This window comes from Empedobacter sp. UBA5924 (genome assembly GCF_002431085.1).
Taxonomy (GTDB): Bacteria; Bacteroidota; Bacteroidia; order Flavobacteriales; family Weeksellaceae; genus Empedobacter; species Empedobacter falsenii_B.
Genome location: NZ_DJDM01000012.1, coordinates 1 through 46,716, shown reverse-complemented (window position 1 = coordinate 46,716; position 46,716 = coordinate 1). Strand labels below are relative to the sequence as shown.

The following is a 46,716-nucleotide window of genomic DNA, read 5'->3' as shown; positions in this document are numbered from 1 at the left end:
GAATACTAAAATTAAAACTAAAATAATGATATTTAAACTCTACGAAGTCATGAAGTCCGACAGCTGTTCGTAGAAATTGAATTGGATACAGATAAAATTGAATTTATTGATGAAATAAAATCAACTTTCAATAAAACTCCTCAAATTCAGCAATGTTATTATGTAACAGGTGAAGTAGATTTTGCATTGATTATGGTGGTTAATACTATGCGAGAATACGAATCCTTGACTCGAAAATTATTTTTTAGTAACTCGAATATACGACGTTTTAAAACTTTTGTCAACATGCATACAGTTAAAACTGGATTACAAATACCATTACCTAAGAATGATTCATAGCTACTTTGTTACTATTGTTCTCTACTAAACTATAACAAGAAATTTAATAAATAGATAGGCTAAACTACTAATATTTATCTAAATACCACCATATCGTACGAAGCTACCTAGTATTAACATGATTATACTAATCGTTGTCACCGCTATAATATGAAATGTCATGAGAGGAAGTTTTGTATCATCTGTTTTTAAACGAGGAAGCACATAAAATTGAGCACTCAAAGCCAATAATACAATTGTTGCTAAGCCTATCAGTTTTAATGAGACAACTCTTTCAATGGGGTTTTCGAATTGAAACCAATTACTAATCTTGATCGTGTAGATATAAGACATTCTTACTCCTGTAATAACCATAACTAATAAAGCTGGAAGTCCTATTCGTTCGTATTTACTTTCAAAAGAGAACAATTTCTCTATCGATTTTTCTTTCCATACTTGTGGTAAAATAACCAAACTTAATATAATATGTCCACCAACCCATATCGTAGCGCCTATTAAATGGAAAATTAATAATAGATGTAATTCGTGCATATCAAGAAATATTAATTCATTTTATTGATGATCTTATTTTACTAAAATCAACTGACTATTTACTAAAGCCTCTAACTTATGTATAACATTTGGTTCTATCGTTATATAGTCACTAGAGCTTAATTCTATTGTTTGTTCATTTTCATCTGAATACACTACTTTTCCAGTAACACATAAAAGCAAAGCAGGTATTTTTGTACTGTGCTCTTTTAAAACACTTTTTTCTAATAATTGAATTGATGTTACATTACTAGATTCGCCTTTGAAAATACTTATCGCTCCAACGCTTTTATCAGTATCATGAATACTATTTAAATTTGGTAAATTTTCCATAATGAATTATTTATCTTCTAAATTTATTCCAAATCAATTAAATACTCGACCAAATCTATCTTATATTTTCTTATTTATACTCAGTAATAATTAATTTTTAAATCAATTACCATTTCAAATAAAAATCACTTCACTTCTCCCCTATTTTGTTCGCCCACTTTTTCCGAAACATTATCGAACAACACTCGAACAAATCCTATTTCTAGTTTTATGATTTTCACCTCAACCCCTCTCCAATAAAAGAAAGTTGTATTCTTGTTATTCTTGCCTTTATATTCAATCTCAAATTTTTTCAGCTGGGTTGTAAATAAAATAATAAAAGAGAAAATTCATAAATTTCATATTCAATCCCATTTCATTTTTACCTTCCAGATGAATGTATTTTTTAATTTCCTTTACGATAGAATGAATATCTTTTCCATTTATTTTAAGATATTTGTAATATGGATGGTAAAACAAGAGCAAATATAAAACCTGGTATGCTGGTTAATATTGTATTGAAAAAGGATCAACGAACTGGCGAATTGACTGAGGGTATCGTGAAAGATTTATTGACTTCTGCGCCTTATCATCATCGTGGTATAAAAGTTCGTTTGACGGATGGACAAATTGGACGTGTGCAAGAAATTATTGAAGACGATTTTTAGAATGCATCAAACTATAAATTAAAAGCTCTTATCAATACAGATAAGAGCTTTTTACAATTTTTCACCTTTGCCTTTTCTATTTCAACAAATAGATTTTAATTAACAAATTGTGTGTTATAACAACTTAAACCATCTATTTGAATAATTTTATTTCAAAATGCACAACTGGTTTTAATTAAGAATCCTATAAATCGGATATTGTCTGTAAGTATTCTTCTCAAAATAAGGCGAATTTTTATAAACCCAATCCAACTGTGCTTCGCCATCATTAGCAAACTCTGGTTTTAATGCTTTTTCTGCTTCAAATGCGGTTTTCAAAACCACATTATTTTTCAATAATTCAGCAGCTGTATCCTCAAAAATATAAGCCGAATAATATTCTTTCTGACCTAATATTCCATCGAAAAAATTCCAGTTAAAGAACGAATCCAATGCCTCTGGTTCTAAGGTTTCAAGAATATATTTCACTCCATCTTGTTGTGTTGGCACAATATAATCTCCTTCAAAAAATTTAAGCGATTTCATCGATTTTGTAACCACCGTTTCGTAATGATTATAATGTCCTTCATATGCATTTTTATTGGTTTTAAAATCTGATATTTTATACGATTCGACGTTAATTAATGTATCATTTTCTATTCGTTTCATTTGAATATCATTTCGTTGCAAAGCTTCTACAACGCGATATTCAGCTTGTGGAAGAACATAATATTTCGGAATTGTAATGTAACTAATTGGTTTTGCAGAATTGAATAATTTAATTTTTTTTGTAAATGGTTTCGATCGATCATAGTACAATCTATCTTTTCCCGAAACCGCACTTGGCTTGTATCCTGCTTCAAATCCTTTAAAATTCATTGTTGTAAATTGAGTAGAATCTATTTTCCAACGAATTCCATATTGATTTCCGACCTGATATTGTTTTAGATTTTCTTTTCGTAAATTTCTGATTGTCAAATATTCTTTATCTAAATTTTCTAGATTTACCAACATATATTTATACGTTGCGTCTACACGGTTTTCATAAGGCTTTAACATATGTGTTTCGGGCATTGTGCTTAGTGCATTAAACAATGTTGTATAACCTGTAGAATAGCGTGGAGAATCTTCGAAAGCTGCAAAACCAATATCAGGAACATCGCCATGTATGTTCACATATTGCGTACTTTCGTAACCATTTTTTTGCATTTCGGCTAGATTATTTGCTTGATATGTCGTATAAAAATAATCGCCCAAAACATTTCCTACACGCGCTTTAAAAGACGAAATATAGGTAAATGTGTACTGATAATCTGCCCCATTACTTACATGATTATCAATAAAAACATCAGGTTTCAACCAATGAAAAATCGTCTGAAAGCTTTTTGCATTTTTTGAATCATTTTTAATAAAATCTCTGTTCAAATCATAATTTCTGGCATTTCCACGAAAACCATATTGTTCAGGTCCATTCTGATTTGCGCGCGAAAAAGCCCCTCTATTCAACATACCACTTACATTATAGGCCGAAATCGCAGCAATAATAAAATTCTTAAGCGGTTTAATTTTTTTCATTGCCAAATCTCGCATCAACATCATCGTCGCATCAATTCCGTCCGGTTCTCCAGGATGAATTCCATTGTTTACGAAAAGCACTGCTTTTGTTTTACGTAATTCTTTTATATCTTTTTCTTTAAATGGATTATAAACAACTACATAAATTGACTTTCCATTATCGTCTTCTCCTTTTTTTACATACTGTATTGTCTCAAAATTTTCCGCTAAATTTTGATAAAACACATTCATTTCATCATAGGTTGTAGTTTGATTTTTATTTCCTTTTTCGTAAGGAGTTATAAAATTATTTTGACCAAAAAGTAGTGTAGAAGTAAGAAATAAAAACAGTATTTTAAAATTCATATCATTAATTTCTTACTAAAATAGAGAGAATACAAAAGATTCAACATGAAAATGAATTATTTTTCTAAAATAATCTTCTACATACAGTAAAAAACATTTGAAATTATAAGGAGAAGCTCTTGTGGAGCTTAGGTAAACTTGTTACAAGTTGATTAATAAATTATATGTTCATTTTTTTTCTTGATAAAAAAAACGAACCAAAAAAAATCAAGTCCGTGCCTACAAGTCGGTCAATAACGACTACTCGCTAAATGCTTTAAATTATTCACATATAAAATGTGAACAGTAAATCATTTTTAACGCTCACTACGTAGAATTGACACTCGACTCTTCAGCAATGACAGCTTTAAAATTCGTTATTATAAGTGAATTTGAATATTGAAAAAGGAATTAAAAATCCGACGATTTAGTATCGAAATGAAATTCAATTCTAAATTATTGGAATAAAAAAAGTTGGAGTGTCTGAGTGGAACGAGTTGACAACTTTATGAAAATAATTTAGTTAGTTGAATCATTGAGAGACTACTGTCGGCATCTTTTTTTGTTTCGTTTTTTTTGGATGAACAAAAAAATGAAAAGAAGAAATATAGAATCACCCTATCCCTACTTCCTCTTATCATTTATTTTATTTAATTAACTCGTATATTACTGAAATTAAATAAATTAAAACATATAACAAAGTTCACGAATTCTACGACAGTGCAGATGTGCAAAGGCTACTTAACGTTAGTGAAAAAACGTTGTATCGCATGAGGAGAAACAAGACGATTCCTTGTTTTAAGCTCGGTAAAAAGTACTTTTTCCCAAAACATTTCTTTAATATAAAATTCTTGGATAAGAGCCTTTTTTGTTAAAGAATGTCTTATCCTAAAATAAGTTGACACCAAATCAACTTATCATGAAAGAATCATACTTAGAAAGAGAAAAGCGTACACAACGCGATTACACCTTAGGCTTTAAGTTAGCTGTTGTACGCCAAGTAGAAAAAGGCGGCTTTACGTATAAACAAGCCCAAAAACACTACGGTATACAAGTTCGACTAGGCACTCAATGGGGTTACCTGAGTTTAATAACAGATGCTTATTCAAGAAAAATAATGGGGTATTGCTTCCGTGAAGATTTATCAGCTGATGGTTGTATTGAAGCGCTTAACATGGCAGTAAATAACAGGCTTTATAATGAATCTATAATTCATCATTCTGATAGAGGATCGCAGTATTGCTCACATAAATATGTAGATTTATTACTCTCAAATAACATAGCTATAAGTATGACAGAAAAAGGTGATCCCTATGAAAATACAATGGCAGAAAGGGTTAATGGAATAATTAAAATGGAATTTAATTTATATGAAAGCACATTAGGTTTTGATCAGACAAAAATTAAAATTACTAATAGTATTAAAACTTATAATGAATTAAGACCACATACAAGTTGTGATTATTTAACTCCAAATGCTGCGCATTTGCAGTCAGAAAAATTAAAGAAAAGATGGAAAACTATAATAGAAGTTTTAATAATCAAAACTCCTTTGTATAGTAAATTTAGGATTAAGATCAATTGGTGTGTAACTATAACAGGATTTATTTAAAAACATGTATAGTTATTTTAGGACCGGGTCATTTGTTTATTCTAAAGCTAATACTTTACAGAAAAAAGAATTTGTAAACATAGTGTTCGACAGCAGTTTACACTATGAAAATGGGATTTATCAAATACCTACAATGATGGATTTATTTTCGAGTAACCATTTGAAAATAAAGGAAGAAAACTTTTTTATTTATACAAAAAAAGAGATTCTAAGTAATAGAATCCCTTTCAGCGGAGAGTGAGGGATTCGAACCCCCGGAGGTGTGACCCTCAACAGTTTTCAAGACTGCCGCATTCGACCACTCTGCCAACTCTCCAACACAGCGTTTATTGCCGTATTGCGAGTGCAAATATAGAACGCTTTTTCGAATTTGCAAATAAAAATTTTTAACAATTATTTTACGAAAACGTTTTCGTAAAATTCAATTCAATTTAAATTAAACAATAAAATAATGGTTAATAGCTACTTATTAGTATTCATAAAATTTAAAATTTCCTATTAAAAATTTATTTTTTTTCTATATTTTAGTATTTTCGTAGGAATAGTTGTGTTTTTATGACAATAATTAGTTTTTGTAAAAAAAATGTACGAAATCGTTATAATTGATTACTTTTGCCAAGAATTAAGTAAATAAACACAAATAAACATTTATTAAATGAACCACTCTTCTTATGATCAACAACTTGCATCTTTCAATGAAATGAGCAAAAAGGTTGTAGAATTCATTAAAATTGTTTCAGATTTATGGTATGATCAATCTGTTGAATTGGTAATTTTCCGTAATCAATTAGTTGATAAAAACGTTAGTGACATCGTAAATCTACATCAGTATGCTGAGGAATTTGTAGAAAAAAAGATTGCTATCGACGATACATTAGCGATTGCTAAAGCTATTTCTGAAGCTAAATTACCAGCTTCTAGACTTGATGTTGGAAAATTAGCTAAAGAATATATTTCTGGGAATTACGCTTCGGCAGAAGCTTTCGTTGAAGAGAAATTAGGTGCAAGCAAAAATGTAAAAAGTGTTGAACCAAAAGACGTTGTTTTATACGGTTTTGGTCGTATCGGACGTTTATTAGCTCGTGAGTTGGCTTCTCAAATGGGAAAAGGTCAACAATTAAGATTACGCGCTGTTGTAACACGTGATAAAAACGATCCTGTTTTGTTAGAAAAAAGAGCTTCTTTGTTACGTCATGATTCTGTTCATGGTGATTTTGACGGAAACGTTGTAGCTGATCACGAAAATAATGCTTTAATCATCAACGGAGTTTCTGTTTATATGATTTCTGCAGCTCAGCCAGAAGAAATTGATTATACTACTTACGGAATTAATAATGCTTTAATTATTGATAACACAGGTGTTTTTAAAGATGAAGAAGCGTTATCTCGTCATTTAAAATCTGTTGGTGCTGATAAAGTTTTATTAACAGCGCCAGGAAAAGGTGTTCCGAATATTGTTTACGGTGTTAATCATGAAGAATATAGCCCAGAAAATGTAAATATATTCTCAGCTGCTTCTTGTACAACAAATGCAATTACACCTATTTTGAAAGTTGTTGAAGATAATTTAGGTGTTGTAAAAGGGCATTTAGAAACAATTCATGCTTATACAAACGACCAAAATTTGGTTGATAATATGCACAAAAAATATCGTCGTGGACGTGCTGCTGCTTTGAATATGGTAATTACTGAAACTGGTGCTGGTAGTGCTGTAGCAAAAGCTTTACCAAGTTTAGCAGGTAAATTAACTTCGAATGCAATTCGTGTTCCTGTTCCAAATGGATCTTTGGTTGTCTTGAATTTAGAAGTTAGTAAAGATACTTCTGTAGAAGCGGTAAACAATTTGATGAAAGATGCTGCATTGAACGGAGAATTAGTTGAGCAAATTAAATTTTCGTTGAACAATGAATTGGTTTCTTCGGATATTGTTGGAACTTCTGCTCCGTCGATTTTCGATAGTAATGCGACAATTGTTTCTGCCGATGGTAAAAATGTTGTGATGTATGTTTGGTATGATAACGAATATGGATACAGTCACCAAGTAATGCGTTTAGCAAAACACATTGCAGGTGTTAGAAGATATACATACTATTAATAGTATTTTTTCCCTTTATTTAAAATTAATCCGTTAACATTTATTTGTTAGCGGATTTTTTTTGTAGGATATTCATTTAAAAATACTTAAGTAAATTTTATGTATTATTTTTGTTAATGTTATATTAATATTAGTTTAGAAAATTAACTTTTTTTAAAAAAAACTTAAAACAATTTATCGTATGAAAAAACTTTACTTTTTTAAATCATCCTTATTAACATTATTGTTATCAGGATTTGCTTTTGGACAGGGAACAGAAACTTTTGAGTCCCAAACAGCATTAAGTAGTTCTTATGCAACAGGATCATTTACTGGAGAAACAGGAGGAATTGTATGGAATTATACAAATGCAAGAAATGAAAGTACATATCCAATCACAAATAAAGGAATCCTATTTCAAGCTTCAGGAAATACATTAGAAACTACAATTTCTAATGGAATCGGAAAATTATCTTTTGATGTCAGAAAAGCTTTTACTGGAGGTTCAAATAATAGAAAGATTGAAGTATTAGTAGATAATGTAGTTGTTTACACTTCACCAACATTTGGAAAAGCACAAACGGATGCTACTATTCATTCATTTGAAGTAGAAATAAATAAGTCAGAGGCAGCTGTTATTACATTTAGAAATGCAGGACCACAACTTACTTTAGATAATATTTCTTGGACTGCCGCTGGAATAGCAACGGAAAAACCAGTTGTGTCTCCACGAACAATTACAGGAACTTATGGTGTATTATTGCCTGATGGAGCTGTGACAGCAACTAATAATCCTACCTTTTGGACTCAAACAGGTATTTTACCTTTAGGAATTACATTTGATAATGGCGTTTTCTCAGGTACACCTGAACAAGCAGGAACATTTACAGCACAGGTAGCAGCCACAAATCAATATGGAACTTCTGATCCGGCTACTATAACTTTTGAAATTGCAAAAGCAAACCAAACAGTAGATTATAACTTTGAAGCTTTAGTTCAAAACCAAGGAACCACTTTTTCTGGTTTACCATCACAAACAGATCAAGGGTTAAATATTGTGTATACTTCTGCTGATAATTCTATTGTTTCTATAAACGGAAATAGCTTATCATTTGATGGTATTGGTTCTACAACTATTAATGCAACTGCCGTTAGTAATAATAATTATAACGAATTTAGTACAACTTTTGATGTTTCAGTAACAGATCCTAATGCTACTTATTGTTTTGAGGAAACATTTGATGGTTTAAATGGTAATAATACAAGTACTGCAGGATCTAATAAGGCTTGGAATGGGAATTCTAATTTTCCTACTGTAGTTACTGTTTATCAAGCAGGAAATGCTATTAGGTTAGGTTCAAGTAATAACAAAGGGGGGATAACATCAAAAGTGTTAGATCAAATAGCTGGTAATGTAATAGTTTCTTTTGATGTAAAAGGTTGGACAGCAATTGAAGGAAGTGTCAATGTTACATTAGGTTCAGAAACTAAAAATGTTGTTTATACAGCGAAAATGGCAGATAATTTCGAAACACAAACTGTAAGTTTTGAAAACGTAGCTGCTGGTTCTACTTTAAAATTAGAAACATCGGCAAAAAGAGCATTTATTGACAATGTTAAAATTCAATGTTCAACAGCTGAAAACTCTACAACTTGGGACGGAACTGCATGGTCTAATGGAACGCCGGATCTTACAAAAGATGTAATCATCAAAGGTAAAGTAACAGTTGATACGCAATTAGAAGCTAAAACGTTTACAGTTTCAGATGCTGGAGGTTCAGTTGTCGTAAAGTCAGGTGCTCGTTTAATCGTTGATGGGAAGATCGACAATCAAGCTGGTCTTACAGGATTAGTTGTAGAAAATGGTGGTAATTTAATCCAAAATCAAAACGTTGCTAACTCAGGAGCAATTACAGTTAACCGCGATAGTAAATCGATGGTTCGTAATGATATGACGTTCTGGTCTTCTCCGGTTCAGCAGGAAGCATCGCAACAAACTATACGTTCATTCTCTCCGGAAACATTATACAATCGTTTTTGGACATATAATGAAACAACAGATGAATTTACTCAGATTTTAACTTCAGATACAGACTCAAAATTATTTGAACCAGGTAAAGGGGTTTCTATCCGTGTTAAAAACACTTTACCAACAGGGCAAAATACAATTCATAATGGTGCATTTTTAGGTGTTCCGTTCAATGGAGATATAACAGTTCCTGTTCAATTTACAGCAAATGGATACAATTTAGTTGGTAACCCTTATGCTTCTAACATTAATGTGGAAAAATTCTTATTAGCAAATGAGAATGTTAATTCATTATATTTCTGGACACATCAATTCCCTGTTGGTTCTTCAGAATATGCAAATAATTATGCCGCATTCAACGTTGTAGGTGGTGTTATTCCTGATTTGTCAAACATTTCTGTTGGACAAGGATTTATCGTAGGACTTTCTCAAGCTACACCTACAGTTAATTTTAACAATACAATGAGAACTTCGCAAGATGCATTTTTCTATAAAAATTCAATTGCAGAGAAAAACAGAATTTGGTTAAGTTTATCAAAAGAAAGTAAAACAATTAGCCAAATTTTATTAGCTTATATGGATGGAGCTACAAACGATGCGGATAATCAAATTGATGCAAAAGTGATGCAAAGAGGATCTTCAGCAATCTACTCATTGATTAATAATGAAGCATATGCAATCCAAGGACGCAGCTTACCTTTTAAAACTGATGATGTCGTAAAATTAGGTTTTGAAACTTTAGAGCAAGGAAATTACACAATCAATATAGAGAAAGCTGATGGGTTGTTTGAAAAAGGACAGATTGTTTATTTAAGAGATAAAGAGTTAAATCAAGTACATAACTTATCAGAATCAGCTTATTCATTCACTTCTAAAGCAGGAATATTTGATACTCGTTTTGAACTTGTGTATACAAATAAAACATTAGGTACAGATGAATTGTCAAAAGAAAATGTTATTGTTTATACTAAAAACAATACAATTGTAGTGGATGCAAAACAAAATAAAATTTCTTCGGTAGAGTTGTATGATATTCAAGGAAGAAAAATATTTGTGAAAAATAACATTCGTGCAAGTGTTTACCAAGTTGAATCTTCTGCAAAAGGAATTTTAGTTATAAAAGTTCTGACTGAAGACGGAAAAGTTAAGACTCAAAAAGTTGTAAACAAATAATTTAACATCTAATAAAATAGTACAATATGAAAAATATAAAACAAATTATCTTAGTTGCAGGAGTTTTGCATTGTTCAATAGGTCTATCTGCTCAAGAAAATAAGATTTCGTTCTTTGAATCAACTAATCAAAATGAAAGTTCTGCTAGACCAGGAACCGGTGGTGGTGGAACAGATGTTGAAGATGCTGATCCAGCACCAATCGATGATTATTTACCATTATTGGTAATAGGGGCAGGATTGGTTGCTTTACGTTTCAGAAAGCAGTTATTAAAAAACTAATTTCTAAATTATATAAAAAAAGAAAGCTTCTCTATTTTTGAGAAGCTTTTCTTATTTTATCTGTTCCAAACTATTCGCAATTGCTTTATATAGAACTTCACCCATTCTTTCACAATTTTCGTAAGATTGATCTTTATAAAACTTTGCAAAACCAGTTCGTAATTGTGCAACATTTTCTGGTTTAGAAATATGATCATTTTTCATGATTTTCATTAAATCACGAAAACGTTTCGAACTATTCGAAATTCTTTTCGAAATCAAGGATTTTACTTCTTTTCTATATTGATCGACAGAATTTGGTTTCAAGCGATTATTCACCAAATCAACCATAATTTTATTTTCTTTGAAATACTGTGGTCGATAAATTTTTAAATTTCCTTCATAACATTGTTGATCGAAATCTATTGGTCGAATTCTATAGATAACTTGATCAAAATCGTGAATTGGAATCACCACATAATTATACGATCGCATATCACCTAAAAGACCAATAAAACAGCGTTCATTGAACTTTACAAACTCTTTTGCAATCTGATTTTTCTCTAAATCATTACATTTATCCAAATAATTTTTGATAAAAACATCTCCTGGAATTCCTAAAATATGCTCTTCAATCAATGTATTTTTGTAGACCAAAAAATTGATTCGATGTGGAGACAAAATATCTTCTAATTCTAAACCATAAATACGCGAAGCATCTGCTTTTTTGATGTAAAAATTGGTATAATTATCATTCAAAATATTACGAACCCGAATACGAAAAGGTTTCGAATTTCCGAACGTACAATAATCAATAGAATCAACAACAAGATAAGGCAAAGACTCCTCATCTCCGTCTGAATGTAAGTAGGTGTAAATTCTGTTTAGACTATCTTGAATTTCCTGATGTTCCGAGTCGGTATAATAAACACCTAACCAATGCGTATCATTTCCTTCCTTATCTTCCAATGCTACACAACCCGAAAAACGCATCAAATCATCATATTCTACACTCGCTTTTGTTTTGCGATGATATTTCTCTAAATAATGATTTAATTCGTCACTCACAGGATAAATAGGCTTTCTAAACTCTATTTTTACATCTTTCATTTCATGCTTATTAGTCTATACGAAGATAGGTCTAAATTTATTTTTTAAAATTGTTTATTGGATTAATATTTGCTAAATTCAAACATAATCTAAATCTAAATAAAATGAATATTCAGGTCAGAAATTTGACTCTTGAAGATTATAGTGATTTGACTGAATCTACAAAAGAAGCCTATCACAATCAGCTTGGAACTTGGACTGTCGACGAAATTAAAGAATTATTAGCTATTTTTCCGCAAGGTCAACTTTGTGTTGAAGTGGATGGAAAAGTTGTTGCTTCGGCATTAAGTATTGTGGTTAATTCGAAAAAAACGAATATCGAATCGAATTATGATACGATAACATCTAATGGTAAATTTTTAAAACATGATCCAGAAGGTGATGTAATGTATGGAATTGAAGTTTTTGTTCATCCAAATTATCGTCAATTGCGCTTGGGAAGACGTTTATATGACGAACGTAAAGCGCTTTGTGAAGAAATGAATCTAAAATCAATTGTAGCTGGTGGACGTATTCCAAATTATCATAAATATTCGCAAGAATTATCTCCTAGACAATATATAGAAAAAGTAAAAAGTAAAGAAATTTATGATTCAACTTTAGCTTTTCAGATTTCGAATGATTTTAATGTTAAAAAAATCTTGAAAAATTATCTGAAAGATGATAAAGAATCCTTAGAATACGCCACTTTATTAGAATGGAATAATATCTATTACGAACCTGAATTGAAATCTAATTCACCGACAAAACGTACTATTCGTCTTGGTTTGGTGCAATGGCAAATGCGTTTATTTAATGGTTTACAAGATTTTTATGATCAAATTGAGTTTTTCGTAAGTGCGGTAAGCGATTATGGCTCTGATTTTATTATGTTTCCAGAATTTTTCAATTCGCCGTTGATGAGTCCATATAATCATTTGAAAGAGATTGAAGCGATGCATCAATTAGCAACGATGACGGACGATATTGTGAAGAAAATTCAAGAATTTGCAATTACATATAATGTCAATATTATTTCAGGATCTATGCCTCATCTAAAGGAAGGAAAACTATATAATACGTCATTTTTATGTCATCGTTCGGGGAAATTAGATTCGTATAGTAAAATACACATTACACCAAATGAGTTCAAATATTACGCATTGAATGGTGGCGATGAAATAAAAGTTTTTGATACCGACTGCGGAAAAGTAGGTTTACTAATTTGTTATGATGTCGAATTTCCTGAATTGAGCCGTATTTTAGCCGATCAAGGAATGGAAATTTTATTTGTTCCATTTATGACTGATACGCAAAATGGTTATACGCGAGTACGTAGTTGTGCGCAAGCTCGTGCAATAGAAAATGAGTGTTATGTGGCTATTGCAGGCTCTGTGGGAAATTTACCGCGTGTGAATAATATGGATATTCAATATTCACAATCGGCAGTTTTCACACCTTCAGATTTCTCTTTTCCAAACAATGGAGTTAAAGCAGAAGCAACTCCGAATACAGAAATGGTACTGATTTCTGATGTTGATCTTTATCTTCTAAAAGAGTTGCATGAGTATGGAACTGTAAAAACGATGAAAGACAGACGCAAGGATTTGTATGAAGTAAGACTAATAAAAACATAAAAAAAACCTCCAAATTGGAGGTTTTTTTTAGTTCTTATTCCCATTGGTTAGACTCGAATAAGAGCATAGACCTTAGGTTCGGTTAAGTATCTGTACTAAAATTAGAAATATTTTTTATAAGGGACAAATATTTTTTAGAAAACTTTGAACTTTAACATATTTCAATTTTGTTTTATAACTCTAATTCGAAGATTTGAATAAACTTTTCATTGAAATTATTTGAAACAAATTGATTAAAATAGATTTTTTTTCCATCGTTAGAAAAATGCGGAATTCCCGTTAATTCATTATTGATTTTTTGAACTTGATAGATTTGTTTAGATTTTTTTTCGGTTAAATCATTTAGATATATTTTATCGTTAACAAAATAAATAGCATATTTTCCGTTTGGTGAAAGATTGAATGGAGAGGTAATCGAATTTTCTAAAAAAGAATATTGAATAATTTCATTCGAAACTAAATTTACACCAAATAATTGCGTCTTATCAAATTCATCTTCCATCAAAAAATAGATGATTTTCCCATCAGGAGAAGAACGTAACCAATGTCTAAAATTACTAATTCCATGTTGAGTAAAAGTGATTCGTTTCTGCGAAATACAACTTGGCACATCTGGCAAAGTAGTTAAAGTTCCTTTTAAATTATCGTTTTCATCAAACCTTATTTCATTTGGAATTTCAGCAATAAAAATTTCCGTTTTCAAATTCCCTTTTTCATCACGCACATGTCCCTGAAATGCGATATTGTTTGTTGAGTTAATCCAACATTCATCAAAAGCTTTTTCGATTTCATCACTTCCATTTTTAGGATTTATCACTACTCTAGAAACGATAATCGAAAACATTTCACCAAAATTATTCTCTAATGTTTTATCAAAATCAACCTCAACTTTTTTGGGAAACATCATTCCAACCACTCGCTGATCTTTTATACTAGAATTGTGTTTGGATTCTTGTTCCAAGACATAATCGTTGTAAGTAAAACTAATCCAATTCTTCTCTTTTTGCCACGAATGCGAATGTGTTCCTCCACGCAAAGCACCATTTGTAAAGGGAAAATTTATATTTCGAGCATCCATAAAAATAGGCTGATTTGGAAATTCTAAATCAATTGCGACACCTGTCCTTCTTGTTGCCGAATACGGATTTGCTTGATTCGCATTTCGAATACCATGAATAAAAATAACTTTATTCTCAATTTGTGAAAAAGAGGCTGCACCTACTCCAGGACCAAACTCTGTTTGATTATTTGTTGTATAAATAATTTCGGATTCGTAAGTTCTCGTATGAAGTAAACAAATGGAAGAAGTTTCTCCAATTTTTGTATCATCATTTCGTCTATCAAAAACAAGATAATTACCATCAACCGATTGAATTTGACTATGATGAAGCGTATGTCCAAAATCATCATAAGTTAACTGCTTTACCATATCGTATTGTTTAATAATATTTTATTTACTTAATAAACATTTAACAAGCAACTAAAAACGTAATTATTTGATTACTAGAAACATTTCAACATTCTTTATAAAAATTTGTTACAAAACTGCATTTTATTTTTTTTGTCTGGATTAATTATGATTAATAATATACTTTTTTCAATGTTTTTATTTTCCTTAGTATAAGTTTTGTTAAACCTTAAACAACAAAGGTAATATTTAATGAAGATTTTGGAAAATCTACAACCAGAATTGATTCGCAATATGTTCCACAATCTGGAAATGATAACAACAATTGAATAGTTTTACCTCGTATAGACATGTTGTCAATGATATTATTTCTCCTTATCCAAAACAATTGCCTTTTTTGATGGTAAAGTTTGGAATTTCTGGAAGTAGAAAATAAAAGCTCAGTTACAGACTGAGCTTTCTTTTATTTATACCAACTACTATACATCAAATAATTATTGGCGATTCTTTCTATTTCGCCTTCTTTCAATTCTTTTGGAACATCTTTTATTTTTTTCGCTGGAATTCCAGCCCATAATTCTCCTTCTTTTACATGCGTTCCTTTGGTTAAAATTGCACCAGCAGCAATCAAAGAATTAGATTCAACAATGCAATCATCCATTACAATTGCGCCCATTCCAACCAAAACATTATCATGTATTGTACAACCATGTACAATAGCATTATGCCCTATCGAAACGTTATTTCCAATTGTTGTTGGCGATTTTTGATACGTCGCATGTATCGTTGCGTTATCCTGAATATTTACTTTATTCCCCATTTTGATATAATGTACATCTCCACGCACAACTGCTGAAAACCAAATTGAGCAATCATCTCCCATTTCTACCTCTCCTACAACCACAGCATTATCCGCTAAAAAGCAGTTTTCACCGAACTTTGGCGTATGCCCATTTAATTCTTTAATTATTGCCATAACAAAATCTATAATTCTAATGATAAAGATACATTTTTATAGCGTATTTTTGTAGAACTATGAGAGTATACGAAGAAATTACACCAAATAATAACGTGATGAAGTTCGTTTGTGACGAGACTTTAACACAAGGTGGCGTGGAATTCGATAAAGAATCTACAGCTACCGAATCTCCTTTAGCGCAAGTTTTATTGACTATACCATTTATTCAAAAAATATTTATCACAGCGAATTTTGTTGCGATAGAAAAAATAGATGCTGTTGATTGGGCTGATGTTACAGAAGATTTGAAAGAAATTATCAATGAACATTTAGAAGAAAATGCAATTTTAGCACCAATGAAAAAGGCTCCTATTTCTATTTATGCAGAAATGACGCCTAATCCTGCTGCGATGAAATTCGTTTCAAATTCTATGTTAGCGCCAGAAATCATCGAGATAAAATCGAGAGAAAAAGCTGCTGGAGTTCCATTAGCTGTTGCGATTTACAAAGAATATCCTTTTGTTGAAGAAGTTTTTATTGTTGATAATTATGTTTCTTTAACGAAAAACGAAACAGAAGATTGGTCACTTTGGGCGATGGATGTTCGTTCGTTTATTACGAATTATTTACAAGCTGGAGGTCCTGTTTTTGATGAATTTTATGAATTCACAACAGAAGCTCCTGAGCATGTTGTGGTAAAATCTGCTGAAGAGTTTTCTTCTGTTGAACAACAAATCAAAGCTATTTTAGACGAATATGTTCAACCAGCAGTTGCAAATGATGGTGGAAATATCGAATTAATTGAATTTGATGAAGAAACGAGAACAGCAAAAATGTTATTACAAGGTGCTTGTTCTGGTTGTCCGTCTTCTACAGCAACGCTTAAAAATGGTATCGAAGGTATTTTAAAACAAATGATGCCTGATGTTGTAGACAACGTTGAAGCTGTAAACGGATAAGATTAAACACATAGTATCAAAAAAATCCAACTCGTTTTGAGTTGGATTTTTTTATTTAATATCTCTCGATTATTCATCAAAAAAGTCGATAGAACGACGATAATTATAAAAAAATAACCTTCTGCGAGCTTCTAAATCATTGACACGAATCGACGAAACATCATCAATCTGAAAATACAAAGAGCCTTCGTCCGTTCCTTCCGAACCAATACATTTTAACTCGAAATCATCTTCAGTTAAATTCCGAATAAAACCTGCAAAACGACTATTGTTATTTAATTGAATACGTGATACATATTCGGTTTGATCATTTATTTCGCCTAAAATTTGACGAACCCAATTTTCTTCTGCTGTTGCATTAAATGTGATTGGATTTTCTTGATCCAAATCGGTGTGATGTTCTTTCAAATAATTGAGACATTTGCAGTAATCATCAACATCTATTCGACTAATTTTAAAATAAGGTTCGATTAAAATTCCATCTTTTTTACCATATTTCGAAATGTGTTGCATCGTAAAAAATTCGTCATTAAAATCTAAAATATATCCAGCCCAAAAATTATCTCCTTCGGGATCATTGTAAACGGCAATAATTGATTGATTTTCTTTTGAGTGTTGTAATATTTTATAGAAGTTAGAATTCATATTTCTTTGGGTTAAAAAGTCAAATTACGAATCTTTGTGGATAAAAAAAAGGTTCTTGATTATTTCAAAAACCTTTTCTTTCTATTAATTCGCTTTTCGGAAAATCGAAGCTTCATAACTTAATGATTGCCAATCTCCTTTTTGCAGATTATCTAATTTTATTTTTTTGTAGATATTTTCTTCTCCTGCAACTGTTATTGTAAATTGTGTACGATCTAAAATATTTTTTTCAGTAATTGTATAATTAATATCAAATTTCTTTTTTGTCAATTTCTCTACAATTGGTTTTAAATAAGCTATAGCAGCTTCAGAATTTTTGAATTGTTCGTTTTGTGGAAATTGCACATCAAAATATCCTTCGTATGTAAAATCTGGTTCTGTAATAATCAAATTATAAGGATCAGCAAACAAGGCTGGACGCTGTTTTTGGTATTCTTTTTCAGTTTTATATTGACGTTTTTCTTCTTTATAAATCAACGGATATTTATCAGCAAGAACAGCTAATTTATCGGTATCATAAGAATACGGAATTCCGTCATGAAAAACATTGTAGAAGGCAGGATTTACCAACCATTGATCGACAATTTTCTTATCTTTTACCATATAAATCATTACTCCATTATCTTGTGCTTGAAAAGTAGATGATTGATATCCATACTCCAAAATTGGTTTTCCTAATTGTATAGCCGCAGCATTTTCTAACATAAAATTAAACTTCTCATAAGCCTTTGTTTCATCGCTTAAAGGAGCCATTCCATATACTTTTGTCGAAGCATCTACATTTTTATCATTAATCATAGAGGTTACTTGCGCTGTTGCAAAATTTGCAAGAACAACAGTGGCTGTAAGTAAAATTTGTTTTATCATGTATTGTATATCTTTATTTTAAAATGTGTTCCAAATTTATTGATAAATTTCGATAGTTATCTTACCTGATTGTGTAATACTTCCGCGATACATTCCGGCAGTGTTAAAAGGAAAACTTGCTTGACCATTTTTATCTAAAATAATCATTCCGCCATCGCCTCCTAAATCACCAATTTTCTTAATAACTTCTTCACCAGCTTTTTTCGAAGAAAGTTTCTTGTAATTCATCAAAGCCGCAACATCATATGCCGCAACAGCTTTTATAAAATATTCGCCCCAACCCGTACTCGAAACACCAACTTCGCTATTTGCATACGTTCCAGCACCAATAATTGGCGAATCGCCTACTCGACCAAAACGTTTATTTGTCATTCCACCAGTCGAAGTTCCTGCCGAGATATGACCTTTATTATCCAAAGCAACTGCGCCTACAGTACCAAATTTTTCGTCAACAAAATTGAATGGAACATACGCTTGTGTTTTAGCATCATGGTCTAATTCCATTTTTTCTTTATCCTTTTCCAAAACTTTTTGAAGAGAATTCAAGCGTTCCTCAGTTTTAAAATAACTTGGATCAACAATTTCTAAACCTTGAGTTTGAGCAAATTCTTCTGCTCCTTTTCCAACCATCATCACATGAGCAGAATTTTGTAAAACAGCTTTTGCTGCTAAAATTGGATTTTTAATCGTTGTAACTCCAGCCACAGCACCTGCTTGCATTGTATTTCCAATCATCAACGAAGCGTCTAATTCATTTTTACCTTCATGCGTAAAAACCGCTCCTTTTCCTGCATTAAACAAAGGTGAATTTTCCATTACTTTTATGGCTTCTATCACTGCATTTTCACTTTCGCCACCTTGTTTGATGACTTCATAACCTTTTGTCAAAGATTCAGCTAAAGCATCTCGGTACGCTTTTTCCTTTTCGGGTGTCATATTTTTTTTCAGAATTGTACCAGCACCACCATGAATTACCAAAACAACTTTGTCTTGTTTCGTTTGTGCATATGTAGAGATTGTCAAAACTGATAAGATTAAACCGACTATTTTTTTCATGTGTAAAATTTTATTCAACGTCTAAAAATAGAAAAGTTTATAGAAATTAACTATTTTTAGCATTGAATTTGATAACGAAATATCAACAACTGTTATTAAACAAATAAATTACCTATGAACTCTAATAAACACTATCTTTCTAACAATGTCTTGTTACAGTTAGCATTTATTGCAATAATACTTTTAGTTTTTGGATTAATTACCAAAAATCTTTTAGCATTTTTCCCTGGACTTCTCGGTGCTTTGTGTTTGTATGTTTTGCTTTTAAATCCTTTGCAATGGCTAGTAAAAGTAAAAAAATGGAACAAATTAGCAAGTGTAATTATCTTAATGATTAGTAGCGCGATTTTGATTATTGGACCTCTTTATTTATTAATTCAAATGTTAACGAATAAAGTAATGGTGCTATTAAATGACACAGCTCAAATTAAAACAGATGTCAATAAAATTATTCAAATGTTGCAAACCAAATTTCATATCGATGTGTTTAGTGCAACAAACATTGAAAAAATAACACAAGTTGGAGGTAAATTATTAGAAAAAACACTGAATGCTTCAATGGATATGACAGTTCAGTTGGGTGTTGCTTTCCTTATTTTGTATTTTATGTTGATGAACCATCAAAAACTTGAAAATTGGTTTTACAGAACAATTCCGCTTAAAACAAGTAATTTAGTCAAAATGAACAAAGATTTGAAAGATTTAGTTATTTCAAATGCTGTCGGAATGCCATTAACAGCCTTTCTACAAGCAATAATTGCCTACATTGGATATCTTATATTTGGTGTAGATGATGCGTTTACTTGGTTTATTTTAACCATTTTTGCTGCAATGTTGCCTGTCGTTGGTGCCGCACTTATTTATGTACCTCTTGGACTATTTTTACTTGCAAAAGGTGAAACTGGATCAGCGGTTGGATTATTAATTTATTGCTTTGTAATTGTTGGGCTTTCAGATAATTTAATCCGTTTAGTTTTACAAAAAAAAATGGCAGATGTTCATCCATTAATTACTATTTTTGGAGTAATCGTTGGTTTAAATCTATTCGGATTTATCGGAATTATATTTGGACCTATCTTATTTTCAGTATTCTTTTGGTTAGTCAAATTGTACAAATACGAATTTATTGATCCAAATCCTGAAGATTAATTATTATTAAAAACCAATTAAAAATGAGTATAGAAAACTTTAAATTCTTTAAACCTTTAGAACCACGTTGGAGCGATTTTGATCCAATTGGTCATGTAAATAATGTATTTTATTTCGAGTATTTCCAGATCGGTAGAGCCTATTATATGATGGCTTCGAGCAAAAAATGGCAATGGACGCGACACATGTTTGTCATTGCACATATGGAAGCGAGTTACCAAAAAGAATTACGTCCAAATGCGATAGAACCTCGTATTGGTGTACGAGTTACAAAATTAGGAAATAAGAGTTTCGATTTTGAATATATTGTCACAAGTAAAAGCGAAAATGGTGAAGATGTTATTCATTGTATCGGAAAAAGTACACAAGTAATGTACGATATGGAAGAGAAAAAATCGATGGAATTGCCAGATTGGGTAAAAAATGATTTTAAGAATTACGAAGGTAATCTTTAGAAAATAATCCTAAAAAAAATACAACAGTAGTTAAGTCTTTTCATTAGATAATGATTAGATTTAACTACTTTTTCTTTTTAAACTCGTTGCGTTATGAAAAATTTGTTTTTAATGCGTCATGCAAAAAGTAAATGGAACGAAAATGTTTCAGATCAATTTCGTTCTATCACAGAGATTGGTGAATTCAAAACGAAGAAAGTAGCAAATTATATTCATCAAAATTTTGAATTGAAATTTGATCAAATATTTTCGAGCAAAGCAGTTCGAGCAAAAGAAACTTCTCTACTTGTCAAACCTATTTTATTTCCTAATCAAACCATTCATATCGAAGATGATTTGTATACTTTTTCGCATTATTTATTAGACAAATGGATTAGAAATTTGGATAATGAATTGCAAAATGTTCTTATTTTTGGACATAATCCTGCGTTTACAGATATTACCAATCAGTTAGGAAATGAAATGATTTACAATCTTTCGACTTCTGGATTTGTCTGGATACAGTTTGATTCTGATAATTGGAAATCGATTCAAAAAGGAAAAACTATAAAAATAATTTTACCTAAAGAAATTAAATGAAAAAATATATAAACCGCGAAATCAGTTGGCTTTCTTTCAATGCGCGCGTGTTGCAAGAGGCTTCTGACGAAACAGTTCCGTTGTTAGAACGAATTCGTTTTTTAGGAATTTATTCGAACAATTTAGATGAATTTTATTCGGTTCGATATTCTACAATTTTGCGCTCGATACAGTTCAAAGATGTAGAAATTGTTTATCAAAATATTGTACCAGATCAAACGGACGAAGAATTGATCGATGAAATCAATGAAATTGTGCGTCAGCAGCGAGTCCAGTACGATGATTTGCATAATCAATTATTCAAAGAATTAGAGAATCACAATATTTTTGTGATAGATGATACATCGATTCCTGAGAATTATTTAGAATTTATTTCCGAATATTTTTACAACGAATTTATTCATACGGTTGGAGTTTTTATTTTAGATGATATTAAAAAAGCACCGCCTTTACGCGATGGATCGTTCTATTTAGCGGTGAAAATGCAATTAAAAGACAAAGTTCAATATGCACTTTTGATTGTTCCAACGCATTTATTTTCGCGTTTTATTGTGCTTCCAAAGTATGATCAAAATACGTATGTCATGTATTTGGAAGACATTATTCGTTTTCATTTGAAAGATATTTTCAAAATGTTTGATTTCGAAACAATTGAAGCACATTCCATCAAAATTACACGAGATAGCGAACTTGATTTTGATAACGATTTAGAACATAGTTTATTAGAAAAAGTCATCAATAGTTTAGAAAATCGTAAAAAAGGTGTTCCTGTCCGATTAGTTTATGATGCTGAAATTGCACCAGATACGTTGAAATTTTTCTTGAAAAAATTACGATTAGATGAATATGATAGTATCAATCCGGGAGGAAAATATCACAACAAACGAGATTTGATGAGCTTTCCAAGCTTTGACATTCCAAATTTAACGTACGAAAAAATAAAACCAATTATTCAGAAAAAACCTTTTGAATATAACAGTTATTTTCAGGCTTTTACGGAAAATGAGGAAATGATGATGGCGCCTTATCACGATTATTCTTTGTTGTTAAAATTTCTTCGAGAAGCTGCAATTGATCCTAAAGTAACCAAAATAAAAATTACAATTTATCGTGTTGCAAAGGATTCGCAAGTGATGCATTCGTTGATAAACGCAGCGATGAATGGAAAAGAAGTAACAGCTGTTTTGGAACTTCGTGCGCGATTTGATGAATCGAATAATGCGATGTGGTCGAAAAAATTGCAAGAAGCTGGTGTGAATGTTATTTTTGGGGTTCCGGGGTTGAAAGTACATTCGAAAATTGGTTATATCGAACGTAAACCAGAAGGAATGTTGGCGCAGAAATATGTGTTTATTAGCACAGGAAATTTTCATGCAGGAACAGCAAAAATTTATACAGATTATACGTATTTCACAACCAATCCGGGAATAACAAAGGATGTTGAACAGATTTTTAAATTTTTCGGAGCTAATTATTTGAACTTAACGTACAATCATTTATTGGTTTCACCTTATGGAACACGTAAAAAAATTGTCAAGATGATTAAACGAGAAATCAAAAATCATCAAGCTGGTTTACCTGCGGAGATCAACATGAAATTAAACAGTTTAAGCGATAAACAAATCATTGATTTATTGTATAAAGCTTCTCAAAAAGGAGTAAAAGTCCGTTTGGTTGTGCGTGGAATTAATTGTTTGATTCCTGGAGTTAAAAATCTTTCCGAAAATATTGAATGTGTCAGCGTTATTGATAAATTTTTGGAACATCCGCGTGTGTATTGGTTTAAAAATGCAGGCGATGACAAAGTTTATATTTCCTCTGCAGATATGATGGAACGTAATTTGGATAATCGTGTGGAAGTAGCGTGTCCGATTTACGATCATAAATTCAAAAAAATAGTTATGGATACGTTTAATTTGAGTTTTGAAGATAACGTAAAAGGTCGCCAAATAACGGCTGAATCTTCTTTAGAATACAAACGAAACAATAAAAAACCAAACCGCTCTCAGTTTACGACCTACGAATATTTTAAAAAATTAAACGAACAAGAAAATGAAGATTAGAAAATTAGGAGCAATAGATATTGGATCTAACGCCATGCGATTGTTGATTAATTATGTTTACGAAGAAGAAGGTCGTGCGCCAATTTTTAATAAAACCAGTATTGTGAGAATGCCTATTCGTTTGGGACACGATGTTTTTATTGATGGACAAATTTCCGAAACAAATATAGATCGTATCTGCGATGCTATGTTGTCTTATGCATTGATGATGAAGGTTTATGATATTGAAATCTATAAAGCTTATGCAACTTCTGCCATGCGCGAAGCCAAAAATGGAAAAGATGTTGTAAAAAAGGTGATTAAAAAATCTGGAATTAACATCGAGATTATAGATGGAAAAACCGAAGCTGAATTACTTTTTAATACAGAATTAGGTGATTTTATACAAGACGAAAAAATCTATTTGTATGTAGATGTTGGTGGTGGTAGTACCGAATTAACATTATTAAAAGATAATAAGGTTTTTACGTCAAAATCTTTTGAAGTAGGAACTGTACGTTTGTTGGAAAATAAAGTTTCACCAAATACTTTTAACGAAATGAAACAATGGATTCACGAAAACATTGGTGATGATGAAGTCGAATTAATTGGTTCTGGTGGAAATATTAACCATGTATACAAATATTCAGGCGTAAAACTGGGAATGCCTTTGAGTAGTGTTTATGTCAAAAAACATTATCAAATTTTACAAACGATGACTGCTGAAGAACGTATGCAGAATTTCAATATGAAACCCGACCGTGCTGATGTAGTGGTTTATGCATTAGAAATTTATAGTAATGTACTAAAATGGTCGCATGCAAAGAAAATTCATGTTCCGAAAATTGGACTTTCGGACGGAATTATTCGAAAAGTATATAAAGATTTAGAAAAATAAATACTTCTATTATAAGGTCAGATTAATCTGGCCTTTTATTTTGATTAAAATTTTATAAAACAAAAAAAAGCTTGAACAAATGTTCAAGCTTTCAGCGGAGAGTGAGGGATTCGAACCCCCGGAGGTGTGACCCTCAACAGTTTTCAAGACTGCCGCATTCGACCACTCTGCCAACTCTCCAATAACGCAGTCTACTGCGGTATTGCGAGTGCAAATATAGAACGCTTTTTCGAATTTGCAAACCTTAATTTAAAGTTTTTTTAATACAAAAACATAGTTTATTCAGTATCAAATAAATATTTTAAAAAAAATTATACAATAACGACCAAAGCTATCTGAATAAGAAAACCAAGCGTAAAAAACAAAGCGGCAAACTTCAATAAAGTAAAACGAAAAGTTTCATTCAAGATTAATTTATTGACCAATGGTTTCGAGATTTTTTCGTCCAAAAGCTTTTCTACTTTTTTATAGAAAATCAATAATAAAATTATAATCATTATAACAACGACAAATACAAAAAAAGAACTCATCGAATGATAAAACATCACTCCCATCGCCATTCCTAATACAGCTAATATTAATTGTGGCAACTGATTAATTGCTTTCCGAATCATTTCTTCGGTTTTACTTAACCAATCAGCTCCAAGAATTTCTGGCGCAGCCATCCAAAATGCAAGAAATTGCAATATCAAACCAAGTAAAGTAAAAATTTTTATCATTCTCAAAAATTCAATTATAGTTAAAGATAAAAAAAACCGTTTAAAATAAATTAAACGGTTTTCATATTATTCTTTTCAAAAAAGATTATTCTTCCTCTTCTTCGTCTTCTTTCATCGTATGATAAACGTTATTTACGTCCTCATCTTCATCAAATTTCTCTAACAATTTTTCGATGTCAGCTTTTTGTTCTTCTGTTAATTCTTTTGTTGTTTGTGGAATTCTTTCAAATTCTGATGAAATAATTTCATATCCACTTTCTTCCAAAGATTTGAAGATTGTTCCGTAATTCTCAAAAGGTGCAATTAATACAATTCCATCTTCATCCTCAAAAATCTCCTCTACTCCAAAGTCAATCATTTCAAATTCTAATTCCTCTAAATCTAGATTTTCAGGTTTTTGAATCTTGAAATTACAGATATGATCAAACATAAATTCAACAGAACCTTGCGTTCCTAATTGTCCATTACATTTACTGAAATAAGAACGAACGTTAGCTACTGTACGATTGTTGTTATTTGTAGAAGTTTCAACTAAAACGGCAATTCCGTGAGGTCCATAACCTTCAAAAATAACTTCCTTATAGTTTTCTGTATTTTTATCAGATGCTTTTTTGATTGCGCGTTCGATATTATCTTTAGGCATATTTACAGCCTTCGCATTCTGAATTACCGCGCGAAGATGAGAATTTGAATGCGGATCAGGTCCTCCTGCTTTTACTGCCATTACGATATCCTTCCCAATTTTAGTAAACGCTTTAGACATTGCTGCCCAACGTTTTAATTTACGTCCTTTTCTAAATTCAAATGCTCTTCCCATTTATACTTGTTTTAATAGTTGCAAATTTATTCATAAAACGAAAAAAATCCAAGAACTATGTCTTGGATTTTTAAGTTGTTAATATTTTAGAATAATTATTTCAATCCGTGGTATTTCAACATTGGTTCAATTGAAGGATTTTTACCTCTAAAATTTTTGTAAATCACATTCAAATCATCCGAATTCCCTTGAGAAAATACTTTATCTCTCAAAATTTGACCATTTTTACGTGACATTCCTCCATTTTCTATTGTCCATTCGTAGGCATCATGGTCTAACATTTCTGCCCAGATATATGCAAAATATCCCGCTGCATATCCTCCACCAAAAATATGGCTAAAATAAGAAGAACGGTAACGAGGCGGAACTTGTGGTAAATTTGTTTTATTATCAATTAAGGCTTGTTTCTCAAAATCGTCTACGCTTGTGATTGTTTTATCGACAGAAACAGTGTGCCAAGATAAATCTAAAGCCGCAGCAGAAAGTAATTCTGTTAACGTATAACCTTTGTTAAAGTTAGATGCTTTTTTCATTTTTTCTACCAACACATCAGGAATCGCAGCTCCTGTTTGATAATGCTTTGCATAATTTTTTAGGATAGATGGCTCCGTTACATAATGCTCGTGAAATTGAGATGGAAACTCTACAAAATCTCTTGAAACATTTGTTCCAGATAAAGTTGGATATTTTTGATTCGCAAAGAAACCGTGCAATGCATGTCCAAATTCGTGGAAAGTTGTTACCACATCATCATACGAAATCAAAGCAGGTTGACCATTTGCAGGTTTTGTGTAATTTCCGACATTATAAATAACAGGTTTTGTGCCAAATAAATGAGATTGCTCCACAATATTACTCATCCAAGCTCCCCCTTGTTTAGAATCTCTTTTGAAATAATCTGTATAAAATAATCCCAATTGCGAACCATCTTCGTTAAACAATTCGTACACTTTTACATCTTCGTGCCAAGTTGGTATATCTGTACGTTTTTTGAATGAAATTCCGTATAATTCTTTCGCCATAAAGAAAATTCCATTCTCTACAACTGAATCTAAAACGAAATAAGGTTTCATTTCATTTTCGTCGATATCATATTTCTCTTTACGAACTTTCTCTGCATAATAGTTCCAATCCGCAGATGTTAATGTATTTGCTGGATTTTCTTTCTTCGCTAACACTTCAAATTCTTTCTCATCTTTTTGCGCCATTGCAGTTGCTGCTGGAATCATTTGATTCAAAATTCCTTTCGCTGCTGTTGGATTTTGTGCCATTTGATCTTGCAAATTCCATTCTGCATAATTTGCAAAACCTAATAATTTAGCTTTCTCCGCACGTTTTTTAACCAAAGTTAAAATTGTAGAACGTGTATCATTTTCATCTTTTTTCTCTGTTCTACTCCAAGCTGCATCAAATAATTTTTTTCTTGAAGCTGCATTGGTCATATTTTGTAATTCAGGTTGTTGCGTTGTATTCAATAAACTGATTAAATATGTACCATCAGCTTGTTTGAAAGCCTCTAAATCAGCATCACTCAAACCTGCTAATTCTTCTTTCGTAAAAGTTACACCACCAGATTTTGTTCCTTTTAATAATTGATTAGAGAATTTAGTTTCCAATGAAGCGATTTCACCATTCAATTTTTTCAATTCATCTTTTTGAGTTGATGATAAATTAGCTCCAGCCAATTCGAAACGTTGATAATAAACATCTAACAAACGAGAAGATTCTTTATCTAAATTCAACGTTTGTTTACTATCATGTAACTTTTTAACGCGTTGAAATAATTTATCATTCAAATAAATTGCATCGCTATGAGCAGCAAATTTAGGCGACATCTCCTCCTCTACTGCTTGCAACGTTTCGTTTGTATTTGCTCCTGTCAATAATCCAAAAACATGATTAACTCGTGTTAATAATTGACCAGATTTCTCCATCTCAACTAATGTATTTTCGAAAGTTGGTGCTTCAGAATTATTCGCAATTTTATTGATTTCGACTAATTGTTCAGTCATTCCTTGCAACAAAGCAGGTTTGAAATCTTCGTTTTTAATTTTCGAAAAATCAGCAGTTTGATAAGGCAAAGTGCTCACTTCAAAAAAAGGATTTTTATCGTTCCACATACTATTTGTTGACTTTTCGCTACAAGAAGTGGTTAGGATTGACGATCCAACCATCATTCCGTAAAAAAGTTTTTTATTAAACATTTTTATAATTTTTAGACCTAACGAAGTTAAAACTTATAATGTTAAATTTCAAAATATTCTGTTTTTCATTCAAACGATGGAAAATATTTAAGCTAAATCTTAAAAGTTAAATAATTAATAAACCTTACCGAAAAGGTTGAATTTTCTTCGACGAAAATAATTATCTTTGAAAAAGAGTGAGGAAAAATTTCACTCTTTTTTATTACCCTAAAAATCAATCCATTTTGTATTTAGATTTAGAAGAATTAAAATATTTATTAGCTGAAAGTGTTGAAGAATTGCCGAGTTGGGAATCACACCAAAAGCTTTCACCTCCATATCGTCAAAAATTTGATTTAGAATATGTAAAACGAACCAATCCTAGAAGTGCGTCTGTGATGATTTTATTGTATCAAAACGAAGATGGAGAAGTTGAATTCCCAGTAACCATGCGTGTTTCTTACGAAGGAGCGCATTCGCATCAGTTTTCTTTGCCAGGTGGACAATTTGAAGAACAAGATATTAGTTTTGACGAAACTGCTATTCGCGAAACTGTGGAAGAACTTGGTGTAGAGTACGAAAATATTGAGATTGTAAGACAATTGAGCGAAATGTATATTCCGCCAAGTAATTTCTTGGTTTATCCTTACATCGGAATTTATCATGGAGAACCACATTTCAACCCAGATGAGCGTGAAGTACAATACGTTGTTCCATTAAATCTGGAAGCTTTTTTGAATGCTGATTACGAAGTTTTTGAGAGAGAATTTTCTGGTCAAGTTGTCGAAATTCCTGGTTATAACATTGGTGACGATGAATTTCTTTGGGGTGCAACGGCAATGATTTTAGAAGAATTTAAAGATTATCTAAAAATCGTATTAAATTTGTAACTTAAACAATTAAGAACTCGTGTCTCAAAAAGCAAAGAAAAAGAACGCATTTCGCGATTCATTTGGACATCTATATTTCCTAAAAAGGACGTTAATTTTCTTATTAGGATCATTTACCTATAACCGTTACAATGGTTTTAATAAATTAAAAGTTAGCGGTACAAAAAACTTGGTTCATTTGCCAGCTCAAAATGTATTATTCGTTTCGAATCATCAAACTTATTTTGCTGATGTTTTCGCGATGTATCATGTATTTTGTAGTGTAAAAAATGGTTTTATTGATACCATCAAAAATCCAATTTATTTACTTAATCCTAAGATTGACTTTTATTACGTTGCCGCTGAAGAAACAATGAAAGATAATCTTTTGACGAAATTATTCGCCTACACAGGAGCGGTTACCGTAAAAAGAACGTGGCGTGCAAAAGGAGAAAATGTAAATAGAAAAGTAGATTTAAGCGAAATTAACAATATTGATATTGCGTTGCAAAGTGGTTGGGTAGTAACATTTCCGCAAGGGACTACAACTGCGTTTGCACCTGGTCGTCGTGGAACTGCACATTTAATCAAGAAAAATAAACCAATTGTAATTCCAGTTGTAATTGATGGTTTTCGTAGAGCTTTTGATAAAAAAGGTTTGCGTATTAAAAAACGTGGAATTAATGCGACAATGACATTCAAAGAGCCTTTGGAAATCGATTATGAAAATGATTCGAGTGATGCAATCATGAAAAAAATTATGAATGCAATTGAGCAAGCACCAGAATTTAATAAAGTTCGACCAATGGACGAAATTCTTGCTGAAAATAGTGAAAAATCATTGGATGATTATTTGAATGAAGACGACGAAGAGTTTGATGATTTCGAAGAAATGGGCTACGACGAAGAAAATAAAAAAGACTAAAAGAATACAACATACAAAATGAAAAAAGTTCATTTTATTGCAATTGGTGGAAGTGCAATGCACAATTTGGCGATTGCTTTGCACGAAAAAGGATATCAAGTAACAGGTTCTGACGACGCAATTTTCGAACCTTCGAAAACACGTTTGGACCAACGTAGAATTTTACCAGAAGAAATGGGTTGGTTTCCAGAAAAAATTACAACAGATTTAGATGCTGTGATTTTGGGAATGCATGCTCACGCTGATAATCCTGAAATGTTACGTGCTCAAGAATTAGGTTTAAAAATCTATTCATATCCAGAATATTTGTACGAACAATCAAAAGATAAAACGCGTGTTGTAATTGGTGGTTCGCATGGAAAAACGACAATTACATCAATGATTCTTCACGTTTTGCATTATCATAATATCGATGTTGATTATATGGTTGGTGCGCAATTGGATGGTTTTGATGTGATGGTAAAATTGACAGAAGACAACGAATTTATGATTATGGAAGGTGATGAATATTTATCATCTGCCTTAGATCGTCGTTCAAAATTCTTGTTGTATCAACCAAATATTGCGTTGATTTCAGGTATTGCTTGGGATCATATCAATGTTTTTCCAACGTTTGCAGATTACACTTCTCAATTCTCAAAATTCGTAGAATCTATCGTGAATGGAGGTGCTTTAATTTACAACGAAACAGACGAAGAAGTTGTTAAAGTGGTAGAAGAAACGGAGAAAGCAATCAAGAAATTCCCTTATCATTTACCAGAACATTTTATCGAAAATGGAATCACTTTTATCGAAACAGAAGATGGACCAATTCCGTTAGAAGTCTTTGGTAATCATAACTTGATGAATTTAGAAGGTGCTCGTGCAATTTGTAAACAATTAGGTGTAATGGATGATGATTTCAACGAAGCAATTCAATCATTCAAAGGAGCATCTAAACGTTTGGAATTAATTAATCGTACTTCTGATTTTGTTGCGTATAAAGATTTTGCCCATGCGCCAAGTAAAGTAACTTCAGTTACGAATGCAGTAAAAGAACAATATACAGATAAAACAGTTGTAGGATGTTTAGAAATCCACACCTATTCGTCTTTGAATCCTGAGTTTTTGGTGCAATACAAAGGTGCTTTAGACAAAACTGATATCAAAATTGTAATGTATAGCCCAGAAGCATTAGAAATAAAACGTATGGAAATGATTTCTCCAGAAGATATCAAAAAAGCCTTTGGAGATGATTCTATTTTGGTATTTACAAATGGTGAACAATTGCAAGATTATATCGAAAGTTTAGATAAAAAAGATAAAGTATTTTTGATGATGAGTTCAGGAAACTTCGGTGGAGTAAACTTGAATGAATTATTTAAAGCATAAAAAAATCACCTTTCAATAAAAGGTGATTTTCCACTTAAATATCTATAAAATATAGAAAAAGAGAACTTAATTTTTTAGGTTCTCTTTTTGTTTTTTGTCAAATGGTCAAAATAATCATTTTAGGTTTTTGGATTACTTCTTTTCAAATATCAGTAAACTTAGAACTATTTTAAACTTTTTCGGAACTATTAATTTTAAAAACATTATTTTAGAAAAAACAGAGGTGATATAAACTTTTAGTAATACTCTACTCACTTTTGTTAGCTTTCGCCATCAAAAAACACCTCTGTTTTACTATAAAATTATAGTGACCCTTTTGATAGTAACAAAGATGATAAAAATCGAGATAAAAAAAAGTTTGAAAAGTAGCCTAAAGATGTCCAAAACGGAAGTTATTGTAAACTTTTTCTAAATTGAGTTGGACTAATTTTTAGATGTTTTTTGAAAAAATTTCCGAATGAATATTGGTCAGAAAAGTTTAACTCATTCGAAATTTCAGAGATTGTTTTAGTTGTTTCACTCAACAATACTTTCGATTCACGAATCACAACAGAACTGATTAATTCTTTTGTCGTTCTACCTGTTATTGATTTGCAACATTCAGTTAAATATCGTACTGTAATATTCAATTTATCTGCATAATATTTTGCATCTCTGTTTTCTGTATAACTCTTATTTAAATCATTCAAAAAACGCTTTACAATATCATCTTTTCGCGTTCCTTTTCTTACAATAATTGTTTGTTGTTTCGAAAGTTCGCTAAACGTTGTGTAAACAATCGCATAAAATAAATTGAACTGTAAATAGCGTACGAATTTGGTCAATTTCTCTTGCAAACGCAACTTCAATTGCAATAAAAGTTCGATTAAAGCAGAAAATTCTATTTCATTGAAATGATAATTATTGATTCTACCTTCACCAAAAAATTGGTTGTATTCATAACCACTCAAATCGATAATCGATGTATCTAAAATCTTTTTGGTTAAAACTAAACTCAACAATTCTAAATCAGATGATTTTGAAATTATTTGGTAAGATTTATTAGGTTCTGGGAAGAAAACATCGTGTTGTTTTAGTTTAATTTCTTGGTCATTTTGAGAAATAATTAAATAACCATGCTGAATAAAAATCGTCTTAATCAAATCTTTTTTCAAACGTTTATTTTCAACAGTTTGCTGAATAAATTCCTCTTGATCAAAAACATTAAAATTCTCCATAAATCAACACTTTAATTTCAGTTAATTTGACACAAATTTTAACCCAATAATAGAGCAAATTAAAGTCGTTAAGAAGAAAACGCGCCAAAAACTTGCTGGTTCTTTAAAAATAAAAATTCCTACTAAAACTGTTCCGACTGCTCCAATTCCTGTCCAAACTGCATAAGCCGTTCCGATTGGTAATGTTTGCGTTGCTTTTACCAACAAAACCATGCTCACCGTTAAGAAAAATAAAAAACCACCATACCATAAATACGTGTCATTTCCGGTTGCTTCTTTTGCTTTTCCAAGACATGATGCGAAACCGACTTCGCACAATCCTGCAATTAGTAAAATTACCCAATTCATTTTTTACTGATTTATTTATAAAAATTAAGACTACAAAAAATTGTAGCCTTAAAATTAATTATTTATTTTTTGAATTATTTACCGAAACTATCGCTAAATTCTACTTGACCTTTGATGTGTACTTCGCTCCATGTTTTAGAAACGCCATCTGCACCTTTGTGTAATTCTAAACAAGCTTGATTAAGAGCTTCTATTGCTTTTCCTGTGTTAAAATCCATCAAATCAACATCTGTTTCAATTGAAAAAACATTGTTCTCAAACGTTGATTTTACTTCGTATTCTTTAGAAGCATTATTCAACGTTAAATTCAAGAAAGTTTTACCATCTCTGAAATGTAATTGACCTTTGATTTCGCTTGTATTAATCATATTTCCAAACAAAATATCTTTCAATTTTTGATCACGATCAATTTGATCAGAATTTAATGTAGCAACTGTCGCTATAATATTTGCACCTTCTAAAACTTCTTGAGGCGTTTTTCCATCTTCTTTTGCGTCTTTCACCAAAACAACATCAAAACGTCCTGAAACAGCCACTTTTTCTGTTGTTTTATAAGCCGTCCACTCAACTCCAGATTTTCTAATTACACCCTCTACAATTTCCGTTGGTTCTTCCACTGTAACAGCAGATTTAGCAGGTTGTTCAACTGGTTTTTCTTCTGTTTTATTCGTACAATTCATCAGCATTACTGATGCACAGCATATAATCGCTATAGATAATTTTTTCATTTCAAACTTTTATGCTACAAAAATACAACAAGCCAAGACTAATTCACAATTGATTTTTAACATATTCTGAAAAAACTCTACTTTTGTAAGATGATAAAAAATCTTCTAAATACATGTTTGATTATCATTTGTTTGCCATTTATCTTAATTTATGAGATTTATTGTTCGGTTTACAAATACAGAAAATAAATTGGTAACTTCGCTTTCAAATTGGAAAGATGAGCGAAAGAATAATAGGAATAATAGGCGCTATACCGCAAGAAATAAACGGTGTAGTCAATTTATTAACAAACAAGCAAGAACATAAAATTGGTCGAAGAAGTTATTTTACTGGAAAATTAAACAATCAAAAAGTTGTGGTCGTTTATTCTCGTGTTGGTAAAGTTGCTGCCTCTGCTACGGTTACAACCTTAATCCTTGAATTTAACGTTTCTGAATTGATTTTTACAGGTGTTGCAGGTGGAATTCATGCTGATGTAAAAATTGGAGATATTGTTCTAGGGCAAAGTTTGATTCAACATGATATGAATGCTCAACCTCTTTTTCCTGCTTACGAAATCCCAATGTTAGGAAAAGCTTATTTTGAGGCTGATTCTTCTCAATTAGAAGTTGCGACAACAGCTATTTTAGAAATTTTAGAAGAGCAACATTTGCATAATGTGATTTCTGAAAAAGATTTGGATAAATTTAATATTCATCAGCCTCAACTACATGTTGGTTTAATTGGATCTGGAGATTTATTTTTCTCGACAAATTCTCAGAAAGAAAAATTACAACAAAACTTACCCGAAATACTTTGTGTCGAAATGGAAGGCGCTGCAGTAGCACAAGTTTGTTACGAATTTGATATTCCTTTTATCATCATAAGAACAATATCAGATGATGCCGACGATCATTCTACATTAGATTTTAATAGTTTTATAGAAAAGATTTCGAATGTATATTCAATAGAAATTATTAAGAACATCATCAAGTAAAAAGTCCTTTAAAAAGGGCTTTTTTTTTGATGCTCACATTAATAAAAAAATCATCAAAAGATTTGATGATTTGCTTTTCCAAATATTTAAAATGGATTGTGGGGAGAGCAGGATTCGAACCTGCGAAGGTTACCCAACGGATTTACAGTCCGTCCTCGTTGGCCGCTTGAGTATCTCCCCGCCTAATAATAAAGTATTCTTCAAAAAAGAAGAGCCGATAGAGGGACTCGAACCCACGACCTGCTGATTACAAATCAGCTGCTCTAGCCAGCTGAGCTACATCGGCGATTTTTTATTTTTGTTTTAAAAGTAAAATATAAACTTTTTTGGAGCCGATAGAGGGACTCGAACCCACGACCTGCTGATTACAAATCAGCTGCTCTAGCCAGCTGAGCTACATCGGCTTTTTAGTGGGGAGAGCAGGATTCGAACCTGCGAAGGTTACCCAACGGATTTACAGTCCGTCCTCGTTGGCCGCTTGAGTATCTCCCCGACCTATATTTTTGCTGAGCCGATAGAGGGACTCGAACCCACGACCTGCTGATTACAAATCAGCTGCTCTAGCCAGCTGAGCTACATCGGCAAAAATATTATTATTTGTATATTTCAAATTGAAAACAGGATATTCATTTCTCGAAAGAAGTATTGTTCCTTTTTCGTGGTGCAATATTAGGGCAGTTTTTCGAATCTCGCAAATGTTTTTTCAAAAAAAAGTAGAAGTTTTTTCTAAAAATTTACTTCAATTTTGAAAATCAGAATTTTAGAATTCAAAAAAAGATTAAACTTTTTTTCAATAAAAGTAAAAAAGATAATATTCTATTTACATTAGAGTCCCTATTTTTGTAGTCAATTAATCATTAATGCATCTTATCATACAAATTTTGCAACTTTTCGGAGCAATTGCTTTGTTCATTTTTGCGATAAAACTATTAAGCGAAAATTTACAAGCGTTATCTGGATCGAATTTTAAACGCACTCTAAACAAATTAACCAAAAACAATTTATCGACAATTGTTACAGGTACTTTTTTTACAACAGCTATACAATCTTCCTCGGCTGCGAGTGTGTTTATATTGGGATTTGTAAATGCTGGATTGATTAATTTGCGAAAAGCATTTGGCTTAATATTAGGCGCAAATATCGGAACTACGCTTACATTGTGGTTGGTCTATTTCGGAATGAAATTCGATTTGGTACAAATTGCATTGCCTCTTATACTGGTGGCTTTTCCATTTTATTTATCGAAAAAACGTAACCAAAGAAAAGTAGGTGGAATTTTATTTTCGCTTTCCTTACTTTTTCTTTCGCTTTATTTCCTGAAAACTTTTTTACCTTCTATCGAAAGTCATCAGAAGTTACAAGAATTCTTTCAGCAATTATCGCATTATGGTTTTTTGACTAATTTGTTATTTATTCTATTTGGAATATTACTAACGGTTTTAGTCCACTTTTCATCAGCATCAATTACGATTGCAATTTTATTAGCGAGCAAAGGTTTACCTATCGAATTAGCTGCAATGATTGTTTTGGGAGCAAATATAGGAACAACTTTGACAGCGCATTTAGTTGCCGCAATTGGAGATAAATACACGAAAGTTGTCGCAGCATTTCATACATTTTTCAATATTGTAATTGCGTTGATTTTTATGTTGATTGCAAATTTTGTTTTAAAATTTATTGGAACAACAATTTCATCAAATATCGCTGTTCAACTGATTACTTTTGATACTATTAGTAATTTCGTCGGGGTCATTTTGTTTACGCCTTTTATCAATAAAATAGCTTTCTATTGTCAGAAAAAATATTTCTCTGTAAAATCAGCAGACAATAAATTAGAATTTTATGCAATTCCATTCGGAACAAATTCTGACCTATATAAAAATGAAGCCAACAAAAAACTTCTGAAACTCGCTTCTACAACGAAACAAACGATTTATACGCTTGGGCGAATGATTACTGAAAGTGATGAAGAAAAGATTTTGGTTTTTCGTGAACGAATTTTGGAACTGGAAAAAGAAGGTGATCAATTGGAGAGAGAAGTCAATGAATTTTTGAATGAAATTGCTGATTTAGATTTACCAAACGAAAATACAATTGCGATTCATCAACTAATTACACTTTGTCATCATCTGGAAAGTGTGGGCGATATTGCGATTAAGATTTCTTCTATTCATCGTCGTCGTAGAATGACAAATAGTTATTTTACACCAAAAATGAGAACGTATTTGGTCGAATTTCAAAATAATTTGGATCAAACAACGCGTATTCTAAATCAAAATTTGAACGAAACACAAGAAGAAGTTTCTATCAAACAAGCGGAGTTTATCGAAAAAACGATTAATACAATTTACAAAGAAGCCGAAGCAAATTTAATGAAGACGATCGAAAAAGAGAAACTTTTGACTACAAGTGCGCTTTTCTACAAAGATCTAATTCAGAATTACGAAATTCTTGGCGATCATCTTTACAAAGCCAATGCAACAATTGTTAAGCTAAAAAATCAGTAGATTTTTGTAAGTTTAAAGAAATTTATTGCATGGCTACTACATTTACAATAAAGCTTGAAGAACAAATTATTGGAACTACAGAATTTGAATTTGCAGATGTTCCGATGGGAGTTGTTTATGGCAAAATAAATTTTATAGATATTGAATCTCCTTATTTATTATTCAAAAATTATTGTTTAGCAAATAACATCCATATAAATTATGATTCTGAAAAAGAAAGATTGATAGACACAGCGATTATTCCAAATCTTAGAATTTATTATAATGATTTTAAAGAAGAATTAAAAAGTTGGGGAAGTTCTATTTCTGGAATTGAAATTTCTGATGACGTATTTGAATTTGAAATTACTTTATATGGTTTAGAATCTGAAACGATGTCAACTTTATTCAAACATCATTTTGATGAATATTTTAAATAATAACTTGTCTTGAATTAAAATTCGTCAATTCGAGTGATTTTTAGAAATATATTTCTAAAAATTGTATCGAGAATTAAGATGAATTTTATCTTCTAAAACCTTATTCTCGACACAAAATTCTAAACGAATTTCACTCGAATTGACGGTTTTATTTATAAAATAATATAATTACTTCGCTCACTTCTACTCTATTTTGTAATTTTGCAAAATGTTTGATTCAAAGCAAATTTTTTCTATTCAATCCGAAGAAGATTTCCAAAACGTTGCATTGGAAGTTTTCCGTTATCAAGCGCAAGAAAATGAGGTGTACAAAAACTTCTTAAATTTCTTGAACGTTGATTATTCTACTGTAAAACACACCAACGAAATTCCTTTTTTACCGATTCAGTTTTTTAAGAAATTTAAATTGATTTCGGGAAATCGTGAAGTGGAAAAGGTTTTTACAAGTTCGGGAACAACTGGAATGGCGACAAGTAAACATTTGGTAACGGATTTGGCATTGTATCATTACAGTTTAGAAAAATGTTTCGAACAATTTTATGGTCCACTTCCCGATTATACTATTTTCGCGCTTTTGCCTTCGTATTTGGAGCGTACAGGTTCGTCTTTGATTGATATGGTGGAGTATTGGATTGAGAAATCTGGTAGCGATAAAAGTGGTTTCTATTTGTATAATCACGATGAATTGTACGAAAATCTTATTGCGCACGAAAAAACGGGCAAGAAAGCAATTTTGATTGGTGTTTCATTTGCTTTATTAGATTTTGTCGAAAATTATAAAATGAATTTGCAGCACACAATTGTGATGGAAACTGGCGGAATGAAAGGTCGCAAGAAAGAAATTACGCGCGAAGAATTGCATTCAATTTTGAAAAATGGTTTCGGAACAAATGAAATTCATTCGGAATATGGAATGACGGAATTGCTTTCGCAAGGTTATTCTCGAGGAGATTTGACGTTTAAATCGCCAAATTGGATGCGAATTTTGATCAGAGAAACCGAAGATCCTTTCCAATATGTTGAAGAGGGAAAAACAGGTGGCGTGAATGTGATTGATTTGGCAAATTACAATTCGATTAGTTTTATTGCAACTGATGATTTAGGTAAAAAAATAACTCACAATCAATTTGAAATCTTAGGACGTTTCGATCATTCGGATGTGCGAGGTTGTAATTTGATGGTGATTGAATAATAAATAAAATCCCGCACTGNNCAGTGCGGGATTTTATTTATTTCTTTTTCATTAAAACTTCTTTCAGAGATTCTGTTTTTATTTTCTCAAAAAATTGTTTCAATTCATTGTATTTATCCGCTTCATAAACACCTTCTGGCAATAAAAATTGAATTGCTAGTATCAATTGTCCATCTTTCACTTTTGCTTCCTGATAATACTCTAAACCAAGCTCAGTTTTGTGATGTGCTTTGTATTTTTCATCAATTATCACTTCGTAACCATCTGGAATTTTAGATTTCACCTGAATATTAAACAAATAAGGATAATTAAATTCTATTTTGCGCTGACGATTTTTATCTTCAAAAGTATATTGTTTTAGAAATTCGCGCAAAGGATTTATAAATGTATAAAATGGAGCATTCGGAATTACAGCTTTTGCTTTATAATTTTTAACGTAAGAATCAGTATCAAAAACCGTTTTATCATTAATTTCTTCGTCTAAACGCACATCTAAAGATTCAGTCAAATATCTATTCAAAACATTTTCTTCGTCTGCAGCATCATCATAAAAATAATCATTGAATTTGTCTTTACGATAAAGAATTAAATTTCCATTACTCATAAAATCATACTTTAATGATGATTCGTAATAAGACAATTTTTGATTCAACTTTACAAACGAAGCTTCACCTTTTTTGATGACAATTCCATGATAATTAAACACATCTAAAGGTCCAAATTCGATTTGTTCTTTATTTAATTTTGAAGCATCTAAGATAATATTTGAAGCACCATTATTTAATTTCACAACTGTTAAAACAGAATTGAATTGATTGACAATTGGATAAGAAAACAAAATTTGTCCATGATGACGACTACTAAACATAACCATCGAAGTTTCGAAACCTTTAGCTGTTAAAATTTCATTCAATAAAAGATTCATATCTGCCGTAGAACCAGACTTTTCTTTCAATAAAGTTTTGTTCGAACGTGTTGGAATAATTCCATAAAATCTATTCCATTTTACATTTGAATCAATATATTCAATCACATTTTTCAAAGTTTCTACCTCATCTTTTCCATTCGGAATATTTTGCGCAACATCTCTGATTGCAGAAGGATTTCGATACAAATCATATTGTGCATTTATATCTTGAATCAAATCTATCTACGCGCTCATCGTAGTTTTCTTTGCTCCATCTGTATGATAATTAGCTGCCTGAATTTTAATTCGTTCACTTTGATCTTCAGGATTATAAACGTATTTTAATTGATTATAACTTTGGATATTATGTAATAACCATTCCGTTGAACTAGATTTACCTTTATACTTTGTATTCAAACCATCACCAATTGTAATAATCGAATATGTACCATAAGCCTGATTATTTAATCGAAACTTGCTCGAAAGCGTTGGTATATCATGTTGAAAATTCCACGCATCAATAGAAAAATTGTGTTCGCTACTTTTGATATAAGTATATTCGATAATAGAACCAACTTTTACATTTGGAAAAGTAAAACGTTTTGCAGCATACAATTCATTTAAAGAAACATCAAAAATCTCTTTTTCATCAATCGGAGTCATTTGCTCTACTCCATTTACAATATTAATTGTACCTCCCTTAATTCCGCTTATAGATTCATTTCTATTCTTGCTGTAATAATTCAGTTGTATATTTGCTTCATCAAGTCCTTTATCAGTCAGTATTTTGATTCTTCGTTTTACAGTCAAATAATAATTAGACGAAGTTAAATCCATTTTTCCTTCTTCCGAAAGAATAACAGCATCTGCATTTTTCTCGAAAGGAACTTGAGTTAAGTTAATTTCTTGCTCCGAAATTTTTCCGAATTTTAAATCTTTCGATTGCGCATTTGTATATAATGCAATAAATAAAAAGAGTAAAGTAATTTTTAATTTCATTTCAATTTGTAATTCCTGCAAAAGTACAATACACAACAATACATAAAGAATAATCTAAATAAAATTTTCGTTACTTTTCTATCAATTCTTCTAACGCTTTTTCTAAAGTAGGATATTGAAATTTGAAACCTGTTTCTTGAATTTTAGTTGCGTCAATTCTAGATCCATTTAGGACTAAACTACTCATCTCACCTAATGCTAATTTCATAACAAAAGCAGGAATATTAGGAATAAAAAAAGGTTTATTCATTTTTCTCGCTAGCGTATGATTGAATTCCGAATGATTTATATATTGCGGTGAAGATGCGTTATAACTTCCTTTTATTTTATCATTATCTACAGCTTCCGCATACATTTGTATCAAATCTGTAATATGTATCCAAGGCATCCATTGTTTTCCGTTACCTAGATTTGCTCCTACACCAAGTTGAATAGGTTTTTTTAATAATTTGAAACCTTCGCCGTTTTTAGACAAAACAAAAGAAGTTCTAAGACAAACCACTCTTGCACCTATTTTTTCGAACTGATAAGCAGCATTTTCCCATGCGACACAAACTTTACCTAAAAAATCAATATTCGGTTCATCAGATTCTTTGAAAATTTTGTTCGAAGTAATTTGTCCATAATAAGCAGTTCCAGACGCGGAGATAAAAAATTTCAAATCAATATTCAATTTTTTGACATACTCAAAAAGTAAATTCGCTGTATCAACTCTACTCGAAAAAATTTCTTTTTTGTAAGAATTTGTCCATCTTTTCGCAATTAAGCTTCCAGCCAAATGAATAATTCCATCCAAATTTTCAAAAACTTTTTCATCAATTGTATCTTTCTCCCAATGATAAAAAGGATGTTCAATCTCTTTTTCTCTTGTCAAAATACGAACTTGATGTCCATTTTTAATTAAAATCTTTGTTAATTCTGAACCAATTAATCCACTTCCACCAGTCAATAGAATATTCATACTAAAATTTTTTCCTAATTTAGCTCATTCCAAAAATATAAACTAATGTTTAAAGGTAGATTTCCTTATCTAAAAAGAATGGGAGCTGATGAAGAAAAGAAGCTAAAACAAAAAATATTCGATATAGTTTTTGAAGCTGATACACCTTATGGAAAACTTTTTGACATCTCTTTATTACTTTTAATTTTATTGAGTGTTGGCTTAGTTATGTTGGAGTCTATTCCGGCAATTAACGCAAGACACCATACAGTTTTAGTATCTTTAGAATGGATTTTAACCTTTTTGTTTACTATAGAATATTTATTAAGAATCTATTGCGTTAAAAATCGTTGGCGATATATTTTTAGTTTTTATGGAGTTATTGATTTATTGTCTATTTTACCATTTTATCTTGGTTTAGTTTTACCTACAAGTAAGTACCTAGCAAGTATTCGTATTTTAAGATTACTACGTATTTTCAGAATTTTTAACCTTACTCGATTTACTCGTGGGAAAAATGTGTTGGTGTTAGGACTGAAAGAAAGTAAAGATAAAATCATCGTTTTCTTATCATTTGTAGTATTAATTGTTGTTGTAATTGGCTCGATTATGTATATGGTTGAACACGATCATCCCGAATCTGGTTTCACAAGTATACCAATTAGTATTTATTGGGCAATTGTTACTTTAACAACAGTAGGTTATGGTGATATTTCACCTGTCACTGGTTTAGGACAATTCTTAGCTTCTGTTGTAATGATTATAGGTTATGGTGTAATTGCTGTTCCCACAAGTATTGTAACTATGGAAATGAATAAAGCGGCTAAACATAAGGAAGATATTCCTACAAACACGCAAAGATGTCGCAATTGTGGCGATGATTACCACCTAGATGGTGCTATTTATTGCAAAACCTGCGGGCATCTTTTAAATGAACCTTAAAATTTATCCAAATTAATGAATCGATTATTGTCAATATGATTAACGTATTCGTAATTTTTGGTGTAATTAATTGACATATTCAATTCATAACCAACTAACATCAAAATAACATTGATGTAAACAAAAATCATCATAATCATCACTAATCCAAGCGATCCATAAAACAAATCAATATTTGTAAAATAACTTAAATACGAATTAAAACCAATCACAGTTAACAAGAACAAAACAGAAGTTAACAATGCCCCTGGAATAACTGTACTACGCGATTTTTTGTGATTTGGTCCGAAATAATACAACATACACATCGAAACAAAATAAAAAATAAATACCGAAAAATAGTTGATTAAATACGAAAATTGTCCAAGTTTACTTAAAAATGAAACGTTGGTTAAGTATTTCCAAATAATTGATGTCGAATAAGATAAAAACACTTGTAACACAATAAAAACTGTAAAAAACAAGGTTAAAATTATCGAAATCATTCTCGATTTTGAGTTTTTTCGCTTTACATAAACATCTTGATACGAAACATTAAATCCATTTATAATCCCTTGTATTCCGTTGGATGACATAAAAATTGTAATCAAAATCAAGAAATAATTCACTTTACGTTTTCCTTGTACAGCCGTCGTTTTATCAATATACGAAATCACTTCATTGCTCACATGTTTAGGTAAAAGTTGAGGAAGAAGTTGTGTAAATAGCAAGTTTTTTATTTCTTGGTAATAAACCAAATGCGGTAAAATACTAAACAAAAAAAGCAAAAATGGAAACATACTAAAAAATAAAATCCACGAAACTGCCGCCGAACGCAACGGAAAATTACCTTTCATGACGCGAATCCAAAAAACTTTCAAGAAATCATATACCGTGATGCCCGTATTTTTGTTCATCAATTTTGTTTTCGACCAATCTCGAAAATAATTTATTCCTGTATATGTTTTAAAATCTTGTAGAATGCGCATATTTTTGTCTCAATAAATAATTTTGAATGAATATTACGACCATTTGTATCGGTAAAACAGACGAAAAAGCCATCGAAATGCTATTACAAAAGTATGAAAATCGATTGCCTTCGCACATTAATTATCAAAGAATTGAAATTCCTGACATCAAAAATCGTAAAAATTTGTCCGAAATTCAACAAAAACAAAAAGAAGCTGAGCAAATTTTGAATAAAATCATCAATACAGATTTTGTTATTATTTTGGATGAAAAAGGAAAACAACCTACTTCGAAGCAATTTGCAGATGATATTCAGAATTACATGAATCAATCTGTCAAAAATCTTGTCTTTGTGATTGGTGGTCCTTATGGTTTTGACGAATCTGTTTACAATCGTGGAAATAAAAAAATGTCTTTATCCAATATGACATTTACGCATCAAATGGTTCGTCTATTTTTGACTGAGCAAATTTACCGAGGATTTAGTATATTGCAGGGTAAACCTTATCATCATGAATAACACCTCTCCATTTGAAGAATTTGTTCCTAAGCAAGAAAATAAACTAAGTTTTGGTATTGGAAAAGCTCTTTTGTATAGCGCAATTGCAGTGATTATAATGCAGTTTGCTGGCGGACTTGTTTCTGCTCCAGCACTTTTTTACAAACCGCTTAATCACTTACTTTTACCGTTAGGATTTTTAACAGGAACGGTTTGCGCAATTGTTATTTTATTGATGTTGACACAAACTAAATTTGCATCAATTTTAAAAGATATCAAACATTCTTTTACTCCAATTCAGCTCATATTATCAATAGCTTGTTGGTTATTTCTTTTGCCTTTAGCCGAGGTTGCAACAAGTTTAATTCCAACAACTGGACCTTTAGAAGAAATCTATAAAATCTTTCAAGCTTCTTTTGAAATGATGTTAGATTACAAAATCGCTGGATTTATTATGATTTGTATTTTGGCTCCAATTTTCGAAGAAATTATTTTCAGAGGAATAATCTTGAAAGGAATGCTAAATTTCAATGTAAATCCTACAACTGCAATCTTAATCAATGGATTTATTTTTGGATGTGCACATATGAATCCTTGGCAATTTATAGGCGCTGGACTTTTAGGAATCATTTTTGGAATAGTTTATTATCGCACAAAATCGTTGTTTTTACCTATGTTATTACATTTCCTAAACAACACTCTTTCGTACTCGTTAATGCTAATGCAGGGCGATATGGAAGGCGAAGTTTTTGCGCAAAGAGATTATTTATTAATTGGAGGAATGACACTTATCGGAATTTTATCTGTCTATTTATTAATCAAAAAAACAGAACAAAAAACAATATAAATGGAATTAATTTTTGCCACACATAACAACAATAAAGTAAAAGAAGTTACAAAAATGTTACCTTCTTACCTATCGATGAAATCATTGACTGATATTAATTTCTTTGATGAAATTGAAGAAACTGGTACAACTTTCGAAGAAAATGCGCAATTAAAAGCGAAAACTATTTTCGATAAAACTGGGAAAAATATCTTTGCAGATGATTCTGGATTAGTGATAGAAGCGTTAAATGGAGCACCTGGTGTATATTCTGCTCGATATGCTGGCACAGGAAAAGACGAAGATAATATTGCAAAAGCGTTGAAAGAATTGGAAGGAAAAACAAATCGAAAAGCGTATTTTATTTCTATTTTCTGTTTAATTTTGGATGGAAAGGAATATTTTTTCGAAGGACGAGTGAATGGAACTATTGCAACTGAAATTATGGGTGACAATGGTTTTGGCTACGATCCGATTTTTATTCCTGATGGTTTTTCAAAATCTTTTGCACAAATGTCTCCTGAAGAAAAAAATGCAATTAGCCACCGAGGAAAAGCTGTCGAAAAATTAAACGATTTTTTAACTAATCTAAACGTAAATTGAGTTTACAACTAACAATATTAGGATTTAATTCAGCATTACCAACAGCTTTTACGCATCCGACCGCTCAATTATTAAACATCGCAGAACGCTATTTTTTGATTGATTGCGGAGAAGGAACACAAGTACAATTGCGAAAAGCGAAGGCAAAATTCAACCGAATAAATCACATTTTTATATCGCATTTGCACGGCGATCATGTTTTTGGATTGATTGGATTAATTTCTACACTTCAATTGCTTGGTCGCGATATGCCTTTGCATATCCATGGTCCGAAAGGAATTGAGGAATTTATTACAACACAATTACGTTTAACAGAATCTAATAACTCATTCGAGATTATTTTCAACGAATTGCATACAAAAGAATCTGTTTTAGTTTTTGAAGATGATAAAGTTGAAGTTTATTCTATTCCGCTAAATCACCGAGTTTATACAAATGGTTATCTTTTTCGAGAAAAGCCAAAACCTCGAAAATTGAATATGGATACGATCGAGGAATTTCCAGAAATTGAAATCTGCGATTATCAAAATTTGAAAAATGGAAAAGATTTTACGTTAGAATCTGGAAAAATAATTCCGAATGATTATTTAACATTTGATGCTCAAAAGTCCTTGAGTTACGCGTTTTGTTCGGACACAAAATATAAACCAGATATTGTTCCAATTATAAAAGATGTCGATTTGTTATATCACGAATCAACATTTTTACACGAATTGAAAGATTTAGCGGTTTACACAGGGCATACAACTGCAAAAGAAGCTGGAATGATTGCGAAACAAGCCAATGTAAAGAAATTAATTTTAGGTCATTTTTCTAATCGTTATCACGATTATAAACCTTTGTTAATCGAAGCCCAAGAAGAATTTACGAATACCGTTTTACCAGAATTGTTGAAAACAATAAAAATAGAAAGTTAGTAATCAAAATATAAAAAAATCCGTTCGATAGTCGAACGGATTTTAGTTTTACAAATGTTTCTCAATCCTATGGATTTTGAACTAAAACTCCTTTAGAAACAATAATTTGTTGTTCAGGAATATATTCAATTACTTCATTTGCTGTAGCAAGAATAGTGTATAATGGATTACTTCCTGATAAATGTGTACCAGGGTAGCGTCTATCCATTGTCAACCCATTTCTATATGTGGGTACGTCATATCCT

Annotated in this window: 44 protein-coding genes, 7 tRNA genes and 1 pseudogene; 26 read left to right on the top strand and 26 right to left on the bottom strand. The window is 31.2% G+C overall.

Annotated features, from left to right (window positions below):
• Nucleotides 1-81: 81 nt before the first annotated feature.
• Nucleotides 82-339, top strand: coding sequence for an Lrp/AsnC ligand binding domain-containing protein (locus tag B3792_RS03110; RefSeq protein WP_286495934.1), 258 nt, complete (start codon nt 82-84; stop codon nt 337-339).
• Between the two features lie 78 nt (nt 340-417).
• On the opposite strand, the gene B3792_RS03105 is transcribed toward B3792_RS03110, so the two are convergent.
• Nucleotides 418-870: a CopD family protein gene (locus B3792_RS03105; RefSeq protein ID WP_286495935.1), complete on the bottom strand. Its 453-nt coding sequence runs from the start codon at nt 868-870 to the stop codon at nt 418-420.
• Between the two features lie 33 nt (nt 871-903).
• Nucleotides 904-1,203 carry a hypothetical protein gene (locus tag B3792_RS03100; RefSeq protein WP_286495936.1) on the bottom strand — a complete coding sequence of 100 codons (300 nt, stop codon included), beginning with the start codon at nt 1,201-1,203 and terminating at the stop codon, nt 904-906.
• 443 nt (nt 1,204-1,646) lie between these two features.
• Between B3792_RS03100 and B3792_RS03095 the strand changes: the two genes are divergently transcribed.
• Nucleotides 1,647-1,850 (top strand): YwbE family protein, encoded by a 204-nt coding sequence (locus B3792_RS03095; protein WP_286495937.1) that lies wholly within the window; start codon nt 1,647-1,649, stop codon nt 1,848-1,850.
• Nucleotides 1,851-2,021: 171 nt separating this feature from the next.
• Here the strand turns inward: B3792_RS03095 and B3792_RS03090 are convergent, their stop codons facing one another.
• Nucleotides 2,022-3,749 carry a hypothetical protein gene (locus B3792_RS03090; RefSeq protein ID WP_286495938.1) on the bottom strand — a complete coding sequence of 576 codons (1,728 nt, stop codon included), beginning with the start codon at nt 3,747-3,749 and terminating at the stop codon, nt 2,022-2,024.
• Nucleotides 3,750-4,411: 662 nt separating this feature from the next.
• Here B3792_RS03090 and B3792_RS03085 point away from each other — a divergent pair.
• Nucleotides 4,412-4,603, top strand: a complete 192-nt coding sequence (locus tag B3792_RS03085; protein ID WP_286495961.1) for a helix-turn-helix domain-containing protein — start codon at nt 4,412-4,414, stop codon at nt 4,601-4,603.
• A 44-nt stretch (nt 4,604-4,647) separates the two neighbouring features.
• Nucleotides 4,648-5,229: pseudogene (locus B3792_RS03080) on the top strand (DDE-type integrase/transposase/recombinase); the annotation flags it as partial.
• Nucleotides 5,230-5,571: 342 nt separating this feature from the next.
• Here B3792_RS03080 and B3792_RS03075 read toward each other — a convergent pair.
• Nucleotides 5,572-5,656 (bottom strand) — tRNA-Ser (locus tag B3792_RS03075).
• 339 nt (nt 5,657-5,995) lie between these two features.
• Here B3792_RS03075 and B3792_RS03070 point away from each other — a divergent pair.
• The 3 genes from B3792_RS03070 (at nt 5,996) to B3792_RS03060 (ending at nt 10,897) form a co-directional block, all read left to right on the top strand.
• Nucleotides 5,996-7,435 carry a glyceraldehyde-3-phosphate dehydrogenase gene (locus B3792_RS03070; protein ID WP_286495940.1) on the top strand — a complete coding sequence of 480 codons (1,440 nt, stop codon included), beginning with the start codon at nt 5,996-5,998 and terminating at the stop codon, nt 7,433-7,435.
• Nucleotides 7,436-7,616: 181 nt separating this feature from the next.
• The gene (locus B3792_RS03065) at nt 7,617-10,616 is read left to right on the top strand and encodes a hypothetical protein (protein ID WP_291046416.1); all 3,000 of its coding nucleotides are present in this window, start codon (nt 7,617-7,619) and stop codon (nt 10,614-10,616) included.
• Between the two features lie 26 nt (nt 10,617-10,642).
• A complete protein-coding gene (locus tag B3792_RS03060; RefSeq protein WP_180904914.1) occupies nt 10,643-10,897 on the top strand; it encodes a hypothetical protein in 255 nt (84 codons plus the stop codon).
• 51 nt (nt 10,898-10,948) lie between these two features.
• On the opposite strand, the gene B3792_RS03055 is transcribed toward B3792_RS03060, so the two are convergent.
• Entirely contained in the window at nt 10,949-11,986 is a 1,038-nt protein-coding gene (locus B3792_RS03055; protein ID WP_180904915.1) for a hypothetical protein, read from the bottom strand.
• Nucleotides 11,987-12,090: 104 nt separating this feature from the next.
• Between B3792_RS03055 and B3792_RS03050 the strand changes: the two genes are divergently transcribed.
• The gene (locus B3792_RS03050) at nt 12,091-13,602 is read left to right on the top strand and encodes a carbon-nitrogen hydrolase family protein (RefSeq protein ID WP_219034775.1); all 1,512 of its coding nucleotides are present in this window, start codon (nt 12,091-12,093) and stop codon (nt 13,600-13,602) included.
• A 172-nt stretch (nt 13,603-13,774) separates the two neighbouring features.
• Here B3792_RS03050 and B3792_RS03045 read toward each other — a convergent pair whose 3' ends face one another.
• Both B3792_RS03045 and B3792_RS03040 read right to left on the bottom strand, forming a co-directional pair.
• A complete protein-coding gene (locus B3792_RS03045) occupies nt 13,775-15,031 on the bottom strand; it encodes a DUF3748 domain-containing protein (RefSeq protein ID WP_286495942.1) in 1,257 nt (418 codons plus the stop codon).
• A 442-nt stretch (nt 15,032-15,473) separates the two neighbouring features.
• Nucleotides 15,474-15,986, bottom strand: a complete 513-nt coding sequence (locus B3792_RS03040; RefSeq protein ID WP_286495943.1) for a gamma carbonic anhydrase family protein — start codon at nt 15,984-15,986, stop codon at nt 15,474-15,476.
• A gap of 59 nt (nt 15,987-16,045) precedes the next feature.
• Between B3792_RS03040 and B3792_RS03035 the strand changes: the two genes are divergently transcribed.
• Complete coding sequence (locus B3792_RS03035; RefSeq protein WP_038333605.1) at nt 16,046-16,927, top strand: NifU family protein; 882 nt, start codon at nt 16,046-16,048, stop codon at nt 16,925-16,927.
• 69 nt (nt 16,928-16,996) lie between these two features.
• Here the strand turns inward: B3792_RS03035 and B3792_RS03030 are convergent, their stop codons facing one another.
• From B3792_RS03030 to B3792_RS03020, 3 genes are all read right to left on the bottom strand, one after another.
• Nucleotides 16,997-17,572: a hypothetical protein gene (locus B3792_RS03030; protein ID WP_125348839.1), complete on the bottom strand. Its 576-nt coding sequence runs from the start codon at nt 17,570-17,572 to the stop codon at nt 16,997-16,999.
• An 84-nt stretch (nt 17,573-17,656) separates the two neighbouring features.
• A complete protein-coding gene (locus B3792_RS03025) occupies nt 17,657-18,439 on the bottom strand; it encodes a hypothetical protein (protein ID WP_280049999.1) in 783 nt (260 codons plus the stop codon).
• Nucleotides 18,440-18,475: 36 nt separating this feature from the next.
• On the bottom strand, nt 18,476-19,495 hold the full coding sequence (locus tag B3792_RS03020; RefSeq protein WP_286495944.1) for an isoaspartyl peptidase/L-asparaginase family protein: 1,020 nt from the start codon (nt 19,493-19,495) through the stop codon (nt 18,476-18,478).
• Between the two features lie 114 nt (nt 19,496-19,609).
• Between B3792_RS03020 and B3792_RS03015 the strand changes: the two genes are divergently transcribed.
• The 5 genes from B3792_RS03015 to B3792_RS02995 all read left to right on the top strand — a co-directional run bounded on the left by B3792_RS03015 (nt 19,610) and on the right by B3792_RS02995 (nt 24,618).
• The gene (locus B3792_RS03015) at nt 19,610-20,644 is read left to right on the top strand and encodes an AI-2E family transporter (protein WP_260509614.1); all 1,035 of its coding nucleotides are present in this window, start codon (nt 19,610-19,612) and stop codon (nt 20,642-20,644) included.
• A 23-nt stretch (nt 20,645-20,667) separates the two neighbouring features.
• Nucleotides 20,668-21,099 carry an acyl-CoA thioesterase gene (locus tag B3792_RS03010; RefSeq protein ID WP_052217929.1) on the top strand — a complete coding sequence of 144 codons (432 nt, stop codon included), beginning with the start codon at nt 20,668-20,670 and terminating at the stop codon, nt 21,097-21,099.
• A gap of 93 nt (nt 21,100-21,192) precedes the next feature.
• On the top strand, nt 21,193-21,678 hold the full coding sequence (locus B3792_RS03005) for a SixA phosphatase family protein (RefSeq protein WP_038336593.1): 486 nt from the start codon (nt 21,193-21,195) through the stop codon (nt 21,676-21,678).
• On the top strand, nt 21,675-23,741 hold the full coding sequence (ppk1, locus tag B3792_RS03000; RefSeq protein ID WP_219034771.1) for a polyphosphate kinase 1: 2,067 nt from the start codon (nt 21,675-21,677) through the stop codon (nt 23,739-23,741). The genes B3792_RS03005 and ppk1 overlap by 4 nt, the downstream gene beginning before the upstream one ends.
• A complete protein-coding gene (locus B3792_RS02995) occupies nt 23,731-24,618 on the top strand; it encodes a Ppx/GppA phosphatase family protein (RefSeq protein WP_219034770.1) in 888 nt (295 codons plus the stop codon). Before ppk1 ends, B3792_RS02995 begins: the two co-directional genes overlap by 11 nt.
• Before the next feature lie 95 nt (nt 24,619-24,713).
• Here B3792_RS02995 and B3792_RS02990 read toward each other — a convergent pair.
• From B3792_RS02990 to B3792_RS02975, 4 genes are all read right to left on the bottom strand, one after another.
• Nucleotides 24,714-24,798: transfer RNA gene (locus B3792_RS02990), tRNA-Ser, on the bottom strand.
• Nucleotides 24,799-24,929: 131 nt separating this feature from the next.
• Nucleotides 24,930-25,337, bottom strand: coding sequence for a hypothetical protein (locus B3792_RS02985; protein ID WP_219034769.1), 408 nt, complete (start codon nt 25,335-25,337; stop codon nt 24,930-24,932).
• Nucleotides 25,338-25,422: 85 nt separating this feature from the next.
• Entirely contained in the window at nt 25,423-26,154 is a 732-nt protein-coding gene (locus B3792_RS02980) for a YebC/PmpR family DNA-binding transcriptional regulator (RefSeq protein WP_219034768.1), read from the bottom strand.
• Nucleotides 26,155-26,249: 95 nt separating this feature from the next.
• Nucleotides 26,250-28,358 carry a M3 family metallopeptidase gene (locus B3792_RS02975; protein WP_291068846.1) on the bottom strand — a complete coding sequence of 703 codons (2,109 nt, stop codon included), beginning with the start codon at nt 28,356-28,358 and terminating at the stop codon, nt 26,250-26,252.
• A gap of 224 nt (nt 28,359-28,582) precedes the next feature.
• On the opposite strand from B3792_RS02975, the gene B3792_RS02970 reads away from it, so the two are divergent.
• The 3 genes from B3792_RS02970 to B3792_RS02960 are packed head-to-tail and all read left to right on the top strand — an operon-like array spanning nt 28,583 to nt 31,502.
• A complete protein-coding gene (locus B3792_RS02970; RefSeq protein WP_221856057.1) occupies nt 28,583-29,227 on the top strand; it encodes an NUDIX hydrolase in 645 nt (214 codons plus the stop codon).
• 19 nt (nt 29,228-29,246) lie between these two features.
• On the top strand, nt 29,247-30,131 hold the full coding sequence (locus tag B3792_RS02965; protein ID WP_038334575.1) for a lysophospholipid acyltransferase family protein: 885 nt from the start codon (nt 29,247-29,249) through the stop codon (nt 30,129-30,131).
• 18 nt (nt 30,132-30,149) lie between these two features.
• Nucleotides 30,150-31,502, top strand: coding sequence for a UDP-N-acetylmuramate--L-alanine ligase (locus tag B3792_RS02960; RefSeq protein ID WP_115001321.1), 1,353 nt, complete (start codon nt 30,150-30,152; stop codon nt 31,500-31,502).
• 392 nt (nt 31,503-31,894) lie between these two features.
• Here the strand turns inward: B3792_RS02960 and B3792_RS02955 are convergent, their stop codons facing one another.
• The 3 genes from B3792_RS02955 to B3792_RS02945 form a co-directional block, all read right to left on the bottom strand.
• Nucleotides 31,895-32,719 carry a helix-turn-helix domain-containing protein gene (locus B3792_RS02955; protein ID WP_291046460.1) on the bottom strand — a complete coding sequence of 275 codons (825 nt, stop codon included), beginning with the start codon at nt 32,717-32,719 and terminating at the stop codon, nt 31,895-31,897.
• A gap of 21 nt (nt 32,720-32,740) precedes the next feature.
• The gene (locus B3792_RS02950; RefSeq protein WP_038334569.1) at nt 32,741-33,067 is read right to left on the bottom strand and encodes a DMT family transporter; all 327 of its coding nucleotides are present in this window, start codon (nt 33,065-33,067) and stop codon (nt 32,741-32,743) included.
• 74 nt (nt 33,068-33,141) lie between these two features.
• On the bottom strand, nt 33,142-33,795 hold the full coding sequence (locus tag B3792_RS02945) for a hypothetical protein (protein WP_219034762.1): 654 nt from the start codon (nt 33,793-33,795) through the stop codon (nt 33,142-33,144).
• A gap of 218 nt (nt 33,796-34,013) precedes the next feature.
• Between B3792_RS02945 and B3792_RS02940 the strand changes: the two genes are divergently transcribed.
• On the top strand, nt 34,014-34,772 hold the full coding sequence (locus B3792_RS02940; RefSeq protein ID WP_219034761.1) for a 5'-methylthioadenosine/adenosylhomocysteine nucleosidase: 759 nt from the start codon (nt 34,014-34,016) through the stop codon (nt 34,770-34,772).
• A gap of 99 nt (nt 34,773-34,871) precedes the next feature.
• Here B3792_RS02940 and B3792_RS02935 read toward each other — a convergent pair.
• The 5 genes from B3792_RS02935 to B3792_RS02915 form a co-directional block, all read right to left on the bottom strand.
• Nucleotides 34,872-34,952 (bottom strand) — tRNA-Tyr (locus B3792_RS02935).
• Between the two features lie 32 nt (nt 34,953-34,984).
• Nucleotides 34,985-35,058, bottom strand: a tRNA-Thr gene (locus B3792_RS02930).
• Between the two features lie 41 nt (nt 35,059-35,099).
• Nucleotides 35,100-35,176 (bottom strand) — tRNA-Thr (locus B3792_RS02925).
• Nucleotides 35,177-35,183: 7 nt separating this feature from the next.
• Nucleotides 35,184-35,264 (bottom strand) — tRNA-Tyr (locus B3792_RS02920).
• A 17-nt stretch (nt 35,265-35,281) separates the two neighbouring features.
• Nucleotides 35,282-35,355, bottom strand: a tRNA-Thr gene (locus B3792_RS02915).
• 277 nt (nt 35,356-35,632) lie between these two features.
• On the opposite strand from B3792_RS02915, the gene B3792_RS02910 reads away from it, so the two are divergent.
• The 3 genes from B3792_RS02910 to B3792_RS02900 all read left to right on the top strand — a co-directional run bounded on the left by B3792_RS02910 (nt 35,633) and on the right by B3792_RS02900 (nt 38,890).
• Nucleotides 35,633-37,279, top strand: a complete 1,647-nt coding sequence (locus B3792_RS02910) for a Na/Pi cotransporter family protein (RefSeq protein WP_291068844.1) — start codon at nt 35,633-35,635, stop codon at nt 37,277-37,279.
• Between the two features lie 29 nt (nt 37,280-37,308).
• A complete protein-coding gene (locus B3792_RS02905) occupies nt 37,309-37,698 on the top strand; it encodes a hypothetical protein (protein WP_115001331.1) in 390 nt (129 codons plus the stop codon).
• A 208-nt stretch (nt 37,699-37,906) separates the two neighbouring features.
• Nucleotides 37,907-38,890, top strand: coding sequence for an acyl transferase (locus B3792_RS02900; protein ID WP_286495957.1), 984 nt, complete (start codon nt 37,907-37,909; stop codon nt 38,888-38,890).
• Between the two features lie 37 nt (nt 38,891-38,927).
• On the opposite strand, the gene B3792_RS02895 is transcribed toward B3792_RS02900, so the two are convergent.
• The 3 genes from B3792_RS02895 to B3792_RS02885 all read right to left on the bottom strand — a co-directional run bounded on the left by B3792_RS02895 (nt 38,928) and on the right by B3792_RS02885 (nt 41,757).
• Nucleotides 38,928-40,034, bottom strand: a complete 1,107-nt coding sequence (locus tag B3792_RS02895; RefSeq protein WP_219034758.1) for a hypothetical protein — start codon at nt 40,032-40,034, stop codon at nt 38,928-38,930.
• 6 nt (nt 40,035-40,040) lie between these two features.
• Complete coding sequence (locus B3792_RS02890) at nt 40,041-40,796, bottom strand: DUF3857 domain-containing protein (RefSeq protein ID WP_125348827.1); 756 nt, start codon at nt 40,794-40,796, stop codon at nt 40,041-40,043.
• A gap of 70 nt (nt 40,797-40,866) precedes the next feature.
• A complete protein-coding gene (locus B3792_RS02885) occupies nt 40,867-41,757 on the bottom strand; it encodes a TIGR01777 family oxidoreductase (RefSeq protein ID WP_221856027.1) in 891 nt (296 codons plus the stop codon).
• A gap of 45 nt (nt 41,758-41,802) precedes the next feature.
• On the opposite strand from B3792_RS02885, the gene B3792_RS02880 reads away from it, so the two are divergent.
• On the top strand, nt 41,803-42,678 hold the full coding sequence (locus B3792_RS02880) for an ion transporter (protein WP_286495960.1): 876 nt from the start codon (nt 41,803-41,805) through the stop codon (nt 42,676-42,678).
• Here the strand turns inward: B3792_RS02880 and B3792_RS02875 are convergent.
• Entirely contained in the window at nt 42,675-43,646 is a 972-nt protein-coding gene (locus B3792_RS02875) for a YihY/virulence factor BrkB family protein (protein WP_219034754.1), read from the bottom strand. The genes B3792_RS02880 and B3792_RS02875 overlap by 4 nt on opposite strands.
• Nucleotides 43,647-43,672: 26 nt before the next feature.
• Between B3792_RS02875 and rlmH the strand changes: the two genes are divergently transcribed.
• From rlmH to B3792_RS02855, 4 genes are read left to right on the top strand one after another with little or no spacing between them, the layout of a single operon-like run.
• On the top strand, nt 43,673-44,146 hold the full coding sequence (gene rlmH / locus B3792_RS02870) for a 23S rRNA (pseudouridine(1915)-N(3))-methyltransferase RlmH (protein WP_115001348.1): 474 nt from the start codon (nt 43,673-43,675) through the stop codon (nt 44,144-44,146).
• Nucleotides 44,139-44,972, top strand: a complete 834-nt coding sequence (locus B3792_RS02865; protein WP_219034753.1) for a CPBP family intramembrane glutamic endopeptidase — start codon at nt 44,139-44,141, stop codon at nt 44,970-44,972. The genes rlmH and B3792_RS02865 overlap by 8 nt, the downstream gene beginning before the upstream one ends.
• Complete coding sequence (rdgB, locus tag B3792_RS02860) at nt 44,973-45,554, top strand: RdgB/HAM1 family non-canonical purine NTP pyrophosphatase (protein WP_219034752.1); 582 nt, start codon at nt 44,973-44,975, stop codon at nt 45,552-45,554.
• Nucleotides 45,551-46,471: a ribonuclease Z gene (locus tag B3792_RS02855; RefSeq protein ID WP_219034751.1), complete on the top strand. Its 921-nt coding sequence runs from the start codon at nt 45,551-45,553 to the stop codon at nt 46,469-46,471. The genes rdgB and B3792_RS02855 overlap by 4 nt, the downstream gene beginning before the upstream one ends.
• Nucleotides 46,472-46,716 lie beyond the last annotated feature (245 nt).

What these genes read in the sequence shown, in the direction of transcription:
- B3792_RS03105 (WP_286495935.1), bottom strand. Translation starts at nt 870, where the DNA reads ATGCACGAATTACATCTATTATTAATTTTCCATTTAATAGGCGCTACG.
- B3792_RS03100 (WP_286495936.1), bottom strand. Translation starts at nt 1,203, where the DNA reads ATGGAAAATTTACCAAATTTAAATAGTATTCATGATACTGATAAAAGC.
- B3792_RS03095 (WP_286495937.1), top strand. Translation starts at nt 1,647, where the DNA reads ATGGATGGTAAAACAAGAGCAAATATAAAACCTGGTATGCTGGTTAAT.
- B3792_RS03090 (WP_286495938.1), bottom strand. Translation starts at nt 3,749, where the DNA reads ATGAATTTTAAAATACTGTTTTTATTTCTTACTTCTACACTACTTTTT.
- B3792_RS03070 (WP_286495940.1), top strand. Translation starts at nt 5,996, where the DNA reads ATGAACCACTCTTCTTATGATCAACAACTTGCATCTTTCAATGAAATG.
- B3792_RS03065 (WP_291046416.1), top strand. Translation starts at nt 7,617, where the DNA reads ATGAAAAAACTTTACTTTTTTAAATCATCCTTATTAACATTATTGTTA.
- B3792_RS03060 (WP_180904914.1), top strand. Translation starts at nt 10,643, where the DNA reads ATGAAAAATATAAAACAAATTATCTTAGTTGCAGGAGTTTTGCATTGT.
- B3792_RS03055 (WP_180904915.1), bottom strand. Translation starts at nt 11,986, where the DNA reads ATGAAAGATGTAAAAATAGAGTTTAGAAAGCCTATTTATCCTGTGAGT.
- B3792_RS03050 (WP_219034775.1), top strand. Translation starts at nt 12,091, where the DNA reads ATGAATATTCAGGTCAGAAATTTGACTCTTGAAGATTATAGTGATTTG.
- B3792_RS03045 (WP_286495942.1), bottom strand. Translation starts at nt 15,031, where the DNA reads ATGGTAAAGCAGTTAACTTATGATGATTTTGGACATACGCTTCATCAT.
- B3792_RS03040 (WP_286495943.1), bottom strand. Translation starts at nt 15,986, where the DNA reads ATGGCAATAATTAAAGAATTAAATGGGCATACGCCAAAGTTCGGTGAA.
- B3792_RS03035 (WP_038333605.1), top strand. Translation starts at nt 16,046, where the DNA reads ATGAGAGTATACGAAGAAATTACACCAAATAATAACGTGATGAAGTTC.
- B3792_RS03030 (WP_125348839.1), bottom strand. Translation starts at nt 17,572, where the DNA reads ATGAATTCTAACTTCTATAAAATATTACAACACTCAAAAGAAAATCAA.
- B3792_RS03025 (WP_280049999.1), bottom strand. Translation starts at nt 18,439, where the DNA reads ATGATAAAACAAATTTTACTTACAGCCACTGTTGTTCTTGCAAATTTT.
- B3792_RS03020 (WP_286495944.1), bottom strand. Translation starts at nt 19,495, where the DNA reads ATGAAAAAAATAGTCGGTTTAATCTTATCAGTTTTGACAATCTCTACA.
- B3792_RS03015 (WP_260509614.1), top strand. Translation starts at nt 19,610, where the DNA reads ATGAACTCTAATAAACACTATCTTTCTAACAATGTCTTGTTACAGTTA.
- B3792_RS03010 (WP_052217929.1), top strand. Translation starts at nt 20,668, where the DNA reads ATGAGTATAGAAAACTTTAAATTCTTTAAACCTTTAGAACCACGTTGG.
- B3792_RS03005 (WP_038336593.1), top strand. Translation starts at nt 21,193, where the DNA reads ATGAAAAATTTGTTTTTAATGCGTCATGCAAAAAGTAAATGGAACGAA.
- ppk1 (WP_219034771.1), top strand. Translation starts at nt 21,675, where the DNA reads ATGAAAAAATATATAAACCGCGAAATCAGTTGGCTTTCTTTCAATGCG.
- B3792_RS02995 (WP_219034770.1), top strand. Translation starts at nt 23,731, where the DNA reads ATGAAGATTAGAAAATTAGGAGCAATAGATATTGGATCTAACGCCATG.
- B3792_RS02985 (WP_219034769.1), bottom strand. Translation starts at nt 25,337, where the DNA reads ATGATAAAAATTTTTACTTTACTTGGTTTGATATTGCAATTTCTTGCA.
- B3792_RS02980 (WP_219034768.1), bottom strand. Translation starts at nt 26,154, where the DNA reads ATGGGAAGAGCATTTGAATTTAGAAAAGGACGTAAATTAAAACGTTGG.
- B3792_RS02975 (WP_291068846.1), bottom strand. Translation starts at nt 28,358, where the DNA reads ATGTTTAATAAAAAACTTTTTTACGGAATGATGGTTGGATCGTCAATC.
- B3792_RS02960 (WP_115001321.1), top strand. Translation starts at nt 30,150, where the DNA reads ATGAAAAAAGTTCATTTTATTGCAATTGGTGGAAGTGCAATGCACAAT.
- B3792_RS02955 (WP_291046460.1), bottom strand. Translation starts at nt 32,719, where the DNA reads ATGGAGAATTTTAATGTTTTTGATCAAGAGGAATTTATTCAGCAAACT.
- B3792_RS02950 (WP_038334569.1), bottom strand. Translation starts at nt 33,067, where the DNA reads ATGAATTGGGTAATTTTACTAATTGCAGGATTGTGCGAAGTCGGTTTC.
- B3792_RS02945 (WP_219034762.1), bottom strand. Translation starts at nt 33,795, where the DNA reads ATGAAAAAATTATCTATAGCGATTATATGCTGTGCATCAGTAATGCTG.
- B3792_RS02940 (WP_219034761.1), top strand. Translation starts at nt 34,014, where the DNA reads ATGAGCGAAAGAATAATAGGAATAATAGGCGCTATACCGCAAGAAATA.
- B3792_RS02910 (WP_291068844.1), top strand. Translation starts at nt 35,633, where the DNA reads ATGCATCTTATCATACAAATTTTGCAACTTTTCGGAGCAATTGCTTTG.
- B3792_RS02905 (WP_115001331.1), top strand. Translation starts at nt 37,309, where the DNA reads ATGGCTACTACATTTACAATAAAGCTTGAAGAACAAATTATTGGAACT.
- B3792_RS02900 (WP_286495957.1), top strand. Translation starts at nt 37,907, where the DNA reads ATGTTTGATTCAAAGCAAATTTTTTCTATTCAATCCGAAGAAGATTTC.
- B3792_RS02890 (WP_125348827.1), bottom strand. Translation starts at nt 40,796, where the DNA reads ATGAAATTAAAAATTACTTTACTCTTTTTATTTATTGCATTATATACA.
- B3792_RS02885 (WP_221856027.1), bottom strand. Translation starts at nt 41,757, where the DNA reads ATGAATATTCTATTGACTGGTGGAAGTGGATTAATTGGTTCAGAATTA.
- B3792_RS02880 (WP_286495960.1), top strand. Translation starts at nt 41,803, where the DNA reads ATGTTTAAAGGTAGATTTCCTTATCTAAAAAGAATGGGAGCTGATGAA.
- B3792_RS02875 (WP_219034754.1), bottom strand. Translation starts at nt 43,646, where the DNA reads ATGCGCATTCTACAAGATTTTAAAACATATACAGGAATAAATTATTTT.
- rlmH (WP_115001348.1), top strand. Translation starts at nt 43,673, where the DNA reads ATGAATATTACGACCATTTGTATCGGTAAAACAGACGAAAAAGCCATC.
- B3792_RS02865 (WP_219034753.1), top strand. Translation starts at nt 44,139, where the DNA reads ATGAATAACACCTCTCCATTTGAAGAATTTGTTCCTAAGCAAGAAAAT.
- rdgB (WP_219034752.1), top strand. Translation starts at nt 44,973, where the DNA reads ATGGAATTAATTTTTGCCACACATAACAACAATAAAGTAAAAGAAGTT.